Here is a 55259-nt window from a genome sequence, read left to right as displayed (position 1 = left end):
ACTCCGCCGCGTAGACGCCGAGCTCCCAGATGGAGTAGCCCCACGTCGTCTTGCGGTCGATGCCCTGCATGCGCACGTACTGCACCGGGTCGCCGGCGTCGAAGGTGAACAGGTCGAGCGCGCAGGTCGAGTCGTCGACCGTGCGGATCGTCGTCCACGTGACGCCGTCGTTCGAGGTCTGCAGCGCGTATTCGTTCGCGCAGGCGGACTCCCAGTTGATCGTGATGCCGCGCACGACGGTCGGCTCGGCGAGCTTCACCTGCACCCACGAGTTGTCGCTGTATCCAGACGCCCAACGGGTCGACAGGTTGTCGTCGTTGACGTTCTTGGTGCCGAACTGGGGCACCTCGACGCTCGACGCGGTCGCCGTGCCCTGCGGCGCGACGTTCACGACGTCACCCGCCTCCCACATCGCGAGCGTGAACCCGATACGACCGTGGAAGAGGTCGAGCACACCGTCGGCGATGCGCACCTTCGCCTTGCCCCAGCTGTTGTCGGCCGGGTCGACGACGATCGCGGTGGCCTGCGCCGCCGTCGACTTGGCCGCCGCCGCGAGCTCTGCCGAGGTCGCGGCGTCGCCGTCGATCCGCGCCTGCACGGCGTCGAGCAGCTGCACGGTCGCCTGACCCCACAGCGTCGTCGCATCGAGCCACGGGCTCGCGTCGGTGAGGAACGCCGGGTCGGTCGGGCCGCTGCGGATCGCCTCGGGGGCGGCGGCGATGGCCTGGGCGTACTCGCGGAGGTCGGCGACGGCCTCGGCCTTGTGGCCGGCATCCCAGCGCTCCCAGAACTCGGCCATGCGGGCCGAGAGCTCGGGCGACTGCGGCTGCCACGGCGCCCCGAAGCTCGGGGCGAGGTGGTTGAGGTCGGCGAAGACGCGCAGCGCAGCGGTCGTCGGGACATCCTCATTCGCGACGTATCGAAGCGCCTGCGACCAGTTGGCGCGCGCGTCGTACGCTTCGTCGTTCCAGGTGAAGTCGGCGACGCCGAAGATCGCGATCTTGCTGGCCGCGGCCTGGTTCATCGGGTTCGAGACGATGCCCGAGAGGTACTCGCCGAGGCCCGCTTCGCGCTTGTCGTACGGCGCGAGCAGCAGGCGACCCGAGGTCTGGCCGTAGTCGTTCACGGGGTAGTTGTCCCACAGGAAGGTCGGCCCGCCGAAGACGGTCGCGGCCTTCTTCGCCTGGTCGACGGTCACCGACTGCGGCACGACGCCCTCACCGGTCCACATCACGACGATGTCCTCGTCCATGCCGCGCAGCGCGGTCTTGTAGCCCGAATCGGTCGTGTTGTAGTACTCGGTGGGCACCATCTGCAGTGGGTACGCGCCCTCGTGCGTCTCGATGAACTCACGCTGCACCCGGTCGAGGAAGGTCGCCTGCGCGATGCCCGCTGTGCGTGCGCTCGGGGCACCGAACGCGGTGCGGTCGCCGTCGCAGTGCCACCGGCCGTAGTCGATGTCGTCGAGCGGGATGTTGAAGGCCCGCACGCCGAGGTCGTACATCTGCTGCAGCTTCGAGGTGAGCGCCTGGTAGTCGGCGTCGCTCGAGTAGCAGACGGTGTTGCCGGGGGAGAGGGCGAAGGTGAAGCGCACGTGGTTCGCCGTCGCGGTCGTCACGAGGTCGCCGAGTTCGGCGAGCTTGTCGGCGGGGTAGGGCTCCCGCCAGCGGTCTCGGTGGTACGGGTCGTCCTTCGGCGCGTAGATGTAGGTGTTCGCCTTGACGTCGCCGTAGAACTCGAGCTGGTCGAGGCGCTCTTCATGGGTCCACGGGTTGCCGTAGAAGCCCTCGATCGTGCCGCGCAGCGGCATCGACGGGTAGTCGCTGACCGAGGCGCCCGCGATGCGGTAGCCGCCGTCGTCCTTGGGCACGAACAGCTGGTCGAGGGTCTTGACGGCGTAGTACTGGCCGGCGCCGTCGACGCCGCCGAGCGCGATCGTGCCGAGCGGCCCCTTCGATGCGTCGGCCCGCAGCGCGTAGCCCTCGGCATGATCCGGGACATCCGTCTCGCCGAGCGCCGCGGCGATGTCGGCCCGCGACACCGCACCCAGATTGATGGTGAGCGGCGCGGTGCCCGTCGCCGTGGCGTGCTCGTCGATGCGGTCGACGCCATGCTCGCCCAGGGTCTCGCGCAGCTCGGCGAGGGCCGCCGCATCGGTGCCGTCGTCGACGACGATCTCGACCCGGCTCGGCACGTTGATGTCGCCGCCGGCGCGGTCGATCGACTGCGGGGTCGGGCTCACCGTCGGGAGCGGTCCCGTCGGCGGGGCCGCGGCTGCCGGCAGGGGCACGAGCACCCCCGCCAGGGCGACGGCGCAGACTCCCGCCGTCGCGAGCGTCCTACGAATTGATTGCATCATTGCCTCCAACGTCTCGACGATCCTGTGCATCTCTGTTCGTCGCCTGAGCAGCGGGGTTCTCGTCGTCACGCCGACGGCGCGCAGCACAGCACATCGGCGGTAGGGCGCGCAGACGGAGCCGGAGTCCAGCGGTCGACTCAGACCGCGGCACTCGCGCGACGGGGACATCCCGCGCCTTCAGGCCCACTTTAGTAACTCAGTAAACTAAGTCGTTTCTCGAACCTAGGTGATCGCCGCGAGAGGCGTCAAGTGGTCGTCCCGAATTCGGCCGATACCGCGGGCACGGCGCCGGCTCCGCCGCTCCCCGAAGCCGCTGGGCTCATGCGTTCACGCGCAGCCGGCCACGCAGGAACGGGAGCGCCGGCGCCCGGTACACGAGGGCGGGCGGATGCCGCGGCTCGAGCGCGAACTCGGCTTCGCCGAATCGCCACACCCGGTTGAACAGGAACACCCCGACGACCACCGTCTCGTCGGCCGGCACCTTCCAAGTCCCGATGCCCCATTGGGCGGGCTGACCTCGCCCGCCGATGACGAGCGTCGGCCTGACCCGCCAGTAGAGCGCGAACCAAGGCTTGTGCAGGGTGAACTCGATGCGACGCGTCGGCCGCAGGTCAGGGCTCATCGTGTGTCGCCGCTGATGTTGATGCCAGCGCAGTGCGCGACGACCTCGCATCCCTCGAACGATCGCGCGAGCGCGTCGACGTCGCCGGCGTCGACGCCGGTGCGGCGAGAGATGACGACGGATGCATCGGGCCCGAGCCGTTCGGCCAGGTGGCGGCCGACGAAGCCGGTGCCGCCGGTGATCGCGGTGCGGGGGTGGGTCACGTCGTGAGTCTAGGCTGCGGTCGCGCCGCACCATCGCAGCAGGTCGGTCGGCATCGAGAGGTACCAGCGGTACGGCGGTGGACCGAGCTCATCGAGGGGCGTGGGGCCGGCGAGCCGGCAGCCTGACGCGCGCGCGGACGGCCGCGCTCAGCGGCTGACGCGCAGGTCACGCCGCCCGAACCCACCGGGCTCGGGCGGTGCGGTCGCTACATCATCGACTGCGCTCGCGGCGCGTCAACGCGATTCAGACGGCCGGTGTGTCCCACGCGAGGTTGATGATCCGTTCGAAAGCGTCGTAGCCCGCTCGCGCGAACGCCGCGGCCATCGGCACGTTGCCCACGTCGGTCGCCGCGCGGATGTGCGGTGCACCGGCCTCGGCGAGCACGCGCGTGCCTTCGGCGAGGATGCCGTCGATCCAGCCGTTGCCGCGGTGCTCGGGCAGCACTCCGATGTAGGCGATGATGTGGTTGTAGCTGTTGCGAGCGGGAATCACGAAGCCGACAGGCTTGCCCGACTCGTCTGCCGCGACTCGCCACCAGCCCCGGGGGGTCGTGTAGTGGGCGAACTCCTCCTCGAACTGGCGCTCGGCGACCTCGCGCGGGGTGGCGCCTTCGAGGTCTTCGCGACTATGCGCGTCGAGCGTGCCGTCGAGCACCCGGGTCGTGAGCGCGAGAACTTCCTCGTCTGACGCGAAGTCGCGGAACGAGAGGCGAGGGTCGGCCGCTGAGATGCCTGACGCCGGAGTCCACTCGAGCCGCAGACGCTCGACGACGAAGCGGGCGCCGGCCTCCTCGAGCAGCGCGATGCGCAGTTCGGTGCCGTGTCGCGAGACATCCTGCTCTCGCCAGTCGGCTGGGAGGTAGCGGGCGACCTCGGGGGCGGTCGCGAGCGTGTCGAGCACCTCGGCCTGTGCGGCGCGGAGCAGCGCCGTGCCGACGGCGCGTTGTTCGTCGTCGGCGAGAGCATCATCGAAGTCGAAGATGTCGAGTTGCGCCGGCTCTGCGGCATCCGCTGGGCTCCAGAGCGCGAGCCGCCCGAGCAAGCGCCTGTCGCGAACGGCGAGCCACGTCCATTCCGGCCGGCGTCGTCGCCCCGCGAGGTCGTCGGCGACCTCGTGGTTCAGCGCGTAGGGAATCGCGTTGAAGAAGTCGACCTCATCGATGCTGGCGAGGTGGCGCAGCTCGAAGGTGCCGGTCATCGGGCGCCCCCCTGGGAGGCGTGAACGGCGGTGGAACTGCCGATGGAAGGGGAGATGAGGCAGATGAGCTTACGCATGCGTCCTTCGTGGTCGGCGTCGTTGGCCTCACCACGATAGTCGTCCGGCGAGACTGGTTCGGAGGTAGGTGCCGCGGAACTCCTCGGTGTCGTCGTACTCGGTCGGCATCGATGCCCGCGCGACCCGCAACTGCGGTGCTCACGTGCCGTACGCTCAGTGAAGGACGCCGGTTCGACGGACGGCGGCTCACCCGTGGTCCACATCCGCCTGGCGGAAGTCGGTGAGCGAGCTCCGAGCCGATCCCGGCAGCCGCACAACTGGAGGCCACGATGAACACGCCGACCCCTTCACTGCTCAGACTCGGTGTGATGGTCACTTCGCGCAAGACCGACGAGAAGCGACTGCCGATACATCCCTCCCACCTCGAGCGGATCGACGCCGACGTGCGGGCGAACATGATGCTCGAGCGCGGCTACGGCGAGCGTTTCGGCATCTCCGACGCGCAGCTCGTTCCGCTGGTCGGCGCGGTCGCCTCGCGCGAGGCCATCATCGCCGAGGCCGACGTCATCACGCTGCCGAAGCCGCTCGCAACGGACCTCGCCGAATTCCGCGATGGGCAGGTGCTGTGGGGCTGGCCGCACTGCGTTCAGGACCGGGAAATGACGCAACACGCGATCGACAAGGGCCTCACGCTCATCGCGTGGGAGGCCATGAACCACTGGAAGGCCGACGGCGGCTTCGGGCTGCACGTGTTCCACAAGAACAACGAGATCGCCGGCTACTGCTCGGTGCTCCACGCCCTGCAACTGTGCGGCGCGACAGGCGACTACGGTCGGCGGCTCAACGCGGTGGTCATCGGTTTCGGCGCGACCGCGCGCGGCGCGGTCACGGTGTTGAACGCCCACGGCATCCATGATGTGCAGGTGCTGACGAACCGCGACACGGCGGCCGTGGGCTCGCCGATCCCCTCGATCGACATCATCCAGTTCGAACATGACCCCGACGCCCCGTTCGCGAGCACCGTCAACACCGAGGAAGGGCCGATCCCGCTGGCCCCCTTCCTCGCTGCGCACGACATCGTCGTCAACTGCACCCTGCAGGATCCGAACGCACCGCTCACCTACCTCCGCACCGAGGATGTCGGTGCCTTTCGCCCCGGCAGCCTCATCGTCGATGTCTCAATCGACGCGGGCATGGGATTCGAATGGGCGCGGCCCACGTCGTTCGCCGACCCGATGTTCACGGTCGGCGATTCGATCAATTATTACGCCGTCGACCACAGCCCGTCGTACCTCTGGAATTCCGCCACCTGGGAGATCAGCGAGGCCCTGTTGCCGTTCATCCGCACTGTGATGGAGGGCCCGGGGGCGTGGGCCGCGTCGGACACCATCAGCCGCGCGACCGAGATCGAACGCGGCCGCATCCGTAACGAGGCGATCCTGCAGTTCCAGGGGCGCTCGGCCGAGTACCCGTATCCTCCGCTCGCCTGACATACGTCGTGCGGCGTTGAGTCGCGGCAGTTCGAGGTCGGCGATTCATCCGATCGCCGCGATGTCACAACCGCGCGACGCCCGGTGTCTGCATGTCGACGGGTCATCCGGAAACCGAACCCGGGCCGTCGACGATCGCAGGAGGACATGATGACCACCCAGACGCGCATCCCGCCCACCGAGCTCACCGGAATCTTCGGAACGGTCGTGAAGGTCGCCGCCCGCCGGATGGTCGGCCGCGTGCCCGAGTCGATGGGCGTGCTCGCGCACCACCCCGCCCTGATGCGGGCGTCGATGGGCATCGGCCGCAAGATCGAGGGCATGCACGAACTCGACCGCACTCTCGCGTCGTACGCCGTGATGGCGACGGCGGCGTTCGTCGGCTGCAGTTGGTGCCTCGACTTCAACTATTACAAGTCGCACAACGAGGGGCTCGACGAAGAGAAGGCGCGGCAGGTGCCGAACTGGCGCGAGGCACGCGTGTTCACGCCTCTCGAACGCCACGTCATGGAGTACGCGGAAGCGATGAGCCAGACCCCGCCGGCCGTCACCGACGAGCTGTCGGCTGCGCTGCTCGATGAACTCGGTCCGGCCGCCCTCATCGAGCTCACCGCCAAGGTCGCGTTCATGAACATGAGCTCGCGCATGAACGTGGCGCTCGGCATCCATTCCGAGGGTTATGCCGATGCGTGCGAGTTGCCGCCGCTCGTCACCCGGGCGTCTGCGACGGCGGATGCCGCTGCCGAGGTCGTAGGCTCGGCGTCATGACCGACGACCCGTTCGTCACCCACCGCGGCCTGCTCTTCACGGTCGCGTACGAGATGCTCGGCTCCGCGGCCGACGCCGAGGACGTGCTGCAGGAGTCTTGGCTGCGCTGGGACCAGGCCGACCGCAGCGAGGTGCGCGATCCGCGCGCGTACCTCGTGCGCGTCGTGACCCGGCAGGCGCTCAACCACTTGCGGGCCATGGCGCGGCGGCGCGAGACGTACGTGGGGGAGTGGCTGCCCGAGCCGCTGCTCACGAGTCCCGATGTCGCCGACGACGTCGAGCTCGCCGACAGCGTCTCGATCGCGATGCTGACCGTGCTCGAGACGCTCGGCCCCACCGAGCGTGCCGTGTTCGTGCTGCGCGAGGTGTTCGACGTGCCGTACGACGAGATCGCGGCGGCCGTCGACAAGTCGCAGGCGGCCGTGCGGCAGATCGCCCACCGCGCGAAGGAGCACATCGCCGCCCGGCGACCGCGTGTCACGGTAGACCGCGCCGAGCAGGAGGCGGTCGTCGCGAGGTTCATCACGGCGGTCAACTCGGGCGACCTGCAGGGGCTGATGGATGTGCTCGCACCCGACGTGGTCTCCGTCGCCGACGGCGGCGGATTCGTGCGCGGTGCCGCACGGCGCCCGATCCTCGGCGCCGACAAGATCGCCCGCTACCTGCTGGGCGGACTCGCGAAGCTCGGCGTGCCGTTCGAGGCGAGGCCGACGTGGGTGAACGGCCATCCGGCGATCCGCGGCGAGGTCGACGGCGAGCTGGCCGGTGCGGTCTGCTTCGAGATCGAAGGCGGACGGATCACGCGGATCTTCTCGATCGCCAATCCGAACAAGCTCGGTCGGCTCGACGAGGCGACGGAGTTGGTGCGGTAGCCCCGTCGTCGGTCGAGTAGCGCCGACGCGAAGCGGCGACGCGTATCGAGACCCGTCGGCGCCCGGATATCGGCTCGAATCAGGGGGCACAATTGGGTCATGGTCGAGATCTCCGAGGACGCCTTCGAGCGCATGGTCGCCGAGGTGTTCGACGCGCTGCCCGACGACATGGTGGGTGGGCTCGAGAACGTCGGGATCGTCGTCGAGAACCAACCGGTGGGGGAGCGGCCGCGGCTGTTCGGGCTGTACCGCGGGCATCCGCTGACCACGCGCGGGGTCTACGGCTTCGGTGAGCTCCCCGACCGCATCACGCTGTACAAGAACAACCTGCAGGAGCACTGCGCCGACCTCGACGCGCTGCGTTCGCGGGTGCGCATCACGCTCGTGCACGAGATCGGTCACTACTTCGGACTCGACGACGTGCGGCTGCGGGAGCTCGGCTGGGCATAGGGCGCCGCGCTGCGCTGACCGCGACGGTAGGTATCGACGTGATACCACGACGGTACAATGGGTGTCGACGGAAGGAAGCTGCCATGGCCATGACGCTTCGGCTCGACGCCGATCACGACCGCCTGCTCGAGGCGCTCGCCGCGAAGTACGGGCGCTCGAAGACCGAGGTCATCGAGATCGCGCTCGACGAGCTCGCCGCTCGCGCCGACAAGTCGGCTCGCACTCGCGCCGCATTCGATCGGGTTCGGACCCGAGATGCCGACCTGCTCGACCGCCTCGCCCAGTGACGGAGTTTCTCGATCCCGAGGACGTGGAAGCCCTTCTCGATGAGGAGGGCTTCCACTGCAAAGACGGCGCACGCGGTCGCAACCTGCTGCTCTCGGCGCTCGCCGCACCGATGCCGGTCTTCGGCGAAGACGTGCATCCGACGCTCGACGAGAAGGCGGCGGTGCTGCTCCTGGCGGTGATGCGCAATCATGCGCTCGCCGACGGCAACAAGCGCCTTGCGTGGTTGGTGACGGCCGCGTTCCTCGAGCTCAACAGCGTTGACCTGGTCGTCGACGACGTCGAAGGAGCTGATCGTTTCCTTCGCTCGGTCGCATCGGGCGACGTCGAGCTGGGAGACGTTGCTGAGTGGGTTCGAGAACGGATGCATCCGCTCGCGTAGCTCGAGGACGACGGATGCCGCTCGCTACACGTGTCCGATGCCGAAGTTCCACGGCGCGAACACCGTGTTCGACGCGCCTTCCCACTCCCACGTGTTGACCGCGACCGAATAGGCGTTCTCGTACTCGGAGTACGACTGCTGCTCGCCGATCGGCTCGCCGGTCTCGACCCGCACCTGGTCGTTGCCGTTGCCGTACCACGGCTCGCCCAACTCGGCGGCGAGCGCCTTCGCATCGCCGCCCGGCTGGAATCCGTTCACCGTGCGCACGGCCACGCCGTCGCCAACGGTCGGCGCTCGGAAGAGCACGCTCACGTTCATGTCGACCTCGCCGTAGATCGCGCCGCCTTCGGTGGGGACGTCGACTTCGTGATCGTCCGACACCCGCACACCATCCCAGTCGTAGTGGGTTCTCGGCGGGGTTTCCAGGCTCGCACCGTGCTCGCTCAGTGTGGGTTCTGCGCCGAGCACCGTCGACAGCGTGCTGACGAACTCGGCGCCCTCAGCGTCGTAGGAGAGCGTCGTGATGACCGCCCCGGCGGCGTCGAGGAGGTCGAGGTGCTCGGGGCGAACGACGATTGCCGAGACCGTGGTGAGCGGGTCGACCGGCTCGGGAGTCGGCGTCGGAGTCGACGATGCGACCGTCTCGGGCGACGGTGTGGGCGCCGGGGCCGTGCTGAACGTGCATCCCGACAGGGCAAGAGCGGCGGCGACCGACACGATGATGGCGGAGCGGCGGGTGGCGACGTTCATGGGGCTCCACTTCGAGCGGTCAGCGACATTGGTCGCCACACTCTACGGCCTCTCCGTGCTTCCGCAGTTCCGGGCTGGCCCTGATGCGGTGGCGGATGTCTCGGGCGTGCGTGCCGCACCTCGCGACCGATGAGACCCGAGGAGGATGAGCGCGGCCAGCAAGCCGAGGAGTGCGCAACCGACGGCGACGAACAACGCGCTCTGGAACCCGTGGGTCATCGCGGTGACCGAGTCGACTGCACCCGTTCCGAGCAGCTCTGCGGTGCGCGAGGCGGCAACCGTCGACAGCACGGCCAAGCCCAACGCTCCGCCGATCGTGAAGAGGGTGTCGGCGAGGCCCGCGGCCAGGCCGGACTCTTCGTCACGCACGCCCGACAGCGCTGCGACCTGTGCACCGACGAAGGCCGCTCCGAGTCCGGTACCGAAGACGAGCAGCCCGAGAAACACGTTGCGGAAGAGTCCGCCGTCGACCGACATCAGCGTCAGGAGGAGGCTGCCCGCCGCGATGAGCGCCATCCCCGCCGCCGCGACCAGCCGGAAGCCGCGCTTCGTCACGACGAACTGCCCCGCGAATGAGCCGACGACCGACATCACCGTCAAGACCGCCGTCATGAGGCCGAACTGCACGGCCGACGCGCCGAGCACCCGCTGTGCGTAGAGCGTCAGGATGAACAGGACGCCGTCGACGGTCATTCCCGCCACCAGCAGCACGATGTTGCCACCCACGAGCCGACGAGAGCGGAAGATGCGCAACGGCACCAATGGGGCTTTCGAGCGCTTCTCGATGACGAGGAAGACGGCCATCAGCGCAGCCGAGGCGGCGAAGACGGCCCACGTCAGTGGGCTTGCCCAACCGGTGGCCGGCGCCTCCGTGATGCCGTAGACGAGCAGCACCAGCGCCAGGGTGACGGTCACCGCGCCGGCCACGTCGAAGGTGCGGGGCAGCCCCGGGTTGCGACTCTCGCGGATCAGGACCCGGCACAGCACCAGCAGTGCGATCCCGATCGGCACGTTCATGAAGAAGATCCACTCCCAGCCCAGATGAGCGGTGATCGGGCCGCCGAGCAGGAGGCCCGCTGTTCCGCCGACCCCGCCGATGCCGCCCCAGATGCCCAGCGCCAGGTTCCGGTCGGGGCCATCGGTGAACGTGACCAGCACGAGCGACAGTGCGGTCGGAGCCATGATGGCCGCGCCGGCGCCCTGCGCAACACGGAACGCGAGCAATGCCTCGGGCGACCAGGCCAGCCCGCACAGGAGCGAAGCGGCCGTGAACACGGCGATGCCGATCATGAAGATGCGTCGTCGGCCCAGCAGATCGGCCAGGCGTCCTCCGAAGAGCATCAGGCCGCCGAATGTCAGCAGGTAGGTGCTCAGCACCCACTGCACGCTGGCTTCCGTGAACCCCAATTGCTCTTGCACCTGCGGCACGGCGACGTACACGATCGTGCCATCGAGGATCACGATGAAGAACGCGCTGCCGAGCACGGCCAGCACGAGCCACCTTCGTGGATCTGGCGCCGCCGGGTCGACCGCGGGCATGCGTGCACTGATCGGGTTGCCCATGATGCGTCACCTCGATTGGCTCTGGTTCGACTCTACTATTAATCAGTTAGTAATAACTACTTAAGAGTTGTTCTCTGCTCCTCACGCCTAGACTGGGCACATGGCAGGGCAACGTACGTACGACGATGGGTGCGGCATCGCCCGCGCTCTCGACGCCGTCGGAGAGCGGTGGGCACTCCTCGTGATTCGCGAACTCTTGCTCGGCCCGAAGCGATTCACCGACTTGCGCACCGGTCTCCCCGGGGTGAGCGCGAACATCCTGTCGCAGCGACTGCGCGAGCTCGAAGCGTCGGGCGTGGTTCTGCGGCGCCGGCTGGAGCCGCCCGCCGGCTCCTGGGTCTATGAGTTGACCGATCGCGGACGTGGCCTCGAGCACGTCATCCTCGATCTCGGGCGCTGGGGCCTGCAGTCCGACGCACCGCGGCAGGACGCGCCGATCGGCGTCGACTCGGTGATCCTCTCCCTGCGTGCGCTATTCGACCCGAAGGCTGCGGGCGACCTCCACGCCGAGTACGAGCTGCGGCTCGACGGGTATCGATTCACGGCAGTCGTCGACGACGGCCGCATCGACGTGGCTCGAGGCGCGGCCGAACATGCCGACGCGGTCATCGAGGCCACACCCCGCCGACTCGACTCGATGGTCTCGGGTGAACTGTCGGTGACCGAGCTGGTGCATTCCGGCGGGGCCACCGTCGAGGGTGACCTGGCCGCGGTCGAACGCTTCGCAACACTCTTCTCGGCGAGCTGATCGGATGGACGACGTCGAACTGGACGGCGTTGCCGATTGGGTCCGAGCACGGATGCATCCGCTCGCGTGGTTCGCCCGCCAAGCTGAGCTCGTCGCGGTCCCATCGAACACGAGCGACGAGCGGCACAATTGGGACATGGTCGAGATCTCCGATGACGACTTCGAGCGAATGGTCTCCGAGGTGTTCGACGCGCTCCCCGACGAGATGGTCCGTGGGGTCGAGAATGTCGCGATCGTCGTCGAGAATCAGCCGCTGGGAGAGCGACCGCGGCTGTTCGGGCTGTACCGCGGGCATCCGCTGACCACGCGCGGGGTCTACGGCTTCGGAGAGCTTCCCGACCGCATCACGCTGTACAAGAACAACCCGCAGGAGTACAGCGTCGACCTCGAGGCACTGCGTTCGCGGGTCCGTATCACGCTCGTGCACGAGATCGGTCACTACTTCGGGCTCGACGACGCTCGGCTCCGCGAGCTCGGCTGGGCGTAGGGCGGATACCGCGGGCCACGAGGCATCCGTCACGACGTCGTTTCACGGCGTTCTCGTCTTCACGCATGGGCAGACTCTTCGAATCCATCGACGACAACTTGAAGGCATTGATCGAGACGATCGCCCATCTTCGTGAGAACGGGCGAATCTGCCTGATGTTCAACTCCTTCGACGGCCGCCGGCGAATCGTGCGACTGCACGGCACCGGGACGGTTTCACTGCCCGGAGATGCAGCCTTCGAAGGCATGGCCGAGTACCGCGTCGAGAAGAACACGCGGAGCATCGACGGTCTCCCCGGGCTTGCGGCCAAGCCTCGCCGAATGTCGTAGGCCTCGAGCGCGCCGCCCTTTCAACTGCCGATGCGCAAGTCGCGCCATCCGAACCCTCCGGGCTCGGGCAGCGCTGCGGATCAGGCCGGGACGATGAACGTGAGAACTACAGCGCTGACGAGCGCAATGAATGCCAGGGACTCCGCGCCGATTCCAATGCTCAATGCAATTGATTTGACCTTGTTGCTGCGGTGAGCCCTCTTCATTTGACCAACGAGATGCTCAATCAGGTTTCCTTCGATGAAGCTGCCGGGCGAGTCGACGAGCTCCCTCCTGTTTTCTATGTTCTCTTCGCCCAAGTAGCGGATGATTCCCTTGGGGCTCTTGAAATTCCACCAGCGGTACCGATGTGGCCAGTTCACAACTAGGCCCGCCACGAGTGCGCCGAAGAAGGCGATCAACCCGACCACGAAGAACATGAAGGTCCAACCACGAAGGGCTGCCTCGGTGCGGTCGAGGTTCCAGTTGAGTGTGAGTACACCCAGTAGGAGCGTGACAACGGAGGAGGATGTCCAAATCACGGCGGTGCCGCGAGACTCCAAGGAATTCTTCACGCCAAGCATCAAGCCCAGTTCGCCAGATTGAACGTCCAAGAACGTTCGGGCGGCGCTAGGACCCGGCTGGTCCTCGGCGTCGGTCTCTTCTTCGTCGCTGAGCGTCATAGTTCGAGCAGGTCGATTGTGAAGGTTCCCGTATCGGTCGCATTCACGTCCACCGTCGCCAGAGGCTGTTCCGTCCACTCCAGCGCGTCAACCTCCGCGACCTGAAACGCTGCAAGTACCTGAGAAAGGGACCCAAGTCCCCCTTCCCCAATGGCGCTTCCACTGTCATCAAGAATGGATAGCAAGTGGTACCGGCCAGAGTCGATAATCGACTGATCGTCGCTATCCGGTATCGGATCGGCTTCTCTCGGTCGGACCTGAATCCGGAATGGCGACGACCCCGACTGCGCGTCTCTGAGGATCAACCACATGACAGCACCCCCCAGCGCTGGAATGCCCGAAGCCTACCGCTCGCGCACCAGAGTGGGAAGTAGCAAGTCGACGGGATCAACGACCTCCCGTCACCAGGGCTACAAGAACCTGCGGTCGCCGCCAACCGCAGCCATCGCTCTGAGCCACGGGCGGGCATCGCGTTCGTACAACCGTCATCGATGACCACTCCCGTGTCGGGTAATGCCGAGATCCACGACGATGAACGAGCCGAGACCGCAATCGGGGTGCTGCGCCGGGCGGTGTCCTGGTTCGCCGCGCGGAGTGTGACCGTGGAATGGGTGCGGTCCGACGACGCGCGGGTAGGGCGACGCCGTGCCCTCTCTTCTCCTCGCTGTCGCGGCAGCCGCGTTCGGCCTCAGCGTCGGAACCCTGCAGGCCTATTCCTATCTTCCCCGGCCGCAGCGTCTGCCCTCGATCGCAATTGCCCTGATGCTCGGAATCGGTGTCGCCTATGCGGCGTGGGGACCCGGCGGGTCGGCCGCTCCGGCCGCGATCATCGTCATCACCGCCGCCGTTGCTCTGGCCATGGCGGGCCGCCTTCGTCTGGCCGGCGACCCTCGTGTGGAGGGCCTCGGCTACTGGGAGCGGGTGTGGATGGGGATCATGCGGGCCAGCTGGTTGCGCCAGCTACCCCTCGCGCCGACGGATGCGCGCACGGAACAGTAGCCGAACGCGAGAGCGTGACCCTGCACACCGACGAACTCCCGATCGACGCCGACCTCGCGGCCTCGCTCGTTCGCAAGGAACGCCCCGAGTGGGCCGAGCTGCCACCGAACGTGACACGCCTACGGGGCCGCGCTCGATCTCGACGAGCCGACCTGGCTGCGCGTCCGCGCCTGGGCCATCGCCGTCGCGATCAGCGGCATCCCGGACTTCTGGGGCACCTACCCGGAGTTCGTCGCCGAGTGCCGCGCATGGCTCGAGGCGATCCTCGCCTTCGGCGCGCTGTGACCTCCGCAAAGGAGCCCCGCGAGACCGACCGCAATCGGGTGATCAGGCGGGGTCGATCCGGAGCACCGTCGCCGACTCGCCGACAGTGAGATCGTCGATGACGCGGATGCCGCGCGCGAGGTCATCGACAGCTCCGATGACGGTGCCGAACCGTTCACGGTCGCTGCACACGCCGTCACGCTCACGAAGTGCGAGCCGATATCCCACGTGTAGGTGGCGAACGGCGGGTGACCGCCGGGCGGAAGCGGCATGGCGAGCTTCTCACCGACGCCGAGGTAGGTGCCACGGAACTCCTCGGTGTCGTCGTACTCGATCGGCATCGAGGCCCGGGCGACCCGCAACTGCGGTGTCGCGGCCTGCACCTGCGCCATCGCCACGACCAACTCGGGGTCGGCCTTCCACACCCACACGAGGACCCGACCGGCCGCCTTGCGCATCAGGAACGGAACGGCCTGACTCATCGCCCAGACGGTGACGCCGCCGCCCGCACCCGACGGTACTGCACCGGCGCCCTTCGCCTGCGACAGCAGCATCCAGATCGCCGCCTTGCGGTGGAGGCGACCTCGGAACCCGAGGGAGTCCGTGACGGGCACCCACTTGGATCGATCGGGCTCTGATTGCAGTCGGGGCACGCTCCCAGCCTACGAGTCGGCGCCGGCTCGGCCGCTCCGGTGGGCTGGTATCACGCTGATACCGCCGCGATAGAATGGGCGTCGACGGAAGGAACCACGATGGCGATGACCCTGCGTCTCGACGAGGAGCACGACCGACTGCTCGCGGCCCTCGCTGCGAAGTTCGGGCGCTCGAAGACCGAAGTCGTCGAGATCGCTCTCGACGACCTCGCCGCTCGCGCCGACAAGTCCGCGCGCACTCGCGCTGCATTCGAGCGTGTTCGTGCCCGCGGCTGACCTGCTCGACCGCCTCGCTCAGTGACCGAATATCTCGATCCCGAAGATGTGGAAGCCCTCCTCGACGAGGAGGGCTTCCATTACAAAGACGGTGCACGCGGTCGCAATCTGCTGCTCTCGGCGCTCGCCGCACCGATGCCGGTCTTCGGAGAAGACGTGCATCCGACGCTCGACGAGAAGGCGGCCGTTCTCCTTCTGGCGGTGATGCGCAATCACGCGCTCGCCGACGGCAACAAGCGCCTGGGGTGGTTCGTGGCGACCGCCTTCCTCGAGCTCAATGGCGTCGATCTGGTGGTCGGCGATGTCGATACGGGGGATCGGTTCCTTCGCGCGGGCGCATCGGGCGACGTTGATCTGGACGGCGTCGCCCATTGGGTTCGAGAACGGATGCATCCGCTCGCGTAGAACCGCAAGCTGCAGCGTGCACAATCGGGCTGTACCGTAGGCGCCCGCTGACCACGCCCGCGCCTTCTGCGCGTGCAGCGACTGGCTCCCTGGCGTCCGCTAGTCGAGACAGGCAGTGCTCGACGTGGCGGCCACCGACGTCGGCAGCACCGGGAGGAGCGCCTTGACGATCTTGAAGAACTCCTCGCCGGTGCCGCCATCTCCGTTGCCGATGAGGGCGAACACGGCGCCGGAGCCCTCGAAATAGTGCACGTGCGCACCGTATCCCGGCTCGGCGCCGCTGTGGTTGAGGTCGAGGAGGCATCCCGAGTCCGGGTCGATGTGGACGCTCACCCCGAGCCCGTACCCGTATCCCGCGTCGGTGGTACCGGGGGCGAGGTCGTCGATGCGGGCAGCTCGCATCTCGGGGGTGAGCCCGTAGCCTTCACCGAGGGCGAGCCCCCACGTGTGCAGGTCGTCGATCGTCGAGAGCATGGCGCCGGCCGCCCACGCTTCATGGTTGGCCCAGTCGGTGGTGTCGGTGGGTTGCGGGAGCCCCGGGCAGAACTCCGAGTAGCCGTGGTTCAGGGGCTCGGCCAGCACGCCATCGGGAGCGAAGCGGCTGCGAGTCATCTCGAGCGGCTCGAGCAGGTGCTCATCGATCAGCGTGCTGAGGTCGGTGCCGGTCGTGTGTTCGAGAATGCGTCCGAGCAGGAAGGTGTTGTATCCCGAGTAGTTGTCTCCCTGGCCAGGTGCGAAGTCCGCACGCGGCGTCGCTGCGCCGATGGCGATCATCTCATCGGGCGTGATCGTCGAGTACGGATCGGCGCAGATCCGGTCGAGCTGCGTCTGGCCCGGGCTGCCGATGCCGCTCGACATGTTCATGAGCATGCGCACGGTGATCTCGTTCGCCAGAGGGAAGTCGGGATACCACTCATCGATCGTGTCGTCGAGGGTGAGCCCGGCCGCTCCGTCGCCGATGACCTGCAGCGCGACCGTGCCGACGAGGGTCTTGGTGACGCTGCCGATCTTGGACTGGTTGGCACGGTCGATCGGCAGGTTCGAGGCGAGATCCGAGACGCCTCGGGTGGCGACCCACTCGTCTTGGCCGGGAATCCACAGCCCAACGACGACGCCGGGCATTCCCGACGCCGCGAAGCCCTCGTCGAGCGCGGCATCCAGTTGTGCAGGCAATTCGGGATCGAGGGCGGTGGTGGAGGGTGTCGGCGGGGTCGAGGCGACGTCCGACGCGCTGGCGACGCATCCGCTCAGCGCGAAGACGGTGACCGCCGCGGCCGCGACGACCGCCCATTTCGGATTCCGCATGACGCCCGTCACCCCCACGGCGCGGCGCACGGCTCGGTCGGCGGCGACCCCTTGAGCGTGGGATTCAGCACCGGCGCCAGCGCTTTGCCGACCTCCGCCACCGCGTCGCCCGTTCCGCCGTCGCCGTTGCCCAGCATCGCGAGGACCGCCCCGGTCAGCGGGTAGTACGCGAGGTTCGAGCCGTACCCGGGCTCGGCGCCGGCGTGCGAGACGCTGGTGACGCAGCCGGTCGCGACGTCGTACTCGACACCCGTACCGAGGCCGTACCCGGCTCCGGTCTGTCCTGGGAGCGCCGCGATGTCCACGTACCGCTCGGCCTGCAGCTCGGGGGTCACGCCCGCGCCCTCGCCGAGGGCCTCGCCCCACGCATGGAGGTCGTCGAGCGTCGACACCATGGCGCCACCCGCCCAGCTTTCGCCGTTCGACCAGTCGATGGTTTCGGCCGGTTCGCCGAGCTCAGGGCAGAAGTCGGAGTAGCCGTGAGTCAGCGGGGCAGTGACCTTGCCGTCGGGCGCGAACCGGCTGCGGTCCATGTCGAAGGGCTCGGTGATGCGGTCGTGGACGAGCGTCGCGAGGTCGGTGCCGGTGACCTGCTCGAGGATGCCGCCGAGGAGGAAGTAGTTCGTGTTGGCGTACTCGAATCCTTCACCCGGAGCGAAGTCGGCGCGGGGGGTCGCCGCGCTGACCGCGATGAGCTCATCGGACGTCGGGACGGCGTACGGGGCGCTGCAGATGCGGTCGACCTGGGCCCGGCCGGCCTCGCCGGTGCCGCTCGAGTGGTTCAGCAGCATCCGTACCGTGATGTTCGATGCCTCGGGGAACTCGGGATACCACCGGTCGAGCGTGTCGTCGAGACTGATGTCGAAGTCGGACTCGCCGATCACCTGCAGCATGACCGTCGAGACGATCGTCTTGGTGATGCTGCCGATCTTCTGCTGGTTGTCGCGGCCGATCGGCTCGCCGGTGCCGACCTCGGACTCGCCCCGCGCCGAGACCCACTCGCCCTCGCCGGGGATCCACACACCGACGATGACTCCAGGCAGTCCGGATGTCGCGAACCCCGCATCGAGCGCTGCTTCGAGCTGCTCGACGAGTTCAGGATCCAGCGAGCCGGAATCTGTGGGGACGGACGTCTCGCCGTCGGTCTCCGCGACGTCCGACGCTGTGGCGACGCATCCGCTCAACAGAAAGACGGTGACCGCCGCGACCGCGACGACCACCCATTTCGGATTCCGCATGACCAGGCCCCTCGGCGTCGCGCGGGACGCAGCTCAGATCGCGCTCGGCATGGACACGAGACATCGTGACCATGCCGTCGCCCCTCGCTGAGGCTAGGGATCCGGATCGCGGGGCCGGAGCAGGTGCTCCCACCCGTGACACTACGCCCCCTGCGCGCGCCGATGCCGAACCGGATCTGCCCCACTTCAGGGGTCGAACGAGCTTTGGTGCGCGGCCTGCCTCGTCTCGATCTCGGGCAGGCGAGGGACTGCTCTCGCCGGAGGGGCAGCAACAACGCATCGACCCGTTCGACTTCGACGTGCCGGTGTACCTTCCGGACGGTTCCGATGGAGCACAGAGTCCGGCCCGCGCCTACGGCTTCGGCCTCGCGAACGGCTGGTACGGCCACACCGGAGAGCTCCCCGGCTACAACACCGTCGTGCAGCACCATCCCGAGACCGGCACCACCCTCATCGTCATGGTCGACAGCGACATCAAGTCGGGGGAGTGCCCGGACGGTTCGCCGATCACGAACGGCGGGCGCACCACCGGCCCGTGTTCGGATCCGGCGGTGTACCTCGGCGACGCGCTCGCGGAGGCGATCGGGCTCCCGCTCACCTGAGGCAGCCGGCGCGCGGTCGAGCGTGTCGGCATCGGGTTCTCCGTCGCCAAATCGTAGGGTTGCGGCCATGCTGGCAGCGTCCGCCACCCGGGCACAAGAGACGGTGTGCAGGATGCCGCGCGACTGCTTTCTCGGTGTCGCGTACTCGATCGACAAGTCGCAGGTGACCCGTGCGGCAGATCGCCCACCGCGCGAAGGAGCACATCGCCCCCAGCGACCGCGTGTCACGGTCGCCCGCGCCGAACAGGAGGCGGTCGTCGCGAGGTTCATCACGGCGGTCAACTCGGGCGACCTGCAGGGGCTGATGGATGTGCTCGCACCCGATGTGGTCTCCGTCGCCGACGGCGGCGGACTCGTGCGCGGTGCCGCGCGGCGCCCGATCCACGGCGCCGACAAGATGCCCCGCTACCTGCTTGGCGGACTCGCGAAGGCCGGCGTGGCATTCGAGGCGTGGCCGACGTGGGTGAACGGCCATCCGGCGATCCGCGGCGAGGTCGACGGCGAGCTGGCCGGTGCGGTCTACTTCGAGATCGAAGGCGGACGGATCACGCGGATCTTCTCGATCGCCAATCCGAACAAGCTCGGTCGGCTCGACGAGGCGACGGAGTTGGCGCGGTAGCGGATGCCTCGGGCGGGGCTCCAGTTCGGGCGGGCAGCGATACTGGTCGCCGCGTCCTCCCCGTCATCCGCCTCATGCCGCGCGGCGGCGCTGAGTCGCGGCATTGGATCGCCGACTGAGCCGCACCGCGTTCCCCCCCCCCCCCCCCGCTTTTCCCCCCGAACGGGCGTGGCGGCGAATCGCGTCAGGCAGTACCGTCGGCGCAGGGGATCGCCGGGTAGCCGTGCGCGAGTGTTCGCGATGCGCGCCCAGACCGTGGGGGAGGGTCACGATGCCGATGCTGTCGAGTGTCGAAACGAAGTCGGACGGGGTTGTCGCGGTGTATCGCCATGAGGCGGGCGCCCCTGACCGATACTTCTACGACCGGCAACTCCCGAACGCGCACGGCTGGAGCGACGGCGTCCGCGCGTTCCGCGCGCATGGGGCGCCGGTAGACGGGGCGGTCCCCATCTACCAGCACCGCGCGAAGTCCGGGCCGGATCGATACTTCCTGGACACCAAGATTCCGAACATACACGGGTGGCACGACGGCACCGTGGTGTTCTACGCGTTTCCAGCGCAGGTGAACGGCACGGTGCCGATCTACAGTCACCGCGCGAAGTCGGGCGTGGACCGCTACTTCTACGACACGCAAGTGCGCAACGACTATGGGTGGACCGAAGGAGTCGTCGCGTTCTACGCCTACCCCCCGGAGAATTCGACGTTGGATCTCATCGCGGGCGTCATCGGGAGTGAAGGCGGCTCGTTCCGGGGGATCACGTACGAGTTGACGACCGACAACACATTCGCTCTCCGCGACACCCCACACGTCTGGGGCGAGGGACCCACCGTCGTGGAGCCGACTGCGGGGTCGCTCAAATTCCTCTCCGACCTGCGGGATACCGTGGCGAGCGCCACTACGATTCTCGACATCACGCTTCTCTGGAACGGGGCACTGGACCTGAAGGTCCCTGGCATGCCGGACGGCGGCTTCTTGAGTGCACTCGCGGATGGTTTCGCGGCCCTAGTCCATGCAGGGAGGAACCCGCTCGTCCGAATCCTCGTCGGTGAAGCGGCGCCTTCCCCGCGGGGATTGCATCCCCCGATGTTGCTGTTCAATTGGTTCGAACTTCTCCTGAAGCAGGCGGGCCTCACACTCGGCCAAGTGGCATTCCCGGTCGTGGCCTCATTCACGCAGTCCACCTTGCTGACCTCCTGGAACCACTCGAAGATCGTGGCAGCGGACGGTCGACAGGCTCTCGTAGGTGGCCACAACCTGTGGGCGACGAACTACCTGGGGTTGAACCCGGTGCACGACGTGTCGGGTCTGATCACCGGTTCTGCGGTCAGGTGCGCACACGGGTTCTGCGGTGAGGTTTGGAAGGCGGCCTCCGACGGGGGCGTGTTGAAGGCCGGGTCGTGGTCACGCGCCCATCCGGCGGACTTCGCGACGCCGACCCTTCCGCCTCCCAATCAGACGGGTTCGACTCGAATGCTTTCGCTGGGTCGTCTGGGTCACGGCGTCGCGGGCGATCTGACCATTGCAACGAACGCGAGCGTCAGTGCTCGGGTGATGGCATTCCGGAGTGCGACCCAGATCATCCGGATCTCGCAGCAGACGCTCTATTTCAGCGCGACCTCGCTCGACGGCGGCTTCGACTTCGCCACCATTCTGGCTCTGGTTCTGGCGCTTCGCGCGGGAGTCAAGGTCCAGATCGTCGTGAGCAACGACGTGCCGCTAAGCGAAGGCGGCTACGAAGGAAACCTCCAACAGGTGCTCGATGCCATCGCAACGATCTACGTCGCGGTTGCGCTTGATATTCTCGACCACGCCCTGATCCCAGCGCACCTGGACGACTTCTCGCAGTGGGCACATCTCGCGCTGACATCGACGATCAGCGGTACGCCTGTCGTGGTGAGTCGACCTCCCACTCCGGCCTCATACAGCGGCATCTTGAGCGAACTGAATTCCAGGCTTTCCGTCGCACGGCTGCACTACGCGGACGACATCTCGTACTGGGAGGTGGATGGGTCAAAGAAGAACGCAGCCAATCACGCCAAGGTATACATCGTCGACGATTCCCTGTTCTATGTCGGATCCGACAATCTCTACCTGTCGGGCACCCCGCACGGCCTGCAGGAGTACGGGCACCTGGTCGAGGGGAAGGCAGAGACCCAAGCGTTCATCCGAGACTATTGGGACAAGATCTGGAGCTACTCCGGACCGCACGCGGTGCCGGCCTCTGTCGCGCGCTTCGTGGCGCCCGTACCTTTCCCGCCGATGATCTGATTGACCATCTGTCACAGCGCGATCAGCGCTGCCAGTCACCGTGGCCCGCGCCGCCCGAACACCCCGGCGAACAGGGCATGCAGCAGCGGGAGCACCGACACCGCGATCAGCACGCCGCCCCACACCGGCTCGTCGACGCGAAGCAGGATGCCGCCGACGAACAGGCCGACGAACAACACCGCTGAGACGATACGACGGGTCGTGCGCTCGAGCCGCTCCATCCGCTGCTCGAGCCGCGGCGAGTTCGCGACCAGGCGCCCCTCCTCGATGCGGTCTGCGAGCGCATCGAGGCGCTGCGGCAGCCGCGCGACGGTGCTCGCGACCGACAGCGCCTGCTGCCCGAGCGCCTGCACGAAGTTGCCGCGCTCGTCGCGCAGGAGTTGCGCGGCGTAGGGCTCGACGGCGTCCCACATGTTGAAGTCGGGGTCGAGCGAGCTGCACATGCCCGACGTCAGCGACATCGCCCGGATGACGAGCAGGAAGTTCTCGGGCAGCTGGAACGGCAGCGCCCGCATCACCTCGCCGAACTCGATCGCGAAGCTGCGCAGCTCGCGCTCGTCGATCTGCCGCACCTCGGCGAGGCCCATGCCTCCGAAGCGCGCGAACAGCTCGGTCATCGCTCGCTCGAGCTCAGCCGTATCGGCCGATGGCAGCAGGATGCCGACCCCACGGATGCTGTCGACCAGGCGCTTGCCGTCGCGCGCGGCGATCGCGACGATGACCTGCTGCAGGCCGCGGCGCAGTCCGTCGGGCACTTCGCCCATCATGCCGAAGTCGATGAAGGTGAGCCGCCAAGCCGGCGCGGCGGCATCCGTCACGCTCGAAGCCGGCGACGCGGCATCCGTCATCTGCTCGACCGGCGTGACGAAGATGTTGCCGGGGTGCGGGTCGGCGTGGAAGAAGCCGTCGCGAAAGAGCTGGTCGAACATGACGGTCGCGAACTGCTTCGCGACCGCCTTCGGGTCGATGCCCGCCGCCACCAGCGACTCGGTGTCGTTGATCTTGATCGCCGTCACGTCGGCGAGCGTCAGTACCCGTCGCGTCGTGCGCTCCCAGACGACTTCGGGCGCGGCGACGCGCGGGTCGCCGGCGAAGCTCGCGGCGAACCGTTCGGCGTTGCGCGCCTCTTGCAGGTAGTCGATCTCTTCGAGGCTCGTGGCGGCGAACTCCTCGACGAGCGAGGGGACGTCGACGTGGTCCGAGACGAGTCTTACGCGGCTGAGCCATCCGGCGACGCGGCGCAGCGCCGACAGGTCGACGTCGACGATCGTCTCGATGCCCGGTCGCTGCACCTTGACGACGGCTTCGTCGTATCCCATGTCGGCCGCATCGATCGGCGACAGCCGGGCGCGGTGCGCCTGACCGAGGGATGCCGCGGCCAGCGGTGCCTCGTCGAACCACGCGTACGCGCGCTCGAGCGGAACGCCCAGCTCGGCCTCGGCGAGGCGCCGGATCGCGTCGAACGGCACGGGCGGCACTTCGTCTTGCAGCCCGGCGAGCTCCTTCGTGATCTCGGGCGGCAGCACGTCGAGTCGCGACGACAGGTATTGGCCGACCTTGATCATGAGGCCGCCGAGGTCGACCGCGAGCACGTGGAAGCGCTGGGCGATGCGAGTCAGCCGCGCTTCGCGCCCGCGCGCCGCGACCTTCGCCAGGCCGAAGCGAGGCAGGACCAGCTCGAACCACCAGATCTGGATGATGTGTCGCGCGGCGAACCGCAGGATCCGCCGGTAGCGGGCGCGTGTGTTACCGACATCGGGCGTCGAGTCTGCTGGACGCCGACGTGCCGAGGGCACCGAGGTCAGTCCTGAGCGAGGATCGAGTAGAGACGACGACGCGCGTCGTCGAGCACCTCGACCGCCTGCTTGACCTGATCGGGAGTGCCCGTGCGCCCGACCTGCGCCGCCGCCTGTGCGAGCTCGATGCCGGCCTTCGGGAGCGCCCCGACCGTGCCGGAATCGCGCGCGCCCGACGTCTGCCACGGTGCCGGACGATCAGCGGATGCCTCGGCCTCGGCCCGCCCCGCTTCGGTCAGCGAGTAGGTCTTGCGGCCGTCCGCCTCCTCTGCGCTGATGAGCCCCTCGTCGGCGAGCAGCTGCAGCGTCGGATACACCGAGCCCGCGCTCGGCTTCCACGCGCCGCCGCTGCGCTCGGCGATCTCGCTGATGATCTGGTAGCCGTGCATCGGCCGCTCGGCGAGCAGCGCGAGCACCGCCGCGCGCACGTCGCCGCGGCTCATCCGCGGCGCGACCTTCTGCTCGAACATGCCACGGAGCTGTTCCATGGCCTCCCACAGGCCACCTCCGGAGCCGCCCTGCCCCCACCCGCCCGTGGAACCGGTGAAGCCGTCGCCCATGAATGAACCGGTCATGATGTCCTCCCTGAACCGGGCGCTCGCCCGGGTCTCGACGATATATCAACGATATATCGTTCGGGTCCTCCGGGGTAGACCGTGAATTCGGGGTCGACCTGAGCGCGTCAGCCGTGTCGGGTGACGCGCAGGCCGCGCCGGGGCAGACGACATTCAGGTATCGCTCTGCGTCGTCTTCCGTTGCCAGCTCGAGCGCGAGTCGACACCCGGCGTCGGCACCCGCGGATGGCGAACATTCCGTCGAGTCGATGGGAGTCCCGCGCACCGCCGTTGGGTCAGATCACCTGTCATGAGTTCCGATCGATACAGTCCACATGTGATCACAATCAGTGCAGTGAGGGGCCATGTGCTCGAAGAACTGCTCGCCGAACTCCTCCGGGCCAGTGGGTATGAGCTGCTTGTCGACGCGGACCAAGACGCATTCGCTTTGGTGGCTGGGCCAAACGGCCTACGTGTTCGTGGCCGTGGAGCAGATCATCAGGCTGACGTACTCGGGCAACTGCGTCTCGCATTGCCCTTCACCTTCCCAATAAGACTGTTCGTGGAGGCCAAGTACCGAACAGGGAAAACCTCCTTGGCCGACGTCCGCAATGCGGTGGGCGTGCTAAACGACGTGAACGAGCACTTCTCCACAGCGGCCGCCCAAGCAGCCGGGCTCAAGACACGCCATGTCTACAGGTATGCACTGTTCTCAGCGAGCGGGTTCACTCAAGATGCGCAGTCATATGCGCTTGCGCATCAACTCTCCCTCATCGACTTGAGCGCGCCCGCGTTCGAGCCGATTCTCCAACTGGCAGCGCGCATTGCTAACGCATTATTCGACCTTGCGTCGGACGTTGGCGTCGACCGCTTCCCCATCGGTCAAGTTCGGGATGCTCTGCGAGGCGCATTCGGAACGTTGCCGGGTCAATCTAGGGCGGACGACTTCGAAAGCTTGTCGAGCGCGGAGGCAGCCGCCAAGAATGCGACGACGAACGGGGGCCTTCCGATCGATCGACTTGCGCGGATCGCCGCGGAGGCCGCTGACTCAGACCTAGCAATGTATTTCGCCTTCACAGCTACCCCATTCATCGCTGTGCTCGTGCCCGACGAGCCCGTCGACGCCGCAGTCTTCTTCGGCGATGCGCGCGAAGCCAGGCGAGACATCAGGATCGTCTTTGCCGGCGAAGACGCCGCAAACGGTGAGTGGGCGCTGATTGCGCAGCAGGGTGACCGCCCAGTGACGCTTCGGTTAGCCACGGCGCCCGGGATTGAACCGTGGCTGCTTGGCGGAGCTCCGACGACTGACGGAGATGACCGCACGGGCCTGCTCACTGTGAGCGTTGATGGCAACGAGGTAGAGCTAGCATTCGAGCCGATCCAGATCGAAAGCACAGCACCCGAGCTATGGAGAATTGCCCGCACGGAACGCCAAAATCGCGAGTTCGCATTTCGTCCCGAACGGCGGAGCGATCTCGACGAAGCAGCGTGGAGCTGGGCGGCGATTCAAGAACTCATGGTCCGACTTCGACTGGAGGCACCAGTCCAGGCTCGGATTATTGAAATTGCTTCGCGTAATGGCGGCATCATTACGCGTGGCGAGGTCTATGCGTATGCGGGCTTCCCGCCAGATCGCATGCTTAAAGGATTCACACGTCCAACTAACAGAATTGCAAACGTGCTGAAGAGTAAGGGCATGCTTCCCGACGACGCACAAATGCCACTTCAAGCCGAATATGACGGCGCCGTGGCAGCGACCCACTTCGTTGTGCCGCGCGAGTTCGTGCTGTTCTTTGACAGGAGATAGGGGAAGATGTTCGCCTACCTGCTGCGAGTCGTGGTGCAGCGATCTGCGGTCGGGCCGCGCGCTGGCAGGATGCCACGCATTAATCTTGCCCGCGCCGGCTCGATCGCGTTCGCGGATCTTCGATGTGTAACCCGATAGGTGCAGTGGGCGAGGACCTCGCACACATCGAACCTCTCCTGAGCGCATCGACATCGCTGGTGTCGACGTCGGTCTGGCGGGAGATGACAACGGATGTCTCGCGGCCCGAGACGTTTGGTCAGGTGGTGTCCCACGAAACCATGCAGCCGTGACCGCGTGCGGGCGTGGGCGGTCACGTGGTGTGTCTAGCATCGTCCGCGCGGTAGGCCTAGCAAACCAAGCCGCACTTGCTGGGAGTTGGTCGCCAAGCACGCCAAGTCAGGCGTGGTCTTTAGATCACCCCACTTCTGCCATAGCCGCTCAAGCCTTACTTCGCACTCTCGGTTAGCGTCGTGTCACGAACGTCTGGGTGGTGTAAGTCGTCGTCTCGAATCTCCAAGTAACTACGGAATGCTGGATGCACCCGGAATCTGATATCCTCCCCACCGTTTGAAGCGCTTCGCTCAGCCACCTTGAGTTTTCGCTTCGCGGCAGTTTCGCCCTCCACATGAATGAACTCCCCTTGACGCACTTCAATACCGAGGAACGACGTTCGAATCAGCCATTGGCGCACGTCGCTCGGCGACTCTGCAGCGGACAGGAGGCCCTCGAGTTCGGCACCGCCAAGCGTGGAGTCCACGCCAGCAAACTCGAACAGCAGTTCCTCAAGATCGAAAGGTTCCGCATCGCTTTCGACGAGCAGTGCGTCGATCGCGAACTTAGAGTACTGATGTTCTGCGAATACCACGTCGCTGCTCTCGATCGCGTGGTGGCGACGATTAATCGCGGTCGTAAGGGCGGCGTTGGCAAAGTAGATGAGGTCGCGGGGGCGAGGAAGCGTGCGCCACAGAAAGTAGTCCCGCGTGGGAAGCCCGCGAACCTCGCCAGCAAAGACTTCTTCCCACATGTCTGGGGCGACGCCGTTGCGATTCTTCTTTGATCGTTTCGCGGCGTATCGCTCCTCCAGGACGCGGACTAACAATTCCTCGTCCTGCCATTGGACGGCCAGGACGCCGATCTTGTCGGGTTCGCGCGCGAAGCCTGCAACCCGATCGTAAATATCGGTTCGGAGGAACACCGTCAGCGTCACATTGACCGGGTCGAGCCCTCTGGGCGGCTTCGCGAAGTCCTTCTCAACACGCCCGATCGCGGAGAGTAGAGCGAGGATGAACTTGGACATCACCTCATAATCGGCACCATGTTCCCAAGCCTTGTCAAGATTGTCGATCAGCACCGCAACCCGCTGAAAGTCGCGAAGTGTCTCGAGAATTAGGTCCCTCAATCGACCGAGTCGGTTGGTCTTGAGTTCTCGCGCAATGAACTCTTGATCAGTTTCATCCGCACGTCGGTTCTTGTTGCTCAGGCTCGCGACGGCCTTTTCCAGTCGTGCGGACATGTCGTCGTCCGACCGGATGCCCAGATCGTTCAGCTCCGATTCGAGAGCAAGGTAAGCGGCATTCGTTCCAGTGCTTGCGGGGCGTTCACTGGCGAATGTGATAGTGCGGGTGGCGATCTCTGTGTAGATGAGGTAAGTCCAAAGTGAGAGGAGGACATACTCCGAACTGGGGCCGAGCCCACGGACAACTTCCACTAGCCCTGCAAGTTCGTATGCTGACGGTTTGATGGCAACGACTAGGTTTCGCCTGTCCTTTCGGAGCTCGATCACCGCTTGACTCATAGTCGCCGTCTTACCGGTCCCCTTCCGGCCGACGAACACCTTCGCAGTCCCTGCCATGATCGAGCGAAACTCACTGGTGTCAATGAAGTAGTCATTTAGCTCTTCGCGCTCATACTCGGCGACGTATTGGCCGAAGCTCTCCAGGGGGAGTTCAATATCGAGGGCGAGGCGCCCGAGTCGTTTGTTGGTACCTGCTGCTTTCGGCACGCTGTCCAGCCAGTGACCAACCTGCTCCTGGAGTTTCGCGGCGCTGGAGTAGGTATAGAGCATGTCCTTGTAATCCAAGGGTGACTTGAAGCCATCCTCAGCCACCATCAGCAGTGGCAGATCAAACCCGTGTGCGATGCCTGCCATAAAGCTGGCGCGCGCGTTGTGGATCCTTGCTCGGTGACGGTGTGGACCGAGCAAGTGGAAGATTGCCGCGGAGGACTGATAAATCTGCTTCACATAAAAGTCAAGCGGTGCCAACCCGAGGTCATCGCCGCCACCGAGCACTTTGAGATCGGTACGCCGTTCCAGGTACTTCTCGAGCGTTTGAACGGCTTGAAAACGTACCGGCACGGTCGGAGCGAAGACCGCGTCGGACTCTCGGGCCTTTCCCGACGCCAGCAGCGTCCCAAGGAGAGTCGCCGGCTCGAGCGTTGGGTTCTTCTCAATCCAGCGCTCGGCGAGCCTGTCAACATTGCCCGCGTAGTCAACTCGTCCAATCGTTGAGAGGATGGACAGCTCGTCCCAGAGACGCAACGCTTCCACGTCAGTGTCGTCCACTGCTAGCCAAAGGTGCTTGTTCCGCGCAAGTCCGAAGCCAGCCTCGAATAGCACATTGTTGTTGAGATCGCTCACCTCGGCCAGCAGTGCGTCTGACTCGTCGATCCTCGCGCAGATTTCCGCGATCAGCGTGCGGCCCTCTATTGGAAGGTCTTCCCATGTGGAAGCTACTGTTTCGAAGTCGTTTAGGCGGGCTGCCGTGTCGCGCATAGTCTCCGCTCGCAGAGATGAGTGACTGCTGTATGCAAAGAACAGTGGTGTGCCCGTCATACCCACACGATGCCATAGCCCGGATGTCGAGGTTGCGCTTGTCGCGAGGAATCGCAGTCGCGCTGGGAATACCCACGCCCCCACCTTGTTGAACTTGAGCGTACCCAACTCAAGTTCCCAGGAGGATTGGTGCCCGAAGACTTCAACCCCGAAGCCGGCTCGAGCTCGTTCGACGAGTTCCTGTCCCGGTATCTAGCGGGAGAGCAGGCGCGTCAGGCTCGGTCGATCGACCTCAGCCGGTTCCTGACCGCCCGCACGCAAGGCATCCTGCAGCAGGCAGGACGCTTCGCGCTCGAGCGCGGCCAGACCGAGCTCGACGCCCTGCACATCCTGCGCGTCATCGTCGAAGACGAGGCCGTGAAGCAGGCGATCGAGCGCATCGGCGTCGCCCCCGAGCGCATCATCACTGCGACCGAGGCGCGCCTGCCCGGTTCGGGTGAGACGGCCGACATCAACTCGGCCACGATCACCCCGAGCGCGAGCCGTGCGCTGTTCCACAGCTACCAGGTGGCGCGCTCGAGCGGCTCGACGTACATCGACCCCGAGCACCTCTTCTTCGCGCTCGTGCTGGGGCAAGATGCCCCTGCCGGCCAGGTGCTCGCGCGCGCGGGCGTCACCGCCGAGGCCCTCACGCAGGGTCTGCGCGATGGTGTTGACGCAGGCGAATTTCGAGACGGGGCTGAAGGATTTCGAGACGGCGCTGGCGCGCCTCCTCAATCCACTACAACCCCGATGCTCGACAAGTTCGGCACCGACCTCACGGAGCTGGCCGAGAACGGCGAGCTCGACCCCGTGATCGGGCGGGTCGACGAGATCGAGCAGACCATCGAGATCCTCAGCCGTCGCACCAAGAACAACCCGGTGCTGATCGGTGAGGCCGGCGTCGGCAAGACGGCGATCGTCGAGGGCCTCGCCCGCGCGATCGTCGAGGAGTCGGTGCCCGAGGCCCTGCTGGGCAAGCGAGTGATCTCGCTCGACCTGCCCGGCATGCTCGCCGGCACCCGCTACCGCGGCGACTTCGAGGAGCGCCTCACCAAGACCATGGAGGAGATCGCCGCCAACAAGGGCGAGTTCATCGTGTTCATCGATGAGATCCACACCGTGGTCGGTGCGGGCGGATCGGGCGACGGCGGCACCGACGCAGGCAACATCCTCAAGCCGCGCCTCGCGCGCGGTGAGCTGCACCTCGTGGGTGCGACGACGCTCAAGGAGTACCGCGTCATCGAGAAGGACCCTGCGCTCGAGCGCCGGTTCCAGCCGGTGAAGGTCGGCGAGCCGAGCATCGAAGACGCCGTGCTGATCCTGCACGGCCTGAAGCCCGCGTATGAAGAGCACCACGGTGTTCAGTACACGGATGCCGCGCTGAGGGCTTCGGTCGAATTGTCGGCCCGGTACCTCACCGACCGCGTGCTGCCCGACAAGGCCATCGACCTCATCGACCAGGCCGGGGCGCGACTGCGCCTGCGGCTCGGCGTGAAGGTCGACGTGTCGGCCCTCATCGAGCGTCTCGCGACGCTCGAGGCTGATAAGAACGCTGCCGTCGGGGCCGAGCATTATGAAGAGGCGTCGCGGATTCGGGATGAGATCTCTAAGGTGCAGGCGAAGTTGGATGAGGCGAGCTCGAAGGGTTTCGAGACGGCCGCGGGCGGCCTCCTCAACCAGCAGAGTGCCGTCATCGACGAGGCCGAGATCGCCGCGGTGATCTCGCGGGCCACCGGGATTCCGGTGAACCGCCTCACCGAGAGCGATCGCGAGCGCCTCGGCGACCTTGAAGGCGAGCTGCACGCGCGCGTCATCGGCCAGGACGACGCGGTCACCGCGGTCGCCAAGGCCGTGCGCCGCAGCCGCACGGGCATGGGCGACGCCAAGCGTCCGGTCGGATCGTTCCTGTTCCTCGGGCCGACGGGTGTCGGCAAGACCGAGCTGGCGCGTGCGCTGGCGTCGTCGCTCTTCGACGACGAGCAGGCGATCGTGCGCTTCGACATGAGCGAGTTCGGCGAGCGGCACACCGTGTCGCGGCTCGTCGGCGCCCCTCCCGGCTATGTCGGGTACGACGAGGCTGGCCAGCTCACCGAGCGCGTGCGGCGCAACCCGTACTCGATCGTGCTGTTCGACGAGATCGAGAAGGCGCACCCCGACGTGTTCAACCTGCTGCTGCAGGTGCTCGACGACGGACGCCTCACCGACGGCCAGGGTCGCACGGTCGACTTCCGCAACACGGTGATCGTGATGACCTCGAACCTCGGTTCGGAGTTCCTCGCGTCGCGCTCGGGTGCGCTCGGGTTCGTGGCATCGGCTGATGGCTCTGGGTTCTCGTCGCAGGACGACGTGCGCCAGCGGGTCATGGGCAAGGTGCGCGAGGCCATGCGGCCCGAGTTCCTGAACCGCATCGACGAGATCGTGCTGTTCCAGAAGCTCGACCAGCCGCAGCTCGAGCAGATCGTGCGGCTCATGCTTGGGGCATCCGCCGCTCGCCTGTCTGCGCGCGAGGTCACCTTCGAGGTGACGGATGCCGCGGTGGCGCTGCTCGTGGAACGCGGCTACGAGCCCGAGTACGGTGCCCGTCCGCTGCGTCGCGTGATCCAGCGCGAGATCGACGACCGCATCAGCGACCTGTTCGTCAGCGGTGCGCTCGGCGACGGCGAGGGTGTGCGAGTGGATGCCGCAGACGGCGAGTTCGTCGTCGTGCCGGTTCCGCGCGCGACCGTGGAGCTGGTGCAAGCGGCGTAAGCGCGCGGCATCCGCGGTACCGAAGTGCGGAATAGCGAACGCCCTGCCCTCATCACGAGGGCCGGGCGTTCGTCATCTCTCAGTCAGGCTTGTGCGCACGGACGCAGACCCGTCACACCGTGAACAGCCCCCACCACGCCGCCCACGGCACCAAGACGATCGCGCCGGCGAGCAACGTGCCCAACCTGACGCCCGCGCCGACAGCGACCCGATCGCGCGCCTGCCACCACGCGATCCCGGTCCAAGCCGCAGCGCCGACGACCACCAACGCGAGCAGCTGAAGGAGCAGCCAGACCGCTGGGCGTCCGAGAACGACCGGCCCGATCGGCTCGGTCGCGCCCGTCGCCATCACGTAGCCGAGCAGGCACACCGTTCCGAGCAGCGTGACGAGACCCGCGGCCGAAACGAGACGCGCGGGCCACGCCGCTGGACCGGGTTCCCGTTGCCCTCTCAGACGTCGCACCAGAGCCGAGACCGGGTAGGACAGGAACGCCACGAGGAGCACGAACCCGGCCACGGCATGCATCCCAATCGACTCGTACCACGCGAGCGGCCCGAGCGGCTCGGGCGCGCCGACCTGCTGCGCGGCGATCGGGGACGGGCAGTCGAACGAACCATTCTCCAGGCTGCCGACCCAGGCGGGCGCGAGGTGCACGTAGCCGTTCGCGAAGTGCTCGTCGCCGTCGAAGCCGTTCCGACTGGTGTGGAATTCGTGGTCGGCCCGGCGCACCACGCACACCGTGGCATCCGTCGATCTGCTGAGCGTCTCGGAGAACAGGCGCGCGCTGGTGAGGGGAGCCGTCGACTGGTCGAACTCGGCGAGCAGGACGAGCGTCGGGACGCGCACCTGATCCAGGGCGGGCAACGGGTCGTAGGCGGCTTCGGGGAACAGGCCGCCTTCGACCATCAGGCGAGTCAGGTTGACTCCGACCGGCCCGCACAATCGCTCGGGGAATCCCGACTGCACGAGATACCGGCAGGTGCTCCACGCCTGCACCTCCGCTGGCGGGTGGGCGCTGGCCCCGGCCAGGATGACGAATCCGACCTCGTCGTGTGAAGCCGCGGCCAATGGCACCACCCAGCCGCCTTCGCTGTGCCCCCACATTCCGGCGCGTGCCGGATCGACGTCGGGGCGAGCCTGCAGCAGTCGAAGACCCGCGACCGCGTCGTCGCCCAACTGCGCATACGAGCGCTCTGTGAGCGAGTACCCGACTGTGCGCTTGTCGTAGATGAGGGTGACGATTCCGGATGCCGCGAACGCGCGGGCCTCCTCCAGGTAGTCGGAGCGCTCGCGCGCACCCGACCCTGACACGATCACGACGGCCGGATGACGCGGATCACCCGTAAACGGCGTCGCGGCGGGAGCCGCAGGTTGTGCCGACGGAATGAGCACCGTGCCATGCAGGGTGAGGCCGTCGTTCTCGAACGACACGTCTTCAGTGGTGTACGCGGAGCCGCTGTGCTCCTCAGCGGCGACCGGGGTCGATGATGCGGCGATGCCGAGTGCGACGATCAATGTCGACACTGCGAGCCGGGCCATGGTTGTAGGCAGCATGATGCGCCTATCCTTTCGGTGGAGATCTTGTCGTGTTCAGAGCACGCCTTTGGGCGTGTACGGCGGTCTTCTCCCGGGTTGCCGAGCGCCTACTCGGTAACCCGGGGCCTTGCGTCAATCGATGACGGTGAGGACTTTCTCGATCGCGACCAGTCGCGCCTGGACCTCGGCGAGTTGCGATGCAACGCCGTCGAGTTGGCGTTGCGTCGCTTCGTGGCTGGCGACCGCGCGTTCGCCGAGCTTGCGATATTCACCCTCTCGAACCAGTGCCGCCTTGGCACGCCACGTCGAGGCGAGCTGCCAGATGATCACGACGAGGATGATGCTCAGCAGTCCGGCGATGGCGAGGAAGACGAGCAGCCCCTCACTCATGTTCGCCCCCTTTCTCTGCGTCGGGCAACGTGAGGGAGTTCGCGCCGCGCGCGATCGTCTCCGGACTCAGTTGCAGTGCGAACGGTTGCACGGAATAGAACTTCATTGCTTTCCCCTCTTCCGAGATCTGCAGTTGTGAGGTGACGAGGCCGGCTGCCTCGAGGCGGCGGAGGTGAACCTGCAGCAGCGGCCTGCTGATCTCCAGCTCGCGAGCGAGTTGGCTCACGTAGGTGGCGCCCCGAACGAGCGTGGCGACCACGCGCATTCGGTGCGGGTTGGACAGCGCCGCCATGATGCGCATCATTTCGTCCCCGGTGTACTCACTCAAGCTTTCTCCTTGCATGTGCCAACAAAGTATTGCAGGTGCAAACACTACTGTCAATAGTTGTCCATGGTTCCCGTACTCGTACACCGAGAGGCGTCTCTGCAGACGCAGTGCAACCACGCTCCTCGCGGAGCGCGGCTACGAGCGACGGCCCGGCCCTCCTGAGGAGGGCCGGGCCTTGGTCATCCGAACTGCATCGGGGCTAGCATGTCGCGGTCGACGCTATGGTCAGCCAAGGAGACGGGTGACCGCGGTCGTCACCACCTCGCGGACCCTCGCGTCGGAGGTGTCGTCGAGCACGAGCGGCAGGATCGACGCGACCACGATGATGATCGCGAGGGCCTCGGCGGCGTCGAACCGGGTCGAGACCACGCCGGATGCCTGGGCGTCGGCGATGGCGGCCGCCTTCGCGGCATCCGTTGCCAATAGCTCGGGCGAGCGCATGCCGGCGCCGCCGCGCTCGAGGCGGTCCCACAGCGCGAGACGAACGAGCTCGGGGCGCTCGAGATAGGAGTCGACGAGATCACCCGCATATTCGTCGAGGTGCTGGGCGTCGATGGGATTCTCGGCGACCAACCGGGCGATGAGGGCGGCGAATACGGCGTCGAACAACTGCTCTGGTGACCGGTGCCTCGTCCGGCATCGGCGAGCAGACCGCACTCGAACTGCTGCGCCGCGGCTTCACCGTCTACGGCGCCGCGCGGCGGGTGGACCGCATGTCGGCGCTCGTCGACGCCGGCGGCCACGCGATCGCCATGGACGTGACGGATGACGCGTCCGTCCGCGCCGCGGTCGACCGCATCGACTCGGAACAGGGGCGCATCGACGTGCTCGTCAACAACGCAGGCTACGGGTCGTACGGCGCTCTCGAAGACGTGCCGATCGGCGAGGCGCGGCGTCAGTTCGAGGTCAACGTGTTCGGCCTCGCCCGCATTACCCAGCTCGTGCTGCCGGGAATGCGCGCACGCCGTTCCGGCGCCATCGTGAACATCTCCTCCATCGGCGGACGCATCTACGAACCGCTCGGAGCCTGGTACCACGCCACGAAGTTCGCGGTCGAGGGCCTGAGTGACTCGCTCCGCGTCGAGCTCGAGCCGCACGGCATCCGCGTCGTCGTCATCCAGCCGGGTGCCATCCGCACGGAATGGAACGGCATTTCACGTCGCAGCGCCGCTCGCCTGTCTGCGCGCGAGGTCACCTTCGAGGTGACGGATGCCGCGGTGGCGCTGCTCGCGGAGCGCGGCTACGAGCCCGAGTACGGTGCCCGTCCGCTGCGTCGCGTGATCCAGCGCGAGATCGACGACCGCATCAGCGACCTGTTCGTCAGCGGTGCGCTCGGCGACGGCGAGGGCGTGCGAGTGGATGCCGCGGGCGGCGAGTTCGTCGTCGCGCCGGTGCCGCGCGCGACCGTCTCACTCGCCGCGTAGCCGTCGGTCGAGTAGGCGCGCCAGCGCCGTATCGAGACCCCGAACGCCCGGCCCTCAACGCGAGGGCCGGGCGTTCGTCGTGACATCCATGGCCAGATACGTTCGCCGCACACCGTCAGTCGACGACGGCCGGGAGGAGTATCACGATGCGCGCCGATGTCCACGATCCTCCTGGCTGAGCCGCTTCGCGTGCTCGATGGCAAGGAGATTCCGCTCATCGAGGCGAGCACAGTGGCGTCATTCAGCCTGAACTGATAGGAAATCTCATGTATCGCGCCCGCTCGACGGGCGCGGTGTCAATGGCGATACCGCGACCTGAAGGCAAGGAGTGCCCCAACATGCGAGCACGTGCACGTACCTCTCGTCTGGCTGCCATCGGCGCCATGATCGGCTTGGCGCTGGCCGCGACGACCGCCGTCGCGCCCGCGTCCGCGGCGAAGCCTCAGCCCTCCGGCCAGACCGCGACGGCCACCTCGACCTACACCTGCGCCCACTTCAACGGCCTCACCGTGACGGCCGACACGGTCAACCGCAGTTCCGTCAGCCTGAAGGCCGGCGAGGTGATCGGCGCAACCGTCTCTCCGGCGCGCATCGGCGACGAGATCTTCTTGAGCGTCAGCTCGGGCCTCAACTTCATGTTCTACTCCGCCCCGGCGACATCCGGCCTGAAGTACACCGCCCCGTACGGCAGCACATTCAACCTCGGCTGGTCGCTCAAGACGTCCGGCACCCGGCCCTCGAGCCTCACCTGGACGTTCACGTGCTCGACCGGCGGCACGACCACCACCACCGACACCGACCGCGACGGCGTGGCGAACTCGGCCGACTCGTGCGCCGGCACCATCCTCCCCGACAGCGTGTCCCGCAAGGTCGCGGGCAAGTACTATGCCCTCTCGACCGGTCGGTTCGTGGATGGCACCGGCAAGGCGTCGGGCCACACCGTGATCGACGCCGGCGGATGCTCGGCGAGCCAGATCGCGAGCGCGCTCGGGTTGAGCAAGCGCGAATCCCAGTCGGGCATCAGCCTGACCGTTCTGACGAACTGGGCTGCATCGCACTAGGCGGGGCGGCCGAGCGGAGCCGCCGCAGCATCGATCCGCAACCCGCGTCACTTGCCCTGCTCGCGTGAGAGAAATACCAGGAGTCTGCGGCTTCGCTCCGATTACCGGGCGCCACGCGTCGATGCGATCCACTCGCGCCGCCACCTGAACCAGCGTCACACCTTCGCCGCGGCGTATCCCAACGACCTCGCGATGCCCTCGGTGTACGGCGTCGGTGCGACGTCGAACGTGCGCTCGAATGCCGTCGAGTCGAAGCGATAGGGCGACGTGTACTGGTAGTCCATCTCGAGCGTTTCGCGGGCAGTGCTCGCGAACAGCCCGCCCAACCGCATCATGCCGTGTGACATGGTGCGGTGCGCGAGTCGGCCACCCGACACGAGGGCGAGGTACTGTTCGCCCGTCAGGGCGGGCGCGGTCGGGAGGTGCCACGTGAGCCCGCGCGCACGGTCGTCGGTACCCAGTACCGCCAGTCCCGCGCCGACATCGGGTGTATAGGTCATCGAGTGGGGCTGGTTCGCGTCGAACAACCACATCGGCGGCTTGCCGGCATCGGCGCGGTCGATCGCGAACAAGTTGAACGCACTCGTCGCCGCCCCGGGGCCGTAGAAGTCGGCTGACCGACCCACGGTGACCTCCAGCCCGTGTTCGTCGCGGGCGGCATCGAGCATGCGAAGCAGTTCAGCACGCAGCGCGCCCTTGCGGCTCGTCGGCCTGATCGGCGTCGACGCGGTCATCGGTGCGTCGGTGCGGCCGTACGCGTAGACGTTGTCGAAGTACACGAGGTGGGCGCCGGCCGCGAGGCATCCGTCGATCGCGTTGCGCACGATGACCGGCCAATCTCGCCGCCACACCGTGGTCGAGTAGGGCAGGCCGACCGTGAGGTAGGCGACGTCGGCGCCACGCAGTGCGTCGGTCGCGGATGTCGCATCGCGGAGGTCGGCCGCGACCCGGGTGATGCCCGGCTCCGACCGCGAGGGCGTGCGCGACACCGCCCGCACCTCATGGTCGCCGGCGCGGAGGGCCGCGATCGTCTCGCGTCCGACGACGCCGTTGCCCCCGAGGACGACGTGGGTGGTCATGGCAGATCCTTTCGTTGCGTGGTGTGCGGGCTCGCTGCGTCGGAGGTGGGGAACAGCTCGGCCGTCGCCTCCTGGTGGGCGAGACGCCGGAGCCCCGCGATGAGCGCGTCGCCCACCACGGTGCCGACGACCATCAACTCGGCGGTGAGCTCGGGGCTTTCGCGGCCGATCAGGGCCGAGAGATCGGCCCGTGCGATCTGGTCGGCCGCCGAGGCGTACGCGCCGAGGTACGAGTCGGACGGCTCGAAGCCGATCGCCGAGAAGTCGTCGAGCACACGCGCCGCGACGCCGAATCCCGGATTGTCGGGCGACGTGCGCCAGCCCTGTGCGTCGGCGAGTGCGGCCACCCGTGCTCGCGAGGTCTCGGATACGTCGCCGTGCGCGCGACCGTCGGTCATCGCGTGCTGCGCGGCCGCGAACGTGTGGGCGATCGAGCTGTCCTCGGCGTCGAGCGTCGTGAGCACCCGCTTCGCGGCGGCGATCGACAACCCACCCGTCTCGAGCAGGGCGCGCACGAGGCGCACGCGTTGCACATGGGATTCGTCGTAATCGGTCTGGTTGCCACTCAGGCGATCGCCCTCGTGCACCAGCCCCTCACGCAGGTAGTACTTCAGGGTCGAGACGGGAGCGCCGCTTCGCCGGCTGAGTTCGGAGATCCGCATGCGCTGATAGTAGCACTATCGATAGTACTACTACCAGTGCGGAACCTCGGGGCTTGCTCGGTGCAGAAGGTGCCATGATCGGCGGACGGCCCGCCCCGCGACATCCGGACCGCGCTCGTCGTCGTGATCGACGTCGCCAACGTCATGGGCTGGCGGGTCGAGCACCGGCGCCCGTCACCCCCGCTACCCGTGCGCAACCGCGTCATGGGCAAGGTGCGTGAGGCCATGCGGCCCGAGTTCCTGAACCGCATCGACGAGATCGTGCTGTTCCAGAAGCTCGACCAGCCGCAGCTCGAGCAGATCGTGCGGCTCATGCTCGGGGCATCCGCCGCTCGCCGATCGGCGCGCGAGGTCGCCTTCGAGGTGACGGCCGAGATTCTCGCGCGTGTGTAAGGAGCGGCCGGCCGCTCCCGGGGGGCCCAGCAATTGCACTATGGAGACCTTGTTTGCAAGATACATAGCTGAAGCTAATATTGAAGTATGTCTGATCTGATCCGTACCACGCGAGCGGAGCTCGGGCTGACCGGGGCTGACCTCGCTGAGCGCCTTGGCGTCACCGTCGGTGCGATTCCTCAGCTGGAACGCTCGGAACGGGAAGGGCGCATCAAGCTCGACACGCTCGAGCGGGCTCTTGGGGCGATGGGAAGGCGGCTCAGCATCGCTGCGAGCCCCAACTCGCCATACGCCGCCTACACCCCTGAAGCCGTCACCGACCAGGTCAACGATGCCCTCGACGAAGACGATGGGAGTTACGCGTTGCGGCTGATCAGCCACGCCGCCTCAGTGCTGAAAGACGAGCCTGGCAAGTTCACGGATGCAGAATTGCGTTCACGTCCTTCGCAGATCAAGGATGCCCGCTGGGAGCAGTTGTTCCGGGCGGTTTATGGGGACGCCATCCCCGAGGAACGCCGACCCGAGTGGGCAACCGCGGCCAAACTCGGCCGGCGATGGTACGTGTCCCGTTTCCCGCCGCTCCGCGAGAAGGCGAAAACGTCCACCCCTGATCGCCTGCGCGAGCTGAATATCTACATCGATGCCAACTCGCTCTCGACAAGATGAAGCACGATTTCGACGCCCAATCTGTCCGCGAACTCCTCGAAGAGCTCGCTCGGCGTCTCAGCGACCGAGGAGTCCACGGCACCATCCGGGTCGCCGGGGGTGCAGCCATGCTGCTGCGCTACCCTGACGACCCGGATGTGCGCGTCACGCGCGACATCGATGCGCTCATCGAACCGGCCGACGAGGTCGAAGCGGTCGTCGCCGAGATGGCTGCGGACCTCGGGCTCACAGCCCGATGGCTGAACGAGGCCGGCCAGGGCTGGCTCCGCGTCGCAGGAGATCCTTCCGATGAGCCGGTATCCATCTTCATAGCCTCCGAGCGCGAGCTCATCGCCATGAAGATGTCGGCGGGGCGCGACAAGGACTTCGTCGACCTTGGCATTCTCGTCAAGCACCTCGGAATCACGGACCCGGCCATGCTGGTCGATATCGCATACCAGGAATACGGCGAAGATGCGGTCGAGCTCCCCGATGGCCGCGCGTCGTATCTCTGGTACGCCGAGAGCGTCATCAAGGAGGCATACCGGCCGAGCAAGCGCCGCCGCAAGGGCTGAAGCGGCAGCTATGCGACCGGCGTCGGCGCCCCCTCGCTCGACCAGCCGCAGCTCGAGCGGATTGTGCGGCTCATGCTGGGGGCATCCGCCGCTCGCCTTGCGGCACGCGAGGTCACCTTCGAGGTGACGGAATCGCCCGTCTCCGTCCATGGTCAACACATAGGCTGGTCGGGGCGGCAAAAGGGGCGCCGCGCGTCTGCGGGAGGTCGGATGCTCGGGGTGTTGGCGACGTTGCCGGGGCTGGTCGACAAGCATCCGTTCCATGGCCGGCGACTGCGCGCGATTCGCAGCCGCGTCTACCGCAGCATCGCTGACCTGCGTGCCGACGTCGTACGCTCGCCAGAGCCGATCCGGTTCGCCGAACTCGACCACGGCGCATTCGAACCGATCCGAGCCGGCGCCCGCTTCGGCCGCACGCTCGAATGCGCGTGGCTGCACATCACGGGAGACGTGCCGGCGGCAACTGCAGATCCCATCGTCATGCTCGGCATCCGCGGCGAGGGACTCGTCTACTCTCCCGACGGAACGATGCTCGACTCGATCAGCACGGTGTGGATCCAGGGCGATCTGCCGCACAGCGGCGGAAGGTTCCGCCCGCTTCCCCATGCCGAGCTGTCGAGCGGCCGGGTGGACCTGTACGCCGACGTCGCGTTCAACGGCTTCCTGTTCCTCGGCGTCGGGCGCGGCGTGTACTTCGGCGCGCACCTCGCCGAGCGCGACGACGACGCGTTCGGGCTCTACTACGACTACCTCGCGCTGTTCGCCCTGGCCGAGTCGACCGGTGATTCTCGGCTCGCGGCCGACCTGCACGCAGCGCTCGGCGAAGCGTTCTCCCGGTTCGCCAAGGGAGACACCCGAGCCGCCCGCGCGCGGCTCGCGGAAGAGCTCTCGCAGCCCTCTGCGAGTGCGTTCACGTACAGCGCCGTCGGGCACGGCCACCTCGACATGGCGTGGGTTTGGCCCATCCGTGAGACCAAGCGCAAGGCCGCTCGCACGTTCGTCAAGGCGCTGGACTCGATCGACCGTTACGACGACTTCATCTACGGGACGAGCCAGCCGCAGCAGCTGCAGTGGACGAAGGAGCGTCATCCCGAGCTGTTCGAGCGGGTGAAGGATGCCGTGGCGCAGGGCCGCATCGAACTGCAGGGCTCGTTCTGGGTCGAACCCGACACCAATCTGCCCAGCGGGGAGTCGCTGATCCGCCAGGCTCTGGTCGGCAGAGGGTTCCTGAAGGACGAGTTCGGGCTCGACGACGAGGACCTGCGACTGTGCTGGCTGCCCGACACCTTCGGCTACAGCGGCAACCTCCCGCAGATCCTTCGCGGCTGCGGCATGGACTGGTTCCAGACCATCAAGCTGTCGTGGAACAGCGTCAACGTGTTCCCGCACCGTACGTTCCACTGGGAGGGCATCGACGGGTCTTCGGTGCTCGTGCACATGCCACCCGAAGGTGACTACAACAGCCGCGCCGCGCCCGACGGCCTGCTCAAGGGCATCGACCAGTACCCCGAGCGCGACCTGGGGACGGCACTGCTGGTGTACGGCGCCGGCGACGGCGGGGGCGGACCCGGCGAGGTGCACCACGAACTGCTCCGGCGCGAGGGATCGTTGCGTGGACTTCCGAAGGTGGAGAAGTCCACGGCATCCGCCTTCTTCCGCGCTCTCGACAAGCGCGACATCCCCCAGCGACACTCCGGCGAGCTCTACCTGGAAACGCACCAGGGCGCGTACACCACGATCGGGCACACGAAGCGGCACAACCGCATCGCCGAACGCAAGCTGCACGAGGTCGAGGCGCTCGCCGTGCTCGCGGGCGCTGACGTGAACGTCGAACTCGGGCCGCTGTGGCGCGACGTGCTGCTGAACCAGTTCCACGACATCATCACCGGCTCGTCGATCGAGCGCGTCAACCGCGAAGCGCGCGAGTCGTACACCGCGATCGAGACGGCTCTCGACCGCATCGGTGCGCGACTGACGGGCGAGCTGCCCCGCGGCGATGCCGGCGCGTCGGCGATCAACCTCACCTCCTTCCCCCGGCGCGACCACCTCCGCGTAGCCGGTCGGTGGTGGTCGGCCGACGTCGACCCGTATGCGGCCGCCCGTCTGCAGCCGGTCGGCTCGTTCTCGGAACTGTCGCACACCGCCGACACGATCTCGAACGGACTGCTCACGGTGCGCTTCGACCCCAGCGGCGAGCTCGTCTCGTGCGTCGACGCCGGAGGCGCCGAGCACGTGGCCGGAGGTTTCAACCGGCTCGCGGTGTACCAGGACCCGTACCAGTTCCCGTTCGACGCGTGGGACATCGACCCCGGCTACGTCGACACGAAACCGCAGGTGCTGGCGGTCACCTCCCACCGCACCTCGATCGACGGGCCCCTCGTCATCCGCCACCACGAGTACCGTGCGCCGAAGGTCACCGTGCATCAGCGCGTCGTGCTCGAGGCGGGCAGCCCCGTCATCCGGTTCGATACGCACGTCGACTGGCGTGAGAGACACCGGATGCTGCGCGCCGAGTTCCGCCCGCGTCACTACGGCGCCGAGGCGCTGTGCGAAATCCAGTTCGGGCACATCGCACGCCCCACGACCGAGCGCGACTCCGTGGAGAAGGCGCAGTTCGAGATCTGCGCCCACAAGTGGATCGCGACGGTGTCGAATGATGATGGGTCGGATGCCGGTGGGTTCGCCCTGCTCAACGATTCCAAGTACGGGCATCGGGCGAAGAACGGGCTCATCAGCCTCAACCTGCTGCGGGCGCCGACCTTCCCCGACAAGACCGCCGACCGGGGCGCCCACGGGTTCACGTACGCGTTCATGCCGTTCGCGCCAGACGATCTGGCCGCGGTCGTGCGCGAGGCCTACCGCCTGAACCATCCGCTGCTGATCGCTGACGGCGTGGTCTTCGACAGCGCCGTGGCGGCCGAGGACCTGAGCGTGGTGGTCGAGACCGTCAAGCCCGCCGAGGACGGCTCGGGCGTGGTCGTGCGGCTGTACGAGAGCCTCGGTCGGCCGACTCAGACGGCGTTGCGCACCAGCATCACGCACGCGCGAGCCTTCGCAACCGACCTCATCGAGCGGCGTCTCGGTTCGGCGGATCTCGCGCAGCTGAGCTTCCGCCCGTTCGAGATCAAGACGATCCTGCTGGAACGCCCGTGAGCGTCGGCACCGCCGAGGCGCGGATCCCCAGCCGCCGCACGCAGCGGATCTCGATCGTCGTGGCCGGGTTCGGCCAGAACCTCGTCCTCACGACGGTCACGACGTTCATCCTCCTGTACCTGTTGCAGTACGCCCATATCAGCACGCAGGGCATGGCGGTGGTCACCGCCGTGATCGCCGCCGCGAAGATCTTCGACGCGATCACCGACCCGGTGATGGGCAGCCTGGTCGACATGACCCGCACGCGTTGGGGCAAGCTGCGGCCGTACATCCTCTACTCCGCCCTGCCGGTCGCGGTGCTGTCGACGCTGCTGTTCACCGTGCCGGACGTGTCTGAGACAGGCAAGCTCGTCTTCTTCGCCGTCTGCTACGTCTTGTGGGGCGTTGCATACACCGTGTGCGACGTCCCGTTCTGGGGGCTCATCGGCTCGGCGTTCTCCGAATCCGACTACCGCATGCACGTGATCTCCAACGTGCGCGCGTATGGCGGGATCGCGCTCGGGCTGGCGACGCTCGGGATGCCGTGGCTCGCGCTCCTGCTCAGTACCGGCGACGAGACCACCGGCACCGGGTGGTCGCTGGCGGTGGGCGTCGTCTCGGTACTGGGCATGGGGCTGTTCCTGCTCGCGTTCACCAACACGCGCGAGAGGCACACCCCAGGGGTGCAGGATCGCCTCACGTTCAGGCAGCTGTTCGGCACACTGTTGCGCAACACCCCGCTGCTCATGGTGCTGATCGGGTCGGTGCTCGGCTTCGGCCGCTACATCGTGCAGGCCGGCGGCGCGGTGTTCGTCGTCATCGCCTATGACAACGAGGGCGCGTTCACCCTCATCGGCGCGGCGATCATCATCGGCATGGTGCTCGCCTCGTTCCTCACGCCGCTGCTGCTCAAGGGCATGTCGGCGAAGACCCTGGCGATCGGCAGCTCGGTGATCGGCGCGGCACTGTATGCGGCGATGTTCTTCGCCGGGTTCGAGAACATCGCTGTGCTGCTGGTGTTCATCTTCCTCACCGGGATGACCCTCGGCACCTTCCTCGTCGTGCAGGCGACGATGATCGCTGACGCCGTGGACGACATCGAGCGCCGCACCGGGATGCGCAACGACGGCATCTCGTTCTCGAGCCTCACGTTCGTGTCCAAGATCATGGCCGCCCTGGCGGTGCTCGTCTTCGGCATATTCATCGTGCTCGCCGGCTACGAGGCCGGCGTGACGGTGACCCCCGAGATGCAGTGGACCGTCTTCGCATCGCTCACGCTGGTGCCGGCCGCCAGCTGCCTGGTGTCGGCGATCCCGTTCGTGTTCTACCGCCTCGGTCGCTGAGCCACGACTGCGCTACTCGTGCGCAACCGCGTCATGGGCCCGCCATTTCGGCAACACGGTGTGGCTCGCGGCGCTCGGCAATGGCGAGCCCGGCCGGGTCGCCGATGCGTGGGAGCGGCGACAGCGCGACCCAGACCACGGTCACGAGACAGAGCGCCGCGCCGATCGCGAGCCCGGTGCGCGTGCCGACGACTTCGCCGACGAAGCCGCCCGCCGCCGCGCCGATCGCGATCGTGCCGTACGTGATCCACCGCATGCTTGCATTGACCCGGCCGAGCAGCCGGTCGGGCGTGCGCAACTGGCGGATCGTGACGAGGATCACGCTCGACATCGCCGTGCCGAATCCGTTCACGGCGAAGACCCCGCCGAGCATGAGGATGACGAGCACGTCGCCCCACGCGGCATCCGCCACGGGTACGAGCAGCAGCACGACGCACTCGACGACCGCGCACCAGAGGAGGGGGCGTCCTGCGCCGAAGCGCCGCACGGCGCGAGCCGCGAGCAGCGAGCCGACGAGCGCCCCGCCGGCGCCGATCGCGAGCACGAGGCCGAGCTGCGCGGGGTCGAGCCCGAGCGCCGTCACGGCGTGCAGGGTGAAGAGCACCATGATCCACTGCGCGAACGGGTTGTAGAGCGCCGAGAAGCCGAGGTTCGCCAGCAGGTAGCGGTCGCGCCGGACGTATCCCAATCCGTCGCGCAGTTCGGCGATGAACGTGTCGGTGCGACCAGTCGGCGCCTCGGGCGTTCGGATGCGGCCGATCGCGATGGCGGACACCGCGTAGGCGGCGACGTTGGCGAGCATCGCGAACGGTGCCGTGAGCAGCTGCACGAGCAGTCCGCCGAGACCGGGCCCGCCGATCTCCACGGCCGCCGAGGTTGCCTGGAGCCTCGCGTTCGCCGACGAGAGGTGCGCTGCGGGCACGATGCCCGGCACGACCGACTGGTACGAGACCTCGAACAGCACGGTGAAGCATCCGATGATCGCAACCAGCGCGACGAGCACGGGGAACGTGAGCACGCCCGTGACTGCGGCGGCGGCGATCGCAAGGCAGAGCGCGGCGCGCGACCAGTCGGCCGTGATGATGAGCGGCCGTCGCCGGGCGCGGTCGACGACGACACCGAGGGGCAGTGCGAGCAGCAGGAACGGCATCCAGCGCGCGAGCGCGAGCAGCCCGAGCTCGGCCGCGGAGGCGTGCAGCACCAGCACGGCGAGCAGCGGCACCGCGAGCTCGCCGATCTGCTGGCCGAGCACTGAGGCGCCCTGCGAGGTCCAGAGCGAGCCGAATTCGCGCTTCCAACGCGCGTTGCTGCTAATGGTTGAAGCAGAAGTCATGCGTTACACGATGGCACAACTTCGCCCAATGCGTAAAGCGCGATTCACGCATTAGAATGGTCGTATGGATGCCGCAGCCTACGCCTCGCGTGAGACCTACCCGCAGGTCGCGGGGTCGACTGCACTCGACCTGGTCAACACCGTGTCGTGGCGACTCAGCCCCGAGCGACGCATCGAGCACTTCGTCGAGTACGCGGACGTGCTGCGCTGGGCCGTGCAGCTCGGGCTCCTCGACGAGAAGTCGAGTGCAGAGCTATTGCGCATCGCGGAAACGGATGCCGCCGCCGCGGCCGACGAGCTCAGCCGGGTGCTCACGCTCCGCGAGGCCTTCTACGACGCGGCCTACGACGGAGCCTCGAGCGAACCGGTCGCGCGTGAACATGCCGCCGCCGCCGCCGCAGGGCGGCTCGAGCGCGACCGCGACGGGTGGACCTGGGCGTTCCCCGTCGACCTCGCGCTGCCGCGACGGCGCATCGCGCTCGCCGCGGTCGACCTGCTGCTGCGCGACGACCTCGACCGGCTCGGCCAGTGCTCCGACGCCGAATGCGGCTGGGTGTTCCTCGACACCTCGCCGCGGCACAACCGGCGCTGGTGCGTCGCGTCGGACTGCGGCAACCGCAACCGGGTTCGCGAGCACTATGCGCGCGTTCGCGACGCGGCGTCCGGTGCATCCGCTGACACATCCGTCACACCGTGAACCTCGCCGCATGACCCCTGCGGGTCGAGGAGCGCCGCCGCAGGCGACGCGTCTCGAGACCCCGCACCCGGGACGGCCCGGCCCTCACGACGAGGGCCGTGCCGTCTTCCCATCCGACGCGACTGCCCTCAGGCTGGAACGGTGCGAGTCGTGATCTCCGGCGCGGGCCTCGGGGGCCTGGTGCTCGCCCATGCCCTGCGCGCGCATGCCGATGTCACGGTCGTGGAGCGGGACGCAGCTCCGGGCGAGACCGGCGGATACCGGATCGCGCTCACCCCCGAGGCGGTCGCCGTCGTCGAACGGCACGTCCCGGCTCCGATCGTCGAGCGCATCCGCGCCGTCTCCGACGGACCGGAGACGTTCTCTCAGTTCACCATCGCCGACGCGCGCCTGCGGCCCATTCTCATCGCACCCGAGCCGCCGGGGCGCGACCGCATGCTGTGCCAGCGCCGCGCGCTGCGAACCCTGCTCGCCGAAGGACTCGACGAGCGAGTCCGGTACTCCTCGACCGTCGTCGCCGCGGAGGCCTCCGCACGCGGCGCCGCGGTCGTACTCGACGACGGTACGCGCGTCGAAGGAGACGTCGTCGTCGCGGCCGATGGCGCGCGCTCGCCGACGCTCCGCTCGATCGCGCAGGCCGACACCGATCGCGACCTGGGGCTGATCGGCATCGCGGGCTCGACGCCGCTGACCGGTGACCGGAGGTTTCCGGGCTACCTCGGTCGCGGCCCCGCGCTCGCCATCGACCACGAAGGAACGGCCATGTTCCTCTCGCTGGCGTCACGCCGCATCGGCGCGGTGCCGCCTGAGCTGGCCGACGCGGTCGGTCCGCCTTCGCTGGTGTGGGGCCTCATCGCTCGTCGCGACGCGATGGGCGATCTGACGGATGCCGCGCCGGCCCGCCTCGCCGGGTTGTCAGCCGAGCGGGTCGCGACCTGGCATCCGTGGATGTCGGCGCAGATCGAAGCGACCGATCCCGACCGCACCGCGGCCTTCGCGTTCCGCGTCGCCCGCACGACCGGCCGGCGTTTCCCGTGGGCGCCATCCCGCATCACCGCGATCGGCGATGCCGTGCACGCGATGCCGCCGACCGGAGGGCGAGCCGGCTCGACCGCGATCCGCTCTGCCGGGGCGCTCGCCGACGCACTGATCGACGCGATCGCCGCCGACGCTCGCGGCGGAGGTTCCCGAGCCGCAGCCGATCGAGCCATGGACGACGCGATCGCCCGCTACGAGGGCGTGGTCGACGAGTGGGCCGTACCCGCGATCCGAGAGTCGCTGGCTCCGGTCAGGATCGTCACGGCGCTGTCGCATCCGCTGACGCAGCAGCTGGCCCGGCCGTTGCTGGCGGTCGCGGGCGTCGCCGGCGCGACCCGGTACCGGCGCCTCGCCCGGCGAGGCCGGAGTTCCTCGCGCTGACGACGACGCTCAGTCAAGCAGGCGCGCCACCGCGGTCGTCACGACCTGGCGCACGCGCGCGTCGGGGGCCTCCGAGAGCAGGAGCGGCAGGATCGAGGCGAGCACCGTCACGATCGCGAGGGCCTCGTCGGCGGCGAACCGGGTCGAGACGGCGCCCGAGGCCTGGGCGTCGGCGATGGCGGCGACCTTCGCGGCATCTGTCGCCAGCAGATCGGGGGAGCGCATGCCGGTGCCGCCTCGCTCGAGGCGGTCCCACAGGGCGAGTCGCACGAGCTCAGGGTTGGCGAGGTAGGAGTCGACGAGGGCGCCGGCGTACTCGTCGAGGTGCTCGGCGTCGATCGGGTGCGCCTCGACGAGGCGGGCCACGAGCACGGCGAAGACGGCGTCGAACAGCTGTTCCTTGTTGCCGAAGTAGGAGTAGAGCAGGGCTTTGTTGCAGGCGGCGGCGTCGGCGATGCGATCGACGCGGGCGCCCGCGATGCCGCGCGCCGAGAACTCGGCGGTCGCCGCGTCGAGGATGCGGGCTCGGGTGAGGTCGGCGTTGCGTGCCATCCGTCGAGTATATAACCGGTTAGTTGCATTCGGTCGCTCGACGTGCGAAACTCGTCAGGTCGCAAGTAACCAAACGGTTAGGAACCAATCTCATGGAACGTCAGGTCGCCCTCGTGACCGGAGCCTCGTCGGGCATCGGCGAACAGACCGCACTCGAACTGCTGCGCCGCGGCTTCACCGTCTACGGCGCGGCGCGCCGGGCCGACCGCATGACGCCGCTCGTCGACGCCGGCGGGCACGCCATCGCGATGGACGTGACGGATGACGCATCCGTGCGCGCCGCGGTCGACCGCATCACCGCCGAGCAGGGCCGCATCGACGTGCTCGTCAACAACGCCGGCTACGGGTCGTACGGCGCCCTCGAAGACGTGCCGATCGACGAGGCGCGCCGGCAGTTCGAGGTGAACGTGTTCGGCCTCGCGCGCATCACCCAGCTCGTGCTGCCCGGCATGCGGGCGCGCCGCTCCGGCACCATCGTCAACATCTCCTCGATCGGCGGGCGCATCTACGAACCGCTCGGCGCCTGGTACCACTCCACGAAGTTCGCGGTCGAGGGCCTCAGTGACTCGCTCCGCGTCGAACTCGAGCCGCACGGCATCCGCGTGGTCGTCATCCAGCCGGGCGCCATCCGCACCGAATGGAACGGCATCTCGCGTCGCAGCGCCGTCGAACGCTCGGGCGCCACCGCGTACGCAGCCCAGGCCCGCGCGCTCGTCCGCGCCCTCGAGGCCGCCGACCGCTCGTCGGCCGCGACCGAGCCGCACGTCGTCGCCGCCACCATCGCCAAGGCGGCGACGGCGCGTCGCCCCCGCACCCGCTACGCGACCCCGTTCAGCGCGAAGTTCATCGTCGGATTGCGGCGGATGCTGCCCGACCGGGTCTTCGACCTTGTGATCCACCGGGTCTTCGCGCCGACCAAGGCGGATCTCGCGGCCGGCGAGGCGCACTCCGCGGAGGGTCGTTCCAGCGACGGGGAACGAGTCGCGGCGTAGCGTCGGCCGCGGCCGCGGCCGCGCTGCGGGCCGCCGCGGCGTTTCCGGGGTGACACTGATGCGCGAGCGCGCGGACCGGCCGAAGCTTGCCGGATGAGCGGAGCCCCACCCCAAGCCGACGACGACACCGGTGCCGGCCCAGCGGTCGCCCCTGACCGCCCGGCGTTCGACCTGCGAGCGCGCGTCATCGAGACGGTCGTGCTCGTGGCATCCGTCGTCGTGCTTCGCCTGCTGGGCGTGCTGTTGCTCGTGGTCTCGTCATCCGGGCTGGGCTCGATCGGCGCGCCGTATCCCCTCGTCGCCATGGTCGTCGACCCGAACCTGCTGGCGTGGGTCGCGCTCACCGCCGCCGTGCAGTTCGGACTGCGAACGATGCGCCGGCCCGGGCGATGGGCGCTGATCGTGCTCGCCGTGCCGGTTGCGGTCCTTCTGGCGACCGCGTTGCGCAGCCCCTCCAGCCTCGCGCGCGCCGGCCTCGGCGCGGTACTGGCCAATCCGGTCGGCTGGATCGACGCCGGGATCCTCACCGTCGTCGTCGTGCTCGGCATCGCATTCACCGCGGCGTTCCTCAGCCGGGAACGGCGCACGTCAGCGAGGATCGCGGGCGGGCTGCTCGCCCTGGGCGGACTGCTCACCCTCGTGCTCGCCTGGCAGGCCTTCGAAACGTACTTCACGCTCTTCGGGTCGGAGCCGGTGGTCACGCCCGCGGACGGGGATCGCTACCTCGTCACGGCCGCGCTCACGCTCGGCGCGTACGTCGGCGCCATCGTGTTCGCCGCGGTCAGCCGTCGGCGCGGGCTCATCATCACCGCATGCATCGTCGGATGCCTCGGCCTGATCGTCGCGTTCGCCGTGCCGGTTCCGGCCGACCGCTTCTTCCCCGAGCCGGCGGCCCCGGCCGACGCGCCCCGCGGCCCGACGTGCATGAGCGAGGGCGATCCGAACTGCATCGGCGGGTAGTGCCGACGGCGCAAGCCGCGCTCGCCGAGCGAGCGAGCTACCAGCCCATCGAGCCCAGGCCGCCCTTGAAGGGGCCCACGACGTGGTGCGTGATCCATCCGCCGTAGAAGCCTCCCGGCTGCGGAACGACCGTCTCGCCATCGACGGTGCAGCGGTCGACGCGACCCGCGTACACGGCGATGCGGCCGACCAGCACCTCGAAGCCGGGCGATGGCGACGGGTACTCCCATGCCGCGCGCTCGGCCCGGCGCCCGCCGGCGACGAGGTCGAAGTAGCGGGCGGCCCCCTTGAACTCGCAGAACGAGGCGCCGCGCCCCGGCGCCACGGAGTCGGGCGCGAAGGCCGTCAGCGGCAGGTAGTAGACGGGCGGATGGCTCGTCTCGAGCACGCGCACGACGTCGGACGTGTCGACCAGCACCACGCCGCCGAACTCGACCGTGACGCGTGCGTCGATCGCCTCGACGGCGGGCGGGCGCGGGTAGTCCCATACGGACTCCTGTTCGGGCCCGGTCGGCAGCGGGATCGGTCGCATGCAGCGGATGCTACGCCTGAAGTCGAGAAATTGCCTGAGGCCGCGGGCCGCAGGCCGCGGCCTGCGGCCTCAGGGCGCTACGCCGCGAGCGACCCCGCCCGCAGGCGGCCGAACACGCGGAATCCTGCGACCACGAGCACCGCGAGCATCGGCGTCGTGCCGAGCGCCGGCAGGATCGGGACGGAGTACGGCAGGAACAGCAGCCCGGCCTGACCGAGCACGACGGCCGGGATCGACCACCAGCCGATGACGCCGGCACGCACGAGCCCGATCGACGCGGTGATGAGTCCCACGGCGATGAGCGGCGCGATGCCGAAGCTGAGCTGGAACATCGGGTGGCCGAGCACGGCGTCCGAGATCGCGGCGGCCTCGTCGAGATCGAGGGTGCGGCCGAGTTCGAGGTGCATCCAGTCGGCGAACAGCGAGCCCGAGTTGCCGAGCAGCGCGACCGAGGCGAGCAGTGCGCCGATCACGGTCGGGATCGCCCCGCGCACTCCGCGCACGAGCCACGGCAGCGCGAGCACCCCGGCGCCCATGAGCAGGTTGCCGTAGTGCAGCAGCACCGCCGAGATCTGCGTGAGCATGGGGTCGCGGGCGAGCGACTCGATGTAGCTCGCCTTGTCTTCGCCGAACTGCACGGGCGAGGTCGCGAGGCCGGCGAAGAACATCGCCGGTCCGGCGACGAGCGCGACACCGCCGGCGATCGCGAGCGCCCGGTGGGCACGGTTCGCCGGGCCGGCCGGAGCGTCCGGCCGCGAGGTGAGGGTTTCGGTGGACATGGAGTCTCCATTTCATCGAGGTCGTCGAGTGGGTTCGGATGCCGCAGCAACCGCCGCGACGAAGTACACGGTAGGAATCGGGATGCCCCTGCCGATGCCCCCGAACGGCCCGAGCCTGCGACCGCCGGGATGACGCCGAGGCATCCGCGGTCATCCGAACGGATGACCCACGCGCCGCCAACGTCCCCTAGCGTTGAGGCACGCGCCCGCGGGCGTCGCACGGAAGGAGCCGAGGTGAGCCGCTCGCGCTGGATCGTGCCCGTCGCGGGCGCCGTCGGGTTCGCGGTCATCGGCGGTGCCGAGATCGCCCTCGACCCCGCCTTCCAGGCGGCACCGCTCGCGCCGGCCATCGTGCTCGCGCTCATCGTGACGGGCACACTGACGACGATCGTCTCGCCCATTGCGGGCAGCCTCGTCGTCACCGCCCTGTTCCCGGTCGGCACCGCGCTCGGCCTCGACGGTCCCACCGGCGTCGGCGTGCTCGCCTTCTTCCTGCTGCCCGGCTGGGCCGGGTACCGCAGCCCGCCGCGCCGTTCGTGGCTGGCGCCGCTCGGCGCGCAGCTGATGGCCACCGCAGGTGTCGCGCTCGGGGCGATGGCACCAGATGCCGCCGATGCAAGCCTCGCGGCGGTCGTCTGGGAGAACCTCTTCTTCGCGAGCCTCGCCTGGGTGTCGTGGATCGTCGGCATCGTCGCGCGCGGCGCACGCGATCGGGCGGTGCGGGCCGAACGCCTGGCGCAGGCGCTCGACGCCGAGCGCGAGGCGCGTGAGCACGCCATCCTCATCGAAGAGCGACAGCGCATCGCCCGCGACCTGCACGACGCGGTCGCGCACTCGGTGAGCGTCATGACGCTGCAGGTGGGCGCGGTGCGGTCGACGATGCCGGCCGACGCGCCCCAGACCGAGATGCTGCGCGGCATCGAACGGCTCGGTCGCGAGTCGGTCGCCGAACTGCGCACCGCCGTCGGCATGCTGCGGCGCGCCGACGAGGCGCTGCCCACCGCTCCGCCCACTCTCGACCGGGCTGCCGAACTCGTCGACGACGTGCGCGCCGCCGGGCTCGAGGTCGTGCTGCACGAGAGCGGCGACCCGGTATCGCTGTCGCGGGTCGCCGACGTCTCGGCCTACCGGGTGCTGCAGGAGTCGCTCACGAACGCACTTCGCCACGCGCCCGGTGCCGCCGTCGAGGTGCGCATCGCGCGCTCGCCGCAGTCGGTCGTCGTCGAGGTGCGCAACGGGCGGCCCACTGCCGCCGCCGGTGGCGAGCCGTCCACGGGCGGCGGGCACGGTCTCGTCGGCCTTCGCGAGCGCCTCGCGATGGTCGGCGGCGCCTTCGAGGCCGGCCCGACGACAGACGGCGGCTGGCGGGTCCGCGCTGATTTCCCGAACGGAGGCCCCCATGACCGATGACTCGATGGCCGACGATGCGGTGCCCATCGATGCGGTGTCGGCCGACGTGCAGGCCGACGCGATACCGGCGGCGCCGATCCGCGTCGCGCTCGCCGACGACGAGGCGATGGTGCGTGCCGGCCTGCGCCTGCTGCTCGAGCACCAGCCCGACCTCACGGTCGTCGGCGAGGCCGCCGACGGCGTCGACGCGGTCGCGATGGTGCGGCGCACCCGGCCCGACGTCGTGCTCCTCGACATCCGGATGCCGCGGCAGGACGGCCTCGCCGCCGCCCGCGAGATCGTCGCCGAAGGGGCCGCGAAGGTGATCATGCTGACGACCTTCGACGATGACCGGAATCTCGCCGATGCGCTCCGCTCCGGCGTGAGCGGGTTCCTGCTCAAGGTCGCACCGCCCGAGCAGCTGCTCGCCGCCGTGCGCAGCGTCGCCGAGGGCAACGCGCTGCTCGACCCGGCGGTCACGGTGCGGGTCATCGAGTCCTTCGCCCGTGCGCCGCAGACCGATCCGCGGCTCGCGGCGTTGCTCGCGAGCCTCACTGATCGCGAACGCGACGTGCTTCGCGAGGTCGCCGCCGGGCGCTCGAACGCCGAGGTCGCGGCACACCTCTACCTCGGTGAGACGACGGTGAAGACCTATCTCTCGCGGGCGCTCGCCAAGCTCTCGCTGCGCGACCGTGTCCAAGCAGTCGTCTTCGCCTACGAGAGCGGCCTCGTGAAGCCGGGCACACCCGGCTGACGCGAGAGCGGTCGCTCTGTCAGAATTGGCGCAGCGGCAGCCCGTCCGCCCGGCCTGATCGAGCAGGATTCGAGAAGCACGCGCCGTCGGCCGTGAATAACGTCGAAGGCATGAACTCCACCGACTCCATCACCCTCACGTCCATCGACTCGATCACGCTCGAGGTCGCAGATCCCGAAGCGGCCGCACGCTTCTACGCCGATGCCTTCGGATTGGAAGGTCAGGTGCACACGCGGGCGACGGATGCCCCGACCACCGGCTTCCGCGGATTCACGATGTCGCTCGTCGTGACCCAGCCGGCCAACGTCCGCGCGCTGTTCGAATCGGCAGTCGCGGCCGGGGCGACGGCGCTCAAGCCCATCGAGAAGTCGCTCTGGGGCGTCGGCGGCGTGGTCCAGGCACCCGACGGGGCGATCTGGAACCTGGCGACCTCGACGAAGAAGGACACCGGCCCGGCCGCTCGCGCCTTCGACAGCATCGTGCTCCTCCTCGGGGCCGACGACGTTCCGGCGAGCAAGCGGTTCTACGTCGACCGCGGGCTGGCGGTCGCGAAGAGCTTCGGCAGCTACGTCGACTTCGCCACCCCGGCGAGTCCGATCGGCCTGGGGCTCTACAAGCGCCGCGCGCTCGCGAAGTCCGCCGGCGTCGCTCCCGAGGGCACCGGCTCGCACCGGATCCAGGTCAACGGCGACGCCGGGTCGTTCGCCGACCCCGACGGGTTCGTCTGGGGAACCTCTCCCGCAGCGACCGCGTAGGGCCGTGGGGCCGCGCGCTACGCGGCGTCAGCGTGCCGGTGCACCACCCGCCAGCCGGCATCCTCGCGACGGTACACCTGAGTTGCACGCAGGGTGAAGGTGCGCGGCTGGCCGTCGATCGAGGCGGAGATGCGCTCGTACCCGACGGTGTACGCCATGCCGTCGGCGACGTCGAACGAGATCAGCTCGAACGCGTAGTCGGTGCAGTTCGAGAAGCTCGGGGCGAGCAACTCGAACGCCTCGACGAGGTCCTCTCGACCGACCGCGTTCCGCCAGGCGCCGAGCACGCTCACGGGCTCGACCTTCGACCAGATCTCCCGGCGCGGGCCGGTATCGCCGTTCAACATGGCTCGCTCGGCGTGCACGAGTTCGTCGTCGAGCCAAGCCAAGAATTCCTCGCGGTCGCCCATGCGTTCAGAATGCCCGAAGGTCGGGCCCGGATCAACGGCGATCGGGATTCGACCCGGGGTGGCGGCGGCGACGCCGCAGGGATTGAATGGGGCGATGGGCTGCGTGCCGGAATGACCGCGCACCCGGGTACGGACGACGGGCTCGAGGTCCGCGTCACCGGGGGCGTCGTGCGCGGGGTGCGCGAGGGCTCGGTGCACGCGTGGCGGGGCATGCCCTATGCGGCCCCGCCGACGGGGGAGCGGCGATTCCGAGCACTGTCGCCGGTGATCCCGTGGCCTGACGTGCTCGACGCGTCGAAGTTCGGTGCGATCGCCCCTCAGGCGCGCGCGCGTCGTCTGCTCGGACCGATGTCGAGCGCCCTCACCGCCGATGAGGACTGCTTGACCGTGAACGTCTCCGCACCGATCCGCGACCCGGGCGGGACACTCCTGCCGGTGATGGTGTTCATCCACGGCGGCGGATACGGCGCCGGCTCGTCGCGCGACTTCTCGGGTCAGGGCGAGGGGTTCGTGCGCAGCGGGCGAGTCGTCTATGTGAGCTTCAACTACCGGCTCGGGGCGCTCGGCTACCTCGACTTCACG

The 55259-nt window shown here is 67.9% G+C and carries 56 protein-coding genes and 1 pseudogene (2 of these 57 only partly in view); 33 read left to right on the top strand and 24 right to left on the bottom strand.

The window, feature by feature from the left end; all coding sequences use genetic code 11:
* From LSF15_RS10480 to LSF15_RS10465, 4 genes are all read right to left on the bottom strand, one after another.
* Nucleotides 1–2356 carry the 5' portion of a glycoside hydrolase family 84 protein gene (locus LSF15_RS10480; protein WP_232498477.1) on the bottom strand. It extends 2 nt beyond the left edge of the window, so only the first 2356 of its 2358 coding nucleotides appear in the window; the start codon lies at nucleotides 2354–2356; its stop codon straddles the left edge of the window (only 1 of its three bases is visible, at nucleotide 1).
* Nucleotides 2357–2678: 322 nt separating this feature from the next.
* Nucleotides 2679–2981, bottom strand: a complete 303-nt coding sequence (locus LSF15_RS10475; RefSeq protein WP_232498476.1) for a hypothetical protein — start codon at nucleotides 2979–2981, stop codon at nucleotides 2679–2681.
* Complete coding sequence (locus LSF15_RS10470) at nucleotides 2978–3184, bottom strand: NAD-dependent epimerase/dehydratase family protein (protein ID WP_232498475.1); 207 nt, start codon at nucleotides 3182–3184, stop codon at nucleotides 2978–2980. Before LSF15_RS10470 ends, LSF15_RS10475 begins: the two co-directional genes overlap by 4 nt.
* Before the next feature lie 244 nt (nucleotides 3185–3428).
* On the bottom strand, nucleotides 3429–4382 hold the full coding sequence (locus LSF15_RS10465) for a GNAT family N-acetyltransferase (protein ID WP_232498474.1): 954 nt from the start codon (nucleotides 4380–4382) through the stop codon (nucleotides 3429–3431).
* 347 nt (nucleotides 4383–4729) lie between these two features.
* Between LSF15_RS10465 and LSF15_RS10460 the strand changes: the two genes are divergently transcribed.
* The 6 genes from LSF15_RS10460 (at nucleotide 4730) to LSF15_RS10435 (ending at nucleotide 8647) form a co-directional block, all read left to right on the top strand.
* A complete protein-coding gene (locus LSF15_RS10460) occupies nucleotides 4730–5890 on the top strand; it encodes a N(5)-(carboxyethyl)ornithine synthase (protein WP_232498473.1) in 1161 nt (386 codons plus the stop codon).
* A 150-nt stretch (nucleotides 5891–6040) separates the two neighbouring features.
* The gene (locus LSF15_RS10455; protein ID WP_232498472.1) at nucleotides 6041–6658 is read left to right on the top strand and encodes a carboxymuconolactone decarboxylase family protein; all 618 of its coding nucleotides are present in this window, start codon (nucleotides 6041–6043) and stop codon (nucleotides 6656–6658) included.
* Nucleotides 6655–7530, top strand: coding sequence for an RNA polymerase sigma-70 factor (locus LSF15_RS10450; RefSeq protein ID WP_232498471.1), 876 nt, complete (start codon nucleotides 6655–6657; stop codon nucleotides 7528–7530). The genes LSF15_RS10455 and LSF15_RS10450 overlap by 4 nt, the downstream gene beginning before the upstream one ends.
* Before the next feature lie 99 nt (nucleotides 7531–7629).
* Nucleotides 7630–7980 (top strand): metallopeptidase family protein, encoded by a 351-nt coding sequence (locus tag LSF15_RS10445; protein ID WP_232498470.1) that lies wholly within the window; start codon nucleotides 7630–7632, stop codon nucleotides 7978–7980.
* An 83-nt stretch (nucleotides 7981–8063) separates the two neighbouring features.
* Nucleotides 8064–8267, top strand: a complete 204-nt coding sequence (locus LSF15_RS10440) for a ribbon-helix-helix protein, CopG family (protein WP_232498469.1) — start codon at nucleotides 8064–8066, stop codon at nucleotides 8265–8267.
* Nucleotides 8264–8647, top strand: coding sequence for a type II toxin-antitoxin system death-on-curing family toxin (locus LSF15_RS10435; RefSeq protein ID WP_232498468.1), 384 nt, complete (start codon nucleotides 8264–8266; stop codon nucleotides 8645–8647). Before LSF15_RS10440 ends, LSF15_RS10435 begins: the two co-directional genes overlap by 4 nt.
* Nucleotides 8648–8671: 24 nt before the next feature.
* Here the strand turns inward: LSF15_RS10435 and LSF15_RS10430 are convergent, their stop codons facing one another.
* Together LSF15_RS10430 and LSF15_RS10425 are read right to left on the bottom strand one after the other, a co-directional pair.
* Nucleotides 8672–9397, bottom strand: coding sequence for a hypothetical protein (locus LSF15_RS10430; RefSeq protein WP_232498467.1), 726 nt, complete (start codon nucleotides 9395–9397; stop codon nucleotides 8672–8674).
* A gap of 42 nt (nucleotides 9398–9439) precedes the next feature.
* Nucleotides 9440–10960: an MFS transporter gene (locus LSF15_RS10425; RefSeq protein WP_232498466.1), complete on the bottom strand. Its 1521-nt coding sequence runs from the start codon at nucleotides 10958–10960 to the stop codon at nucleotides 9440–9442.
* Nucleotides 10961–11060: 100 nt separating this feature from the next.
* On the opposite strand from LSF15_RS10425, the gene LSF15_RS10420 reads away from it, so the two are divergent.
* The 3 genes from LSF15_RS10420 (at nucleotide 11061) to LSF15_RS10410 (ending at nucleotide 12524) form a co-directional block, all read left to right on the top strand.
* Nucleotides 11061–11708 (top strand): winged helix-turn-helix transcriptional regulator, encoded by a 648-nt coding sequence (locus LSF15_RS10420; protein ID WP_232498465.1) that lies wholly within the window; start codon nucleotides 11061–11063, stop codon nucleotides 11706–11708.
* Between the two features lie 4 nt (nucleotides 11709–11712).
* A complete protein-coding gene (locus LSF15_RS10415) occupies nucleotides 11713–12195 on the top strand; it encodes a metallopeptidase family protein (protein WP_232498464.1) in 483 nt (160 codons plus the stop codon).
* Nucleotides 12196–12260: 65 nt separating this feature from the next.
* Entirely contained in the window at nucleotides 12261–12524 is a 264-nt protein-coding gene (locus tag LSF15_RS10410) for a pyridoxamine 5'-phosphate oxidase family protein (RefSeq protein ID WP_232498463.1), read from the top strand.
* Between the two features lie 80 nt (nucleotides 12525–12604).
* Here LSF15_RS10410 and LSF15_RS10405 read toward each other — a convergent pair whose 3' ends face one another.
* On the bottom strand, nucleotides 12605–13186 hold the full coding sequence (locus LSF15_RS10405) for a hypothetical protein (protein ID WP_232498462.1): 582 nt from the start codon (nucleotides 13184–13186) through the stop codon (nucleotides 12605–12607).
* 434 nt (nucleotides 13187–13620) lie between these two features.
* Here LSF15_RS10405 and LSF15_RS10400 point away from each other — a divergent pair.
* Together LSF15_RS10400 and LSF15_RS10395 are read left to right on the top strand one after the other, a co-directional pair.
* Nucleotides 13621–13812: pseudogene (locus tag LSF15_RS10400) on the top strand (IS481 family transposase); the annotation flags it as partial.
* Nucleotides 13813–13831: 19 nt separating this feature from the next.
* Nucleotides 13832–14185, top strand: a complete 354-nt coding sequence (locus LSF15_RS10395; RefSeq protein ID WP_232498461.1) for a hypothetical protein — start codon at nucleotides 13832–13834, stop codon at nucleotides 14183–14185.
* A 218-nt stretch (nucleotides 14186–14403) separates the two neighbouring features.
* Here LSF15_RS10395 and LSF15_RS10390 read toward each other — a convergent pair whose 3' ends face one another.
* Nucleotides 14404–15102, bottom strand: a complete 699-nt coding sequence (locus LSF15_RS10390) for a hypothetical protein (RefSeq protein ID WP_308188457.1) — start codon at nucleotides 15100–15102, stop codon at nucleotides 14404–14406.
* A gap of 99 nt (nucleotides 15103–15201) precedes the next feature.
* Here LSF15_RS10390 and LSF15_RS10385 point away from each other — a divergent pair, with 99 nt between their 5' ends.
* Together LSF15_RS10385 and LSF15_RS10380 are read left to right on the top strand one after the other, a co-directional pair.
* Nucleotides 15202–15378 carry a ribbon-helix-helix protein, CopG family gene (locus LSF15_RS10385; protein WP_232498460.1) on the top strand — a complete coding sequence of 59 codons (177 nt, stop codon included), beginning with the start codon at nucleotides 15202–15204 and terminating at the stop codon, nucleotides 15376–15378.
* 21 nt (nucleotides 15379–15399) lie between these two features.
* Nucleotides 15400–15783, top strand: a complete 384-nt coding sequence (locus tag LSF15_RS10380; RefSeq protein WP_232498459.1) for a type II toxin-antitoxin system death-on-curing family toxin — start codon at nucleotides 15400–15402, stop codon at nucleotides 15781–15783.
* A 99-nt stretch (nucleotides 15784–15882) separates the two neighbouring features.
* Here the strand turns inward: LSF15_RS10380 and LSF15_RS10375 are convergent, their stop codons facing one another.
* Both LSF15_RS10375 and LSF15_RS10370 read right to left on the bottom strand, forming a co-directional pair.
* Nucleotides 15883–17088: a serine hydrolase domain-containing protein gene (locus LSF15_RS10375; protein ID WP_232498458.1), complete on the bottom strand. Its 1206-nt coding sequence runs from the start codon at nucleotides 17086–17088 to the stop codon at nucleotides 15883–15885.
* An 8-nt stretch (nucleotides 17089–17096) separates the two neighbouring features.
* Complete coding sequence (locus LSF15_RS10370; protein WP_232498457.1) at nucleotides 17097–18326, bottom strand: serine hydrolase domain-containing protein; 1230 nt, start codon at nucleotides 18324–18326, stop codon at nucleotides 17097–17099.
* Nucleotides 18327–18625: 299 nt separating this feature from the next.
* Between LSF15_RS10370 and LSF15_RS10365 the strand changes: the two genes are divergently transcribed.
* The 3 genes from LSF15_RS10365 (at nucleotide 18626) to LSF15_RS10355 (ending at nucleotide 21816) form a co-directional block, all read left to right on the top strand.
* A complete protein-coding gene (locus LSF15_RS10365; protein ID WP_232498456.1) occupies nucleotides 18626–18928 on the top strand; it encodes a serine hydrolase in 303 nt (100 codons plus the stop codon).
* A gap of 67 nt (nucleotides 18929–18995) precedes the next feature.
* The gene (locus LSF15_RS10360; RefSeq protein ID WP_232498455.1) at nucleotides 18996–19547 is read left to right on the top strand and encodes a sigma-70 family RNA polymerase sigma factor family protein; all 552 of its coding nucleotides are present in this window, start codon (nucleotides 18996–18998) and stop codon (nucleotides 19545–19547) included.
* Nucleotides 19548–19818: 271 nt separating this feature from the next.
* Entirely contained in the window at nucleotides 19819–21816 is a 1998-nt protein-coding gene (locus LSF15_RS10355) for a phospholipase D-like domain-containing protein (RefSeq protein ID WP_232498454.1), read from the top strand.
* 35 nt (nucleotides 21817–21851) lie between these two features.
* Here the strand turns inward: LSF15_RS10355 and LSF15_RS10350 are convergent, their stop codons facing one another.
* Nucleotides 21852–23612 (bottom strand): ABC1 kinase family protein, encoded by a 1761-nt coding sequence (locus tag LSF15_RS10350; RefSeq protein ID WP_232498453.1) that lies wholly within the window; start codon nucleotides 23610–23612, stop codon nucleotides 21852–21854.
* 5 nt (nucleotides 23613–23617) lie between these two features.
* Nucleotides 23618–24187, bottom strand: coding sequence for a PadR family transcriptional regulator (locus LSF15_RS10345; RefSeq protein ID WP_232498452.1), 570 nt, complete (start codon nucleotides 24185–24187; stop codon nucleotides 23618–23620).
* 316 nt (nucleotides 24188–24503) lie between these two features.
* Between LSF15_RS10345 and LSF15_RS10340 the strand changes: the two genes are divergently transcribed.
* Complete coding sequence (locus tag LSF15_RS10340) at nucleotides 24504–25973, top strand: restriction endonuclease (protein WP_232498451.1); 1470 nt, start codon at nucleotides 24504–24506, stop codon at nucleotides 25971–25973.
* Nucleotides 25974–26418: 445 nt separating this feature from the next.
* Here LSF15_RS10340 and LSF15_RS10335 read toward each other — a convergent pair whose 3' ends face one another.
* The gene (locus LSF15_RS10335; RefSeq protein ID WP_232498450.1) at nucleotides 26419–28746 is read right to left on the bottom strand and encodes a P-loop ATPase, Sll1717 family; all 2328 of its coding nucleotides are present in this window, start codon (nucleotides 28744–28746) and stop codon (nucleotides 26419–26421) included.
* 189 nt (nucleotides 28747–28935) lie between these two features.
* Here LSF15_RS10335 and LSF15_RS10330 point away from each other — a divergent pair, with 189 nt between their 5' ends.
* Nucleotides 28936–31536, top strand: coding sequence for an ATP-dependent Clp protease ATP-binding subunit (locus LSF15_RS10330; RefSeq protein ID WP_232498449.1), 2601 nt, complete (start codon nucleotides 28936–28938; stop codon nucleotides 31534–31536).
* Between the two features lie 112 nt (nucleotides 31537–31648).
* Here LSF15_RS10330 and LSF15_RS10325 read toward each other — a convergent pair whose 3' ends face one another.
* The 4 genes from LSF15_RS10325 to LSF15_RS10310 all read right to left on the bottom strand — a co-directional run bounded on the left by LSF15_RS10325 (nucleotide 31649) and on the right by LSF15_RS10310 (nucleotide 34400).
* Complete coding sequence (locus tag LSF15_RS10325; RefSeq protein ID WP_232498448.1) at nucleotides 31649–33091, bottom strand: alpha/beta hydrolase family protein; 1443 nt, start codon at nucleotides 33089–33091, stop codon at nucleotides 31649–31651.
* Nucleotides 33092–33205: 114 nt separating this feature from the next.
* A complete protein-coding gene (locus LSF15_RS10320) occupies nucleotides 33206–33463 on the bottom strand; it encodes a hypothetical protein (protein WP_232498447.1) in 258 nt (85 codons plus the stop codon).
* The gene (locus LSF15_RS10315; protein WP_232498446.1) at nucleotides 33456–33791 is read right to left on the bottom strand and encodes an ArsR/SmtB family transcription factor; all 336 of its coding nucleotides are present in this window, start codon (nucleotides 33789–33791) and stop codon (nucleotides 33456–33458) included. The genes LSF15_RS10320 and LSF15_RS10315 overlap by 8 nt, the downstream gene beginning before the upstream one ends.
* 225 nt (nucleotides 33792–34016) lie before the next feature.
* Nucleotides 34017–34400: a hypothetical protein gene (locus LSF15_RS10310; RefSeq protein WP_232498445.1), complete on the bottom strand. Its 384-nt coding sequence runs from the start codon at nucleotides 34398–34400 to the stop codon at nucleotides 34017–34019.
* A gap of 8 nt (nucleotides 34401–34408) precedes the next feature.
* Here LSF15_RS10310 and LSF15_RS10305 point away from each other — a divergent pair, with 8 nt between their 5' ends.
* Nucleotides 34409–35215: an oxidoreductase gene (locus tag LSF15_RS10305; protein ID WP_372459975.1), complete on the top strand. Its 807-nt coding sequence runs from the start codon at nucleotides 34409–34411 to the stop codon at nucleotides 35213–35215.
* 383 nt (nucleotides 35216–35598) lie between these two features.
* Nucleotides 35599–36276 carry a hypothetical protein gene (locus LSF15_RS10295; protein WP_232498444.1) on the top strand — a complete coding sequence of 226 codons (678 nt, stop codon included), beginning with the start codon at nucleotides 35599–35601 and terminating at the stop codon, nucleotides 36274–36276.
* A 155-nt stretch (nucleotides 36277–36431) separates the two neighbouring features.
* Here the strand turns inward: LSF15_RS10295 and LSF15_RS10290 are convergent, their stop codons facing one another.
* A complete protein-coding gene (locus LSF15_RS10290) occupies nucleotides 36432–37355 on the bottom strand; it encodes an NAD-dependent epimerase/dehydratase family protein (RefSeq protein WP_232498443.1) in 924 nt (307 codons plus the stop codon).
* The gene (locus LSF15_RS10285) at nucleotides 37352–38017 is read right to left on the bottom strand and encodes a MerR family transcriptional regulator (protein ID WP_232498442.1); all 666 of its coding nucleotides are present in this window, start codon (nucleotides 38015–38017) and stop codon (nucleotides 37352–37354) included. The genes LSF15_RS10290 and LSF15_RS10285 overlap by 4 nt, the downstream gene beginning before the upstream one ends.
* Before the next feature lie 123 nt (nucleotides 38018–38140).
* Between LSF15_RS10285 and LSF15_RS10280 the strand changes: the two genes are divergently transcribed.
* The 5 genes from LSF15_RS10280 to LSF15_RS10260 all read left to right on the top strand — a co-directional run bounded on the left by LSF15_RS10280 (nucleotide 38141) and on the right by LSF15_RS10260 (nucleotide 44105).
* Complete coding sequence (locus tag LSF15_RS10280; protein ID WP_232498441.1) at nucleotides 38141–38410, top strand: hypothetical protein; 270 nt, start codon at nucleotides 38141–38143, stop codon at nucleotides 38408–38410.
* A gap of 87 nt (nucleotides 38411–38497) precedes the next feature.
* Nucleotides 38498–39076, top strand: a complete 579-nt coding sequence (locus LSF15_RS10275; protein ID WP_232498440.1) for a helix-turn-helix domain-containing protein — start codon at nucleotides 38498–38500, stop codon at nucleotides 39074–39076.
* Nucleotides 39073–39630 carry a DUF6036 family nucleotidyltransferase gene (locus tag LSF15_RS10270; RefSeq protein WP_232498439.1) on the top strand — a complete coding sequence of 186 codons (558 nt, stop codon included), beginning with the start codon at nucleotides 39073–39075 and terminating at the stop codon, nucleotides 39628–39630. Before LSF15_RS10275 ends, LSF15_RS10270 begins: the two co-directional genes overlap by 4 nt.
* A gap of 210 nt (nucleotides 39631–39840) precedes the next feature.
* A complete protein-coding gene (locus tag LSF15_RS10265; RefSeq protein ID WP_232498438.1) occupies nucleotides 39841–42783 on the top strand; it encodes an alpha-mannosidase in 2943 nt (980 codons plus the stop codon).
* Nucleotides 42780–44105, top strand: coding sequence for an MFS transporter (locus tag LSF15_RS10260; protein WP_232498437.1), 1326 nt, complete (start codon nucleotides 42780–42782; stop codon nucleotides 44103–44105). The genes LSF15_RS10265 and LSF15_RS10260 overlap by 4 nt, the downstream gene beginning before the upstream one ends.
* Nucleotides 44106–44136: 31 nt before the next feature.
* Here the strand turns inward: LSF15_RS10260 and LSF15_RS10255 are convergent, their stop codons facing one another.
* Nucleotides 44137–45438, bottom strand: a complete 1302-nt coding sequence (locus tag LSF15_RS10255; protein ID WP_232498436.1) for an MFS transporter — start codon at nucleotides 45436–45438, stop codon at nucleotides 44137–44139.
* A gap of 64 nt (nucleotides 45439–45502) precedes the next feature.
* Between LSF15_RS10255 and LSF15_RS10250 the strand changes: the two genes are divergently transcribed.
* A complete protein-coding gene (locus LSF15_RS10250; protein ID WP_232498435.1) occupies nucleotides 45503–46135 on the top strand; it encodes a CGNR zinc finger domain-containing protein in 633 nt (210 codons plus the stop codon).
* A 141-nt stretch (nucleotides 46136–46276) separates the two neighbouring features.
* Nucleotides 46277–47554: an FAD-dependent oxidoreductase gene (locus LSF15_RS10245; RefSeq protein ID WP_232498434.1), complete on the top strand. Its 1278-nt coding sequence runs from the start codon at nucleotides 46277–46279 to the stop codon at nucleotides 47552–47554.
* A 9-nt stretch (nucleotides 47555–47563) separates the two neighbouring features.
* Here the strand turns inward: LSF15_RS10245 and LSF15_RS10240 are convergent, their stop codons facing one another.
* Nucleotides 47564–48106: a TetR/AcrR family transcriptional regulator gene (locus tag LSF15_RS10240; protein WP_232498433.1), complete on the bottom strand. Its 543-nt coding sequence runs from the start codon at nucleotides 48104–48106 to the stop codon at nucleotides 47564–47566.
* Between the two features lie 92 nt (nucleotides 48107–48198).
* Here LSF15_RS10240 and LSF15_RS10235 point away from each other — a divergent pair, with 92 nt between their 5' ends.
* Both LSF15_RS10235 and LSF15_RS10230 read left to right on the top strand, forming a co-directional pair.
* Nucleotides 48199–49098 carry an oxidoreductase gene (locus LSF15_RS10235; RefSeq protein WP_232498432.1) on the top strand — a complete coding sequence of 300 codons (900 nt, stop codon included), beginning with the start codon at nucleotides 48199–48201 and terminating at the stop codon, nucleotides 49096–49098.
* A gap of 93 nt (nucleotides 49099–49191) precedes the next feature.
* Nucleotides 49192–50058, top strand: coding sequence for a hypothetical protein (locus LSF15_RS10230; RefSeq protein ID WP_232498431.1), 867 nt, complete (start codon nucleotides 49192–49194; stop codon nucleotides 50056–50058).
* Between the two features lie 37 nt (nucleotides 50059–50095).
* Here LSF15_RS10230 and LSF15_RS10225 read toward each other — a convergent pair whose 3' ends face one another.
* Nucleotides 50096–50590 (bottom strand): DUF427 domain-containing protein, encoded by a 495-nt coding sequence (locus LSF15_RS10225; protein ID WP_232498430.1) that lies wholly within the window; start codon nucleotides 50588–50590, stop codon nucleotides 50096–50098.
* Nucleotides 50591–50667: 77 nt separating this feature from the next.
* Nucleotides 50668–51369, bottom strand: coding sequence for a hypothetical protein (locus tag LSF15_RS10220; protein ID WP_232498429.1), 702 nt, complete (start codon nucleotides 51367–51369; stop codon nucleotides 50668–50670).
* A gap of 234 nt (nucleotides 51370–51603) precedes the next feature.
* Here LSF15_RS10220 and LSF15_RS10215 point away from each other — a divergent pair, with 234 nt between their 5' ends.
* From LSF15_RS10215 to LSF15_RS10205, 3 genes are all read left to right on the top strand, one after another.
* On the top strand, nucleotides 51604–52779 hold the full coding sequence (locus tag LSF15_RS10215; RefSeq protein ID WP_232498428.1) for a sensor histidine kinase: 1176 nt from the start codon (nucleotides 51604–51606) through the stop codon (nucleotides 52777–52779).
* Nucleotides 52769–53512, top strand: coding sequence for a response regulator (locus tag LSF15_RS10210; RefSeq protein WP_269756349.1), 744 nt, complete (start codon nucleotides 52769–52771; stop codon nucleotides 53510–53512). The genes LSF15_RS10215 and LSF15_RS10210 overlap by 11 nt, the downstream gene beginning before the upstream one ends.
* A 110-nt stretch (nucleotides 53513–53622) precedes the next feature.
* On the top strand, nucleotides 53623–54267 hold the full coding sequence (locus LSF15_RS10205) for a VOC family protein (protein ID WP_232498427.1): 645 nt from the start codon (nucleotides 53623–53625) through the stop codon (nucleotides 54265–54267).
* A 17-nt stretch (nucleotides 54268–54284) separates the two neighbouring features.
* Here the strand turns inward: LSF15_RS10205 and LSF15_RS10200 are convergent, their stop codons facing one another.
* Complete coding sequence (locus LSF15_RS10200) at nucleotides 54285–54677, bottom strand: nuclear transport factor 2 family protein (RefSeq protein ID WP_232498426.1); 393 nt, start codon at nucleotides 54675–54677, stop codon at nucleotides 54285–54287.
* A gap of 111 nt (nucleotides 54678–54788) precedes the next feature.
* Here LSF15_RS10200 and LSF15_RS10195 point away from each other — a divergent pair, with 111 nt between their 5' ends.
* On the top strand, nucleotides 54789–55259 hold the 5' portion of the coding sequence (locus LSF15_RS10195; RefSeq protein ID WP_232498425.1) for a carboxylesterase/lipase family protein. The gene runs 1131 nt beyond the window's last position; only the first 471 of its 1602 coding nucleotides appear in the window; the start codon lies at nucleotides 54789–54791; its stop codon lies beyond the right edge, outside the window.

It is taken from the genome of Agromyces humatus (assembly GCF_021228295.1).
Classification (GTDB): Bacteria; Actinomycetota; Actinomycetes; order Actinomycetales; family Microbacteriaceae; genus Agromyces; species Agromyces humatus.
Note: the sequence above shows the minus strand (reverse complement) of the source record. Positions and strands in the feature narration are given on the sequence as shown.

What these genes read in the sequence shown, in the direction of transcription:
- LSF15_RS10460 (WP_232498473.1), top strand. Translation starts at nt 4,730, where the DNA reads ATGAACACGCCGACCCCTTCACTGCTCAGACTCGGTGTGATGGTCACT.
- LSF15_RS10285 (WP_232498442.1), bottom strand. Translation starts at nt 38,017, where the DNA reads ATGCGGATCTCCGAACTCAGCCGGCGAAGCGGCGCTCCCGTCTCGACC.
- LSF15_RS10295 (WP_232498444.1), top strand. Translation starts at nt 35,599, where the DNA reads ATGATCGGCTTGGCGCTGGCCGCGACGACCGCCGTCGCGCCCGCGTCC.
- LSF15_RS10240 (WP_232498433.1), bottom strand. Translation starts at nt 48,106, where the DNA reads ATGGCACGCAACGCCGACCTCACCCGAGCCCGCATCCTCGACGCGGCG.
- LSF15_RS10425 (WP_232498466.1), bottom strand. Translation starts at nt 10,960, where the DNA reads ATGGGCAACCCGATCAGTGCACGCATGCCCGCGGTCGACCCGGCGGCG.
- LSF15_RS10220 (WP_232498429.1), bottom strand. Translation starts at nt 51,369, where the DNA reads ATGTCCACCGAAACCCTCACCTCGCGGCCGGACGCTCCGGCCGGCCCG.
- LSF15_RS10335 (WP_232498450.1), bottom strand. Translation starts at nt 28,746, where the DNA reads ATGCGCGACACGGCAGCCCGCCTAAACGACTTCGAAACAGTAGCTTCC.
- LSF15_RS10410 (WP_232498463.1), top strand. Translation starts at nt 12,261, where the DNA reads ATGGGCAGACTCTTCGAATCCATCGACGACAACTTGAAGGCATTGATC.
- LSF15_RS10345 (WP_232498452.1), bottom strand. Translation starts at nt 24,187, where the DNA reads ATGACCGGTTCATTCATGGGCGACGGCTTCACCGGTTCCACGGGCGGG.
- LSF15_RS10225 (WP_232498430.1), bottom strand. Translation starts at nt 50,590, where the DNA reads ATGCGACCGATCCCGCTGCCGACCGGGCCCGAACAGGAGTCCGTATGG.
- LSF15_RS10265 (WP_232498438.1), top strand. Translation starts at nt 39,841, where the DNA reads ATGCTCGGGGTGTTGGCGACGTTGCCGGGGCTGGTCGACAAGCATCCG.
- LSF15_RS10210 (WP_269756349.1), top strand. Translation starts at nt 52,769, where the DNA reads ATGACCGATGACTCGATGGCCGACGATGCGGTGCCCATCGATGCGGTG.
- LSF15_RS10455 (WP_232498472.1), top strand. Translation starts at nt 6,041, where the DNA reads ATGACCACCCAGACGCGCATCCCGCCCACCGAGCTCACCGGAATCTTC.
- LSF15_RS10270 (WP_232498439.1), top strand. Translation starts at nt 39,073, where the DNA reads ATGAAGCACGATTTCGACGCCCAATCTGTCCGCGAACTCCTCGAAGAG.
- LSF15_RS10230 (WP_232498431.1), top strand. Translation starts at nt 49,192, where the DNA reads ATGAGCGGAGCCCCACCCCAAGCCGACGACGACACCGGTGCCGGCCCA.
- LSF15_RS10375 (WP_232498458.1), bottom strand. Translation starts at nt 17,088, where the DNA reads ATGCGGAATCCGAAATGGGCGGTCGTCGCGGCCGCGGCGGTCACCGTC.
- LSF15_RS10475 (WP_232498476.1), bottom strand. Translation starts at nt 2,981, where the DNA reads ATGAGCCCTGACCTGCGGCCGACGCGTCGCATCGAGTTCACCCTGCAC.
- LSF15_RS10415 (WP_232498464.1), top strand. Translation starts at nt 11,713, where the DNA reads ATGGACGACGTCGAACTGGACGGCGTTGCCGATTGGGTCCGAGCACGG.
- LSF15_RS10290 (WP_232498443.1), bottom strand. Translation starts at nt 37,355, where the DNA reads ATGACCACCCACGTCGTCCTCGGGGGCAACGGCGTCGTCGGACGCGAG.
- LSF15_RS10370 (WP_232498457.1), bottom strand. Translation starts at nt 18,326, where the DNA reads ATGCGGAATCCGAAATGGGTGGTCGTCGCGGTCGCGGCGGTCACCGTC.
- LSF15_RS10320 (WP_232498447.1), bottom strand. Translation starts at nt 33,463, where the DNA reads ATGAGTGAGGGGCTGCTCGTCTTCCTCGCCATCGCCGGACTGCTGAGC.
- LSF15_RS10420 (WP_232498465.1), top strand. Translation starts at nt 11,061, where the DNA reads ATGGCAGGGCAACGTACGTACGACGATGGGTGCGGCATCGCCCGCGCT.
- LSF15_RS10325 (WP_232498448.1), bottom strand. Translation starts at nt 33,091, where the DNA reads ATGCTGCCTACAACCATGGCCCGGCTCGCAGTGTCGACATTGATCGTC.
- LSF15_RS10440 (WP_232498469.1), top strand. Translation starts at nt 8,064, where the DNA reads ATGGCCATGACGCTTCGGCTCGACGCCGATCACGACCGCCTGCTCGAG.
- LSF15_RS10405 (WP_232498462.1), bottom strand. Translation starts at nt 13,186, where the DNA reads ATGACGCTCAGCGACGAAGAAGAGACCGACGCCGAGGACCAGCCGGGT.
- LSF15_RS10430 (WP_232498467.1), bottom strand. Translation starts at nt 9,397, where the DNA reads ATGAACGTCGCCACCCGCCGCTCCGCCATCATCGTGTCGGTCGCCGCC.
- LSF15_RS10450 (WP_232498471.1), top strand. Translation starts at nt 6,655, where the DNA reads ATGACCGACGACCCGTTCGTCACCCACCGCGGCCTGCTCTTCACGGTC.
- LSF15_RS10255 (WP_232498436.1), bottom strand. Translation starts at nt 45,438, where the DNA reads ATGACTTCTGCTTCAACCATTAGCAGCAACGCGCGTTGGAAGCGCGAA.
- LSF15_RS10445 (WP_232498470.1), top strand. Translation starts at nt 7,630, where the DNA reads ATGGTCGAGATCTCCGAGGACGCCTTCGAGCGCATGGTCGCCGAGGTG.
- LSF15_RS10235 (WP_232498432.1), top strand. Translation starts at nt 48,199, where the DNA reads ATGGAACGTCAGGTCGCCCTCGTGACCGGAGCCTCGTCGGGCATCGGC.
- LSF15_RS10250 (WP_232498435.1), top strand. Translation starts at nt 45,503, where the DNA reads ATGGATGCCGCAGCCTACGCCTCGCGTGAGACCTACCCGCAGGTCGCG.
- LSF15_RS10355 (WP_232498454.1), top strand. Translation starts at nt 19,819, where the DNA reads ATGCCGATGCTGTCGAGTGTCGAAACGAAGTCGGACGGGGTTGTCGCG.
- LSF15_RS10360 (WP_232498455.1), top strand. Translation starts at nt 18,996, where the DNA reads ATGCTGGCAGCGTCCGCCACCCGGGCACAAGAGACGGTGTGCAGGATG.
- LSF15_RS10200 (WP_232498426.1), bottom strand. Translation starts at nt 54,677, where the DNA reads ATGGGCGACCGCGAGGAATTCTTGGCTTGGCTCGACGACGAACTCGTG.
- LSF15_RS10275 (WP_232498440.1), top strand. Translation starts at nt 38,498, where the DNA reads ATGTCTGATCTGATCCGTACCACGCGAGCGGAGCTCGGGCTGACCGGG.
- LSF15_RS10205 (WP_232498427.1), top strand. Translation starts at nt 53,623, where the DNA reads ATGAACTCCACCGACTCCATCACCCTCACGTCCATCGACTCGATCACG.
- LSF15_RS10465 (WP_232498474.1), bottom strand. Translation starts at nt 4,382, where the DNA reads ATGACCGGCACCTTCGAGCTGCGCCACCTCGCCAGCATCGATGAGGTC.
- LSF15_RS10385 (WP_232498460.1), top strand. Translation starts at nt 15,202, where the DNA reads ATGGCGATGACCCTGCGTCTCGACGAGGAGCACGACCGACTGCTCGCG.